Origin of the sequence: Specibacter cremeus (assembly GCF_003946885.1) — a bacterium.
Classification (GTDB): domain Bacteria; phylum Actinomycetota; class Actinomycetes; order Actinomycetales; family Micrococcaceae; genus Specibacter; species Specibacter cremeus.
Genome location: NZ_RWKQ01000006.1, coordinates 1 through 56923, shown reverse-complemented (window position 1 = coordinate 56923; position 56923 = coordinate 1). Strand labels below are relative to the sequence as shown.

Annotated in this window: 52 protein-coding genes and 1 pseudogene (1 of these 53 cut by a window edge); 29 read left to right on the top strand and 24 right to left on the bottom strand. The window is 69.7% G+C overall.

Translation table 11 applies throughout. The features are described 5' to 3' along the window. Together EJC77_RS03480 and EJC77_RS03475 are read left to right on the top strand one after the other, a co-directional pair. Positions 1-1073, top strand: partial view of an Lhr family helicase gene (locus tag EJC77_RS03480; RefSeq protein WP_420820293.1) — the 3' portion only. The gene continues 3820 nt to the left of window position 1, outside the view; only the last 1073 of its 4893 coding nucleotides appear in the window; its start codon lies off the left edge, out of view; its stop codon occupies positions 1071-1073. Between the two features lie 32 nt (positions 1074-1105). Next, positions 1106-1915, top strand: a complete 810-nt coding sequence (locus tag EJC77_RS03475; RefSeq protein ID WP_125610182.1) for an Fpg/Nei family DNA glycosylase — start codon at positions 1106-1108, stop codon at positions 1913-1915. 10 nt (positions 1916-1925) lie between these two features. Here EJC77_RS03475 and EJC77_RS03470 read toward each other — a convergent pair whose 3' ends face one another. Continuing rightward, positions 1926-2360: a YdeI/OmpD-associated family protein gene (locus EJC77_RS03470; protein ID WP_125610181.1), complete on the bottom strand. Its 435-nt coding sequence runs from the start codon at positions 2358-2360 to the stop codon at positions 1926-1928. Positions 2361-2463: 103 nt separating this feature from the next. On the opposite strand from EJC77_RS03470, the gene EJC77_RS03465 reads away from it, so the two are divergent. Then, complete coding sequence (locus EJC77_RS03465; protein ID WP_125610180.1) at positions 2464-3387, top strand: RluA family pseudouridine synthase; 924 nt, start codon at positions 2464-2466, stop codon at positions 3385-3387. Between the two features lie 57 nt (positions 3388-3444). On the opposite strand, the gene EJC77_RS03460 is transcribed toward EJC77_RS03465, so the two are convergent. The 3 genes from EJC77_RS03460 to EJC77_RS03450 form a co-directional block, all read right to left on the bottom strand. Beyond that, the gene (locus EJC77_RS03460) at positions 3445-3750 is read right to left on the bottom strand and encodes a hypothetical protein (RefSeq protein WP_125610179.1); all 306 of its coding nucleotides are present in this window, start codon (positions 3748-3750) and stop codon (positions 3445-3447) included. 198 nt (positions 3751-3948) lie between these two features. Then, positions 3949-6771 (bottom strand): phosphoenolpyruvate carboxylase, encoded by a 2823-nt coding sequence (gene ppc, locus EJC77_RS03455; protein ID WP_125610178.1) that lies wholly within the window; start codon positions 6769-6771, stop codon positions 3949-3951. Then, positions 6764-7327, bottom strand: coding sequence for an SRPBCC domain-containing protein (locus EJC77_RS03450; RefSeq protein WP_125610177.1), 564 nt, complete (start codon positions 7325-7327; stop codon positions 6764-6766). Before EJC77_RS03450 ends, ppc begins: the two co-directional genes overlap by 8 nt. A gap of 126 nt (positions 7328-7453) precedes the next feature. Here EJC77_RS03450 and EJC77_RS03445 point away from each other — a divergent pair, with 126 nt between their 5' ends. After that, entirely contained in the window at positions 7454-8275 is an 822-nt protein-coding gene (locus EJC77_RS03445; RefSeq protein WP_125610176.1) for a DUF1684 domain-containing protein, read from the top strand. A 124-nt stretch (positions 8276-8399) separates the two neighbouring features. Here the strand turns inward: EJC77_RS03445 and EJC77_RS03440 are convergent, their stop codons facing one another. Further along, positions 8400-9590 (bottom strand): acyl-CoA dehydrogenase family protein, encoded by a 1191-nt coding sequence (locus tag EJC77_RS03440; RefSeq protein ID WP_125610175.1) that lies wholly within the window; start codon positions 9588-9590, stop codon positions 8400-8402. Between the two features lie 6 nt (positions 9591-9596). After that, a complete protein-coding gene (locus tag EJC77_RS03435) occupies positions 9597-10388 on the bottom strand; it encodes an SDR family NAD(P)-dependent oxidoreductase (protein WP_125610174.1) in 792 nt (263 codons plus the stop codon). A gap of 167 nt (positions 10389-10555) precedes the next feature. Here EJC77_RS03435 and EJC77_RS03430 point away from each other — a divergent pair, with 167 nt between their 5' ends. Then, entirely contained in the window at positions 10556-11599 is a 1044-nt protein-coding gene (locus EJC77_RS03430; RefSeq protein ID WP_125610173.1) for a glycoside hydrolase family 76 protein, read from the top strand. Between the two features lie 40 nt (positions 11600-11639). Here EJC77_RS03430 and EJC77_RS20910 read toward each other — a convergent pair. Both EJC77_RS20910 and EJC77_RS03420 read right to left on the bottom strand, forming a co-directional pair. Beyond that, positions 11640-11915 (bottom strand): annotated as a pseudogene (locus tag EJC77_RS20910) (phosphatase PAP2 family protein); the annotation flags it as partial. Between the two features lie 396 nt (positions 11916-12311). Then, positions 12312-12908, bottom strand: coding sequence for a YdeI/OmpD-associated family protein (locus EJC77_RS03420; protein ID WP_125610171.1), 597 nt, complete (start codon positions 12906-12908; stop codon positions 12312-12314). 49 nt (positions 12909-12957) lie between these two features. Between EJC77_RS03420 and EJC77_RS03415 the strand changes: the two genes are divergently transcribed. The 6 genes from EJC77_RS03415 to EJC77_RS03390 all read left to right on the top strand — a co-directional run bounded on the left by EJC77_RS03415 (position 12958) and on the right by EJC77_RS03390 (position 17579). Continuing rightward, entirely contained in the window at positions 12958-13098 is a 141-nt protein-coding gene (locus EJC77_RS03415; protein WP_125610170.1) for a ribbon-helix-helix domain-containing protein, read from the top strand. Then, on the top strand, positions 13098-13829 hold the full coding sequence (locus EJC77_RS03410; RefSeq protein ID WP_125610169.1) for a VOC family protein: 732 nt from the start codon (positions 13098-13100) through the stop codon (positions 13827-13829). Before EJC77_RS03415 ends, EJC77_RS03410 begins: the two co-directional genes overlap by 1 nt. A gap of 51 nt (positions 13830-13880) precedes the next feature. Continuing rightward, the gene (locus EJC77_RS03405; protein WP_125610168.1) at positions 13881-14420 is read left to right on the top strand and encodes an NUDIX hydrolase family protein; all 540 of its coding nucleotides are present in this window, start codon (positions 13881-13883) and stop codon (positions 14418-14420) included. A gap of 79 nt (positions 14421-14499) precedes the next feature. Further along, complete coding sequence (locus tag EJC77_RS03400; protein WP_476712878.1) at positions 14500-16290, top strand: MDR family MFS transporter; 1791 nt, start codon at positions 14500-14502, stop codon at positions 16288-16290. A gap of 10 nt (positions 16291-16300) precedes the next feature. Then, on the top strand, positions 16301-16786 hold the full coding sequence (locus tag EJC77_RS03395; RefSeq protein WP_164520306.1) for a MarR family winged helix-turn-helix transcriptional regulator: 486 nt from the start codon (positions 16301-16303) through the stop codon (positions 16784-16786). 76 nt (positions 16787-16862) lie between these two features. After that, on the top strand, positions 16863-17579 hold the full coding sequence (locus tag EJC77_RS03390) for an SRPBCC family protein (protein WP_125610166.1): 717 nt from the start codon (positions 16863-16865) through the stop codon (positions 17577-17579). A gap of 163 nt (positions 17580-17742) precedes the next feature. Here the strand turns inward: EJC77_RS03390 and mctP are convergent, their stop codons facing one another. Together mctP and EJC77_RS03380 are read right to left on the bottom strand one after the other, a co-directional pair. Continuing rightward, a complete protein-coding gene (gene mctP / locus EJC77_RS03385) occupies positions 17743-19428 on the bottom strand; it encodes a monocarboxylate uptake permease MctP (protein WP_240629729.1) in 1686 nt (561 codons plus the stop codon). Next, on the bottom strand, positions 19425-19748 hold the full coding sequence (locus tag EJC77_RS03380) for a DUF3311 domain-containing protein (protein ID WP_125610165.1): 324 nt from the start codon (positions 19746-19748) through the stop codon (positions 19425-19427). Before EJC77_RS03380 ends, mctP begins: the two co-directional genes overlap by 4 nt. 114 nt (positions 19749-19862) lie before the next feature. Here EJC77_RS03380 and tgt point away from each other — a divergent pair, with 114 nt between their 5' ends. Further along, a complete protein-coding gene (tgt, locus tag EJC77_RS03375; RefSeq protein WP_125610164.1) occupies positions 19863-21182 on the top strand; it encodes a tRNA guanosine(34) transglycosylase Tgt in 1320 nt (439 codons plus the stop codon). Between the two features lie 3 nt (positions 21183-21185). On the opposite strand, the gene EJC77_RS03370 is transcribed toward tgt, so the two are convergent. Beyond that, complete coding sequence (locus tag EJC77_RS03370; RefSeq protein ID WP_125610163.1) at positions 21186-21911, bottom strand: queuosine precursor transporter; 726 nt, start codon at positions 21909-21911, stop codon at positions 21186-21188. 259 nt (positions 21912-22170) lie between these two features. Here EJC77_RS03370 and EJC77_RS03365 point away from each other — a divergent pair, with 259 nt between their 5' ends. Beyond that, complete coding sequence (locus EJC77_RS03365) at positions 22171-25806, top strand: S8 family peptidase (protein ID WP_125610162.1); 3636 nt, start codon at positions 22171-22173, stop codon at positions 25804-25806. 103 nt (positions 25807-25909) lie between these two features. On the opposite strand, the gene EJC77_RS03360 is transcribed toward EJC77_RS03365, so the two are convergent. Next, on the bottom strand, positions 25910-27136 hold the full coding sequence (locus EJC77_RS03360) for a DUF2127 domain-containing protein (RefSeq protein WP_125610161.1): 1227 nt from the start codon (positions 27134-27136) through the stop codon (positions 25910-25912). 312 nt (positions 27137-27448) lie between these two features. On the opposite strand from EJC77_RS03360, the gene EJC77_RS03355 reads away from it, so the two are divergent. The 5 genes from EJC77_RS03355 (at position 27449) to EJC77_RS03335 (ending at position 33193) form a co-directional block, all read left to right on the top strand. Continuing rightward, positions 27449-27805: an iron chaperone gene (locus tag EJC77_RS03355; protein WP_125610160.1), complete on the top strand. Its 357-nt coding sequence runs from the start codon at positions 27449-27451 to the stop codon at positions 27803-27805. Positions 27806-27857: 52 nt separating this feature from the next. Next, positions 27858-29660 carry a plasmid pRiA4b ORF-3 family protein gene (locus EJC77_RS20605; RefSeq protein WP_205786815.1) on the top strand — a complete coding sequence of 601 codons (1803 nt, stop codon included), beginning with the start codon at positions 27858-27860 and terminating at the stop codon, positions 29658-29660. A 195-nt stretch (positions 29661-29855) separates the two neighbouring features. Continuing rightward, positions 29856-31550, top strand: a complete 1695-nt coding sequence (locus tag EJC77_RS03345; RefSeq protein ID WP_125610159.1) for a plasmid pRiA4b ORF-3 family protein — start codon at positions 29856-29858, stop codon at positions 31548-31550. Between the two features lie 209 nt (positions 31551-31759). Beyond that, positions 31760-32191: an SRPBCC domain-containing protein gene (locus EJC77_RS03340; protein ID WP_125610158.1), complete on the top strand. Its 432-nt coding sequence runs from the start codon at positions 31760-31762 to the stop codon at positions 32189-32191. A gap of 57 nt (positions 32192-32248) precedes the next feature. Further along, positions 32249-33193: an NADP-dependent oxidoreductase gene (locus EJC77_RS03335; protein ID WP_125610228.1), complete on the top strand. Its 945-nt coding sequence runs from the start codon at positions 32249-32251 to the stop codon at positions 33191-33193. A gap of 74 nt (positions 33194-33267) precedes the next feature. On the opposite strand, the gene EJC77_RS03330 is transcribed toward EJC77_RS03335, so the two are convergent. From EJC77_RS03330 to EJC77_RS03300, 7 genes are all read right to left on the bottom strand, one after another. Beyond that, positions 33268-34320 carry an ABC transporter substrate-binding protein gene (locus EJC77_RS03330; RefSeq protein ID WP_205786813.1) on the bottom strand — a complete coding sequence of 351 codons (1053 nt, stop codon included), beginning with the start codon at positions 34318-34320 and terminating at the stop codon, positions 33268-33270. After that, positions 34320-35201 (bottom strand): ABC transporter permease, encoded by an 882-nt coding sequence (locus EJC77_RS03325; protein ID WP_240629727.1) that lies wholly within the window; start codon positions 35199-35201, stop codon positions 34320-34322. Before EJC77_RS03325 ends, EJC77_RS03330 begins: the two co-directional genes overlap by 1 nt. Before the next feature lie 122 nt (positions 35202-35323). Continuing rightward, positions 35324-36403: a phosphotransferase family protein gene (locus tag EJC77_RS03320; protein WP_125610157.1), complete on the bottom strand. Its 1080-nt coding sequence runs from the start codon at positions 36401-36403 to the stop codon at positions 35324-35326. Continuing rightward, positions 36403-37647: an acyl-CoA dehydrogenase family protein gene (locus EJC77_RS03315; protein WP_240629725.1), complete on the bottom strand. Its 1245-nt coding sequence runs from the start codon at positions 37645-37647 to the stop codon at positions 36403-36405. Before EJC77_RS03315 ends, EJC77_RS03320 begins: the two co-directional genes overlap by 1 nt. After that, complete coding sequence (locus tag EJC77_RS03310; RefSeq protein ID WP_125610156.1) at positions 37644-38447, bottom strand: SDR family oxidoreductase; 804 nt, start codon at positions 38445-38447, stop codon at positions 37644-37646. Before EJC77_RS03310 ends, EJC77_RS03315 begins: the two co-directional genes overlap by 4 nt. A gap of 77 nt (positions 38448-38524) precedes the next feature. Next, positions 38525-40144 (bottom strand): amidohydrolase, encoded by a 1620-nt coding sequence (locus EJC77_RS03305; protein WP_125610155.1) that lies wholly within the window; start codon positions 40142-40144, stop codon positions 38525-38527. Beyond that, positions 40137-41591: an APC family permease gene (locus tag EJC77_RS03300; RefSeq protein WP_125610154.1), complete on the bottom strand. Its 1455-nt coding sequence runs from the start codon at positions 41589-41591 to the stop codon at positions 40137-40139. The genes EJC77_RS03305 and EJC77_RS03300 overlap by 8 nt, the downstream gene beginning before the upstream one ends. A gap of 141 nt (positions 41592-41732) precedes the next feature. Here EJC77_RS03300 and EJC77_RS03295 point away from each other — a divergent pair, with 141 nt between their 5' ends. Beyond that, positions 41733-42335 (top strand): TetR/AcrR family transcriptional regulator C-terminal domain-containing protein, encoded by a 603-nt coding sequence (locus EJC77_RS03295; protein ID WP_125610153.1) that lies wholly within the window; start codon positions 41733-41735, stop codon positions 42333-42335. 47 nt (positions 42336-42382) lie between these two features. On the opposite strand, the gene EJC77_RS03290 is transcribed toward EJC77_RS03295, so the two are convergent. The 3 genes from EJC77_RS03290 to EJC77_RS03280 all read right to left on the bottom strand — a co-directional run bounded on the left by EJC77_RS03290 (position 42383) and on the right by EJC77_RS03280 (position 44668). Continuing rightward, a complete protein-coding gene (locus EJC77_RS03290; protein WP_125610152.1) occupies positions 42383-42763 on the bottom strand; it encodes a type II toxin-antitoxin system VapC family toxin in 381 nt (126 codons plus the stop codon). After that, complete coding sequence (locus tag EJC77_RS03285) at positions 42760-43044, bottom strand: hypothetical protein (protein ID WP_240629723.1); 285 nt, start codon at positions 43042-43044, stop codon at positions 42760-42762. The genes EJC77_RS03290 and EJC77_RS03285 overlap by 4 nt, the downstream gene beginning before the upstream one ends. A gap of 100 nt (positions 43045-43144) precedes the next feature. Further along, complete coding sequence (locus EJC77_RS03280) at positions 43145-44668, bottom strand: helix-turn-helix domain-containing protein (protein WP_420820292.1); 1524 nt, start codon at positions 44666-44668, stop codon at positions 43145-43147. 129 nt (positions 44669-44797) lie between these two features. Between EJC77_RS03280 and aceA the strand changes: the two genes are divergently transcribed. The 3 genes from aceA to EJC77_RS03265 all read left to right on the top strand — a co-directional run bounded on the left by aceA (position 44798) and on the right by EJC77_RS03265 (position 48811). Beyond that, entirely contained in the window at positions 44798-46123 is a 1326-nt protein-coding gene (gene aceA / locus EJC77_RS03275; protein WP_125610150.1) for an isocitrate lyase, read from the top strand. Positions 46124-46244: 121 nt separating this feature from the next. Then, positions 46245-47924 (top strand): malate synthase A, encoded by a 1680-nt coding sequence (gene aceB, locus EJC77_RS03270; protein WP_125610149.1) that lies wholly within the window; start codon positions 46245-46247, stop codon positions 47922-47924. 185 nt (positions 47925-48109) lie between these two features. Next, a complete protein-coding gene (locus EJC77_RS03265; RefSeq protein ID WP_125610148.1) occupies positions 48110-48811 on the top strand; it encodes a DsbA family oxidoreductase in 702 nt (233 codons plus the stop codon). Positions 48812-48891: 80 nt separating this feature from the next. Here the strand turns inward: EJC77_RS03265 and EJC77_RS03260 are convergent, their stop codons facing one another. Next, a complete protein-coding gene (locus EJC77_RS03260; RefSeq protein ID WP_240629722.1) occupies positions 48892-49449 on the bottom strand; it encodes a carbohydrate ABC transporter permease in 558 nt (185 codons plus the stop codon). A 226-nt stretch (positions 49450-49675) separates the two neighbouring features. Then, a complete protein-coding gene (locus EJC77_RS03255) occupies positions 49676-50902 on the bottom strand; it encodes an ROK family transcriptional regulator (RefSeq protein ID WP_125610147.1) in 1227 nt (408 codons plus the stop codon). Positions 50903-51038: 136 nt separating this feature from the next. Between EJC77_RS03255 and EJC77_RS03250 the strand changes: the two genes are divergently transcribed. The 7 genes from EJC77_RS03250 to EJC77_RS03215 all read left to right on the top strand — a co-directional run. Then, positions 51039-51773 (top strand): sugar phosphate isomerase/epimerase family protein, encoded by a 735-nt coding sequence (locus EJC77_RS03250; protein ID WP_125610146.1) that lies wholly within the window; start codon positions 51039-51041, stop codon positions 51771-51773. A gap of 5 nt (positions 51774-51778) precedes the next feature. Further along, positions 51779-52915, top strand: a complete 1137-nt coding sequence (locus EJC77_RS03245; protein WP_125610145.1) for a Gfo/Idh/MocA family protein — start codon at positions 51779-51781, stop codon at positions 52913-52915. After that, positions 52912-54213, top strand: coding sequence for a Gfo/Idh/MocA family protein (locus EJC77_RS03240; RefSeq protein ID WP_125610144.1), 1302 nt, complete (start codon positions 52912-52914; stop codon positions 54211-54213). Before EJC77_RS03245 ends, EJC77_RS03240 begins: the two co-directional genes overlap by 4 nt. Next, on the top strand, positions 54210-55211 hold the full coding sequence (locus tag EJC77_RS03235) for a sugar phosphate isomerase/epimerase family protein (RefSeq protein ID WP_125610143.1): 1002 nt from the start codon (positions 54210-54212) through the stop codon (positions 55209-55211). Before EJC77_RS03240 ends, EJC77_RS03235 begins: the two co-directional genes overlap by 4 nt. 212 nt (positions 55212-55423) lie before the next feature. Continuing rightward, complete coding sequence (locus EJC77_RS03230; RefSeq protein ID WP_125610142.1) at positions 55424-55819, top strand: RNA-binding S4 domain-containing protein; 396 nt, start codon at positions 55424-55426, stop codon at positions 55817-55819. A 499-nt stretch (positions 55820-56318) separates the two neighbouring features. Continuing rightward, positions 56319-56642 carry a DUF6318 family protein gene (locus EJC77_RS03220; RefSeq protein ID WP_125610140.1) on the top strand — a complete coding sequence of 108 codons (324 nt, stop codon included), beginning with the start codon at positions 56319-56321 and terminating at the stop codon, positions 56640-56642. Next, positions 56642-56923 (top strand): hypothetical protein (locus EJC77_RS03215; RefSeq protein ID WP_164520304.1); only part of this gene is annotated, 282 nt, incomplete at its 3' end. The genes EJC77_RS03220 and EJC77_RS03215, both read left to right, overlap by 1 nt.

Below are 56923 nucleotides of genomic sequence, written 5' to 3'. Positions count from 1 at the left end.
ACGGCTGGGTGGCGCTGCACGCGGCGGAGTCCGCCGCGCTGACGCTGGCCCAGGCGGCGGACTTCACGCCCACCGAACTGCAGCGCAGGCTGCTGGACCGGCTGGCCGGCGGCGGCGCGTACTTCTTCCACCAATTGCGCGAACTCGTGGCCGACGCCCCGGACATCCTGCCCTCCGACGACGAGCTGACCACCGCGCTGTGGGACCTGTTCTGGGCGGGGCGCGCCGGCAATGACACGTTCGCCCCGGTCCGGGCGCTGCTGGCCGGCGGGCACACCTCGCACCGGCAGCGGCCCACGCCGCCACGGCTGCGCCCCGGCCGGTCCGGACGGTACGGCGGGCTGCCCGGGCGGGCCGCGCCCGGGCGCGCCACGCCGCCGCTGGCCGCCGGGCGGTGGAGCGCGCTGCCGCTGCCGGAGTCGACCCCGGCATCGGCGCACGGGGCCTCATTGCAGGTGGCGGAACACTCCGCCGCGCTGGCCGAACTGCTGCTGGACCGGTACGGGGTGGTCACGCGCGGATCGGTCATGAGCCAGGGCGTGCCGGGCGGTTTCGGGCTCATGTACAAGGTGTTGGCCCGGCTGGAGGAGGCCGGCCGGTGCCGGCGCGGGTACTTCATCGAGCACCTGGGCGCCGCACAGTTCGCCGTTCCGGCCACGGTCGACAGGCTGCGCTCGTTCGCCGCGGACGCCGCCGCCAACCCGCGCCCGCCGCAGGCCGTGGTGCTGGCGGCGACCGACCCGGCGAACCCGTACGGGGCGGCACTGCCGTGGCCGGTCCTGGACGTCGGGCACCGGCCGGGCCGGAAGGCGGGCGCGCTCGTGGCACTGGTGGACGGGGCGCTGGTGCTGTATGTGGAGCGCGGCGGCAAGACGCTGCTGTGTTTCACGGACGACGACGGCCCGCTCGCCCTGGCGGCCGGGGCCCTGGTCCGCGTCGTGCTGCGCGGCGGCGTGGACAAGCTGGCCATGGAGAAGGTCAACGGCGTGGACCTGCTGGGCACGCCGGTCGCGGCGGCGCTGCAGGCCGCCGGCGCCTACAGCACGCCGCGGGGGTTGCGGATCCGTGCATAGTTCCGTGCATAGTCCAGTCCCGAGGGGATCCGGTGCCTGAGGGGGACACCGTGTGGCGCCAGGCCCGGGACCTGCACCGGGCGCTGGCCGGGGAACGGCTGGCCCGGTCGGATTTCCGTGTGCCATCGCTGGCCGCCGTGGACCTGGCCGGGCGGGTTGTGGAGGGCGTCCGGGCGCACGGCAAGCACCTGCTCATGGACGTTTCCGCTGGCGTGGTCATCCATTCGCACCTGGGCATGGACGGCATCTGGCACATTTACCCGACCGGTGACCCAGCACCGCGCTGGCGGCGGCCGGCGCACACGGCGCGCGCCGTGCTGCGGACGGAACGGGCCGTCGTCGTCGGTTTTTCGCTGGCGACGCTCGAGGTGGTGCCGGCGACGCGGCTGGACGACGTCGTCGGCCGGCTGGGTCCGGATCTGCTGGGACCTGACTGGTATCCGGCCGAGGCGCTGCGCCGGCTGCGGCAAGATCCCGCCCGGCCCATCGGCCTGGCCCTGCTGGACCAGCGGAACCTGGCCGGGATCGGCAACATCTACCGCAGCGAGCTGTGCTTCCTGGGTGGTGTGCACCCGGCCACGCCCGTCGGTGCGGTACCGGACCTGGTGCGAATGGTCGAACTGGCCAAACGCCTGCTCGAGGCCAACAAGGACCGGGCCGTGCGCAGCACCACGGGCGGCCCATCCCGCGGCGACGGGGCGCTGTGGGTGTACCGGCTGGCGGGCCGGCCGTGCAAGCGGTGCGGGAGCATCATCCGGCACGCCACCCTGGGCGACCCGGCCGTGCCGGCCCGCCCGGCCCGCGACATCTACTACTGCCCGCGCTGCCAGCCGGTGTCGTAACGGCGGCGAGTCAGGATCGGGCCCGGGCGTCCTTGGGTGCTTCCCACGTGCCGGCCGCCCTGGCCTGGTCGATGAGGTGCTGGCCGGGCGGGCGCATCAGGCCGGCCTCGATCATGCGTTCGGCGCGGCGCCGGCTGGCCGGGCCCCACACGGTCGACGGATGCCGTGGCGCGAATGCCACGTACACGCTGTCGTGATCGCGCCGGACGGCCCTGCTGTCCACCCAGCCGAAACACAGCGCATGCTCGATCGCGTCATGGAAGCCGACGCTCGGCGTGCCGGCACCCCGGTCGTGGATGATCAACCAGATCTCTGGGACCGTATAGCTGTTCGCCGACAACCAGTCCCGCCAGGCCTGCACGTGCTCGGCCCGGATCGCCGGGACGCCCTCCACGCTCTCGCTCGCGCCATGCCACACTGCCAGATTGTCCCCCAAATCAGTCATGCGACCGATCATATCCACGGGCACCGACACGGCGCCCGGTTCAGCGGCCATGTGACGGCGAGCCGGCAGCGGCCCCGGGAACCGCCGGTACCCTTGAAGGGTGATGAAGTCCCCCCTGCCGGTACGCAACGGCGTCAACGCGACCCGCATGCGCATGCCGGCGGCGGGCCCGTGGGCCACGGCCATGGAGTATGTGCTGGAACGCTTCAACCACGTGGACCGGGACGGGATCGTGGACCGTTTCCGGCGCGGCGAGGTCAAGGCGCTCGGCGGCGACGTGGTCACCCCGGACACCCCGCTGAACGAGCACACGTTCATCTGGTACTACCGGGAACTGCCGGTCGAGGCGCGGCTGCCGGTCGAGCTGGGCGTGCTGCACCGCGACGAGCACCTGGTCGTCGTGGACAAGCCGCACTTTCTGCCCACGACGCCCGGCGGCATGTACGTCCAGGAGTCGGCTCTTGTGCGCCTGCGCGTCATGCTGGATATGCCGGATCTGGTCCCCATCCACCGGCTGGACCGCATGACGGCCGGCGTCCTGTTGTTCTCCGCCAACCCGGACACCCGCGGCGCCTACCAGTTGCTGTTCGAAAGGCGCCGGGTTCAAAAGACGTATGAGGCCGTCGCCGGCGTTCGTCCGGAGCTCCAATTTCCGCTGACGGTGCGCAGCCGCATGGTCAAGTCGCGCACGTACCTGCTGGCGCAGGAGGTGGAGGGCGAGCCGAATGCGGAGACCCGCATCGAGCTGGTGGACACGGCCGACGGCGCGGCGGGGCGGGTTGGGCGGTACCGGCTGTCCCCGCACACCGGCAAGACGCACCAGCTGCGCGTGCACCTGGCCGCCCAGGGCATCGGCATCGTCAATGACCCGTTCTACCCGGTGCTGTTGCCGGAGACGCCGGACGATTACACGAAACCGCTGCAGCTGCTGGCCAAGAGCATCGAATTCACCGACCCGCTCAGCGGCCGCCCGGCACGCTTCGACTCCCGCTTACGCCTCTCGGCATTCCCAACTATGACGCAGTAAGTGCTGAGAATCCGCGGATTATCAGCACTTACTGCGTCATAGTTGGGCTGCGGGCGGCTACAGCGGCAGCCACTTGCCGGCCGAGCGGCGGAACACCCGCAGCGCACCGGTCGTGGCGATGCGGTCGACACCGTGGCGCATGTTGGCCGCGGCGTCACGCGCAGCGGCGTTCTCGCCGTCGTACTCGCTCGCCTCCACCATGAAGCGCACGGTGATGCGCGGCACCCCGGCCACGATGTCCAGCTGGTTCGCCTCCACGACGTGCGCGGAGCCGACCACGGCGACGGCCGTGTCCATGACCTCCTCCGGCGCGTGCCCGGGGCGCAGGCCCGTGATCTGGAGGGAGGCGCGGAACGACGGCATCAGGCAAGTTTACGTGGCCCGGTGATTGAGCATGTCCCGGGTCTCGACAAGCTCGACCACCGACAAGCTCGACCACCGACAAGCTCGACCACCGACGAGCTCGACCACCGGACCGACGAGCTCGACCGCTGGGCCCACGAGCGCGAGGGCCCCGCGGGCCTCGACGGGCTCGACCACCGGACCGGCCAGGGGCGGCGACTACCCGGTGTTGCGCATGCCGGCCGCGACGCCGTTGATGGTGATCAGCATGGCCCGCTGCAGCCGCTCATCCACCTCCGCGTCCCCCACCGCGATGGCGGCCGACCTTTCGGCGCGGATGCGGCGCAGCAACTCCACCTGCAGGTAGGAGATCGGGTCCAGGTACTGGTCGCGCACGTCAAGGGAGCGCTTGAGCTGCGGCTGGCGGTCCAGCAGCTGGGTCTCCCCCGTCAGCAGCCGCACCTCGGCGACGGTGACGTCGAACTCGGCCCGGATCGTGGCGAACACGTGCTGCAACGGCGCCGGCACCAGCGTCCCGACGTAGTGGGCCGCGATGTCCATGTCCGTCTTGGCCAGTGTCATCTCCACGTTGGAGAGCAGGGAACTGAAGAAATGCCAGTGCTCGATCATCTCGCGCATCTCCCGCTCCCGGCCGTCCTCGCGGGCCGCGCGCAGCCCGGACCCGACACCGAACCAGCCGGGCACGATCTGGCGTGATTGCGTCCACCCGAACACCCACGGGATGGTGCGCATGTCCCGCAGCCCCGGGCCGAAACCGACCTGCCCGCCCGGGTGCGAGCCGATGTTCAGGCTGGCCAGCTGCTCCACCGGCGTGGACGCCAGGAAGTAGCCGGGCAGGTCGGGGTCGTCCACCAGGGCACGGTAGGCGGTGTGGGCGGCGTCGGAGATGACATCCATGACCACGCCGAACCGGACCACGTCGTCCTCGGTGTGGCGCGGCGTCCGGTGCAGCGCGGACGCCTGCATGACGGCCGCCAGCGACAGTTCCAGGTTCTCGCGCGCCAATTCCGGCAGCGAGTATTTGTCGCTGATGACCTCGCCCTGCTCGGTGAACTTGATGGCGCCCTCGAGCACGCCGTTCGGCTGGGCCAGGATGGAATCGTACGTGGGACCCCCGCCGCGCCCCACCGACCCGCCGCGCCCGTGGAACAGCCGCACCCGGACGCCGTGCTTGAGCGCCACGTCGCGCAGCGCGCGCTGCGCCTTGTGGATCTCCCACTGCGACGTCGTGACGCCGGATTCCTTGTTCGACCCGGAATACCCGAGCAGCACCTCCTGGACGTCCCCGCGCAGCCGGACGAGTTCGCGGTAGGACGGGTCGGCGAGCAGCGCGTCGATGATCCGCCCGGACGATTGCAGCTCGGCCACGGTCTCCAGCTGCGGGACGAAGCCGATCTTGGCGTGACGGTTGTCGCCGTGCAGGGAGACGAGGCCGGCCTCACGGGCCAGCACGGCCGCCGCCAGCACGTCGTCGGCGCCCCGGGCCATGGAGATGATGTAGCTGCCCACGACGCCGGGGCCGAACGTGCGCAGCGCCCGGCGGATCACCCGGAACACGTCATAGGTGCCGTCGGCGACGCCGTCGAGACTGATCGGGTGGCCGGACAGCGGGCGGCGGCTGGCCAGTTCGGCGGCCAGCACGGCGAACCGCTCGTCCCGGTCGAGCGCCGCGTAGGGCCGCCCCAACTCGCCGAGCCTGTCGTAAAGTTGTCCGACGGCGGCATGGTGCCGGTCGGCATGGTCGCGGATGTCGAGGGTCGCCAGGTGCAGCCCGGAGGCGGCGATGGCACGGCGCACCGCGGCGAGGGCCCCGTCCGCGGCCAGTTCCGCCTTGTTGTGGCGCAGCGAGGCTTCGAGCAGGGCCAGGTCGGCCACGAATTCGCCGACCGAGCCGTAGTCGCGTCCGGGCTCGTGCCAGCCGTCCGCCTCGGCCCGCCGGCGCGTGTTCAGCAACTTGGCCTTGATGCACGTGAGCTTGAGCCGGTACGGCTCGGTCGCGTTGAGCCGGCGCACGCGCGGATCGATGCCGGGCAGCCGGGCCAGGTCCGCGGCGATCGACGCCCGCAGAGCCGGGTCCGCGCCTGCCAGCGTGCTCGAATTGGACAGCACGGACAGCAGCTCGTCGACCAGGGCCAACGCCAGGGAGATGGCGGCCTGGTGCTGCAGGTTGATCACCTCCCAGGTCACCTCGGGCGTCACACTGGGATTGCCCTCGCGGTCACCGCCGATCCACGTGCCGAAATGCACGGGCGCGGCGTCCACGGCCAGCGCCACCCCGTGCCGGTCCAGCAGCTCGCCCAGTTCGGTCAGCACGTCGGGCAGCGCGTCGGTGAAGATGTGGCGCAGGTAGTAGATGGCGTTGCGGGCCTCGTCCTGCGGGCGGGGCCGTTCCTTGCGCAGCTCGTCCGTCTGCCACATCTGGTCGATGATCTCCGCCATGGCCCGGTCCTGCCGGGTCCGTGCGGTGGTCCCCTCCCGGGTCGGCGTGGCCAGGATCGCGCAGAGCGTGCGCAGCTTGTCCAGCACGGACCGGCGCGACGCCTCGGTCGGGTGCGCCGTGAACACGGGCCGCACATCCAGCCGCTCCACGACGTCACGCAGCGCGTCCGGGCCGGCGTGTTCGGCGATGTCGGCCACGGCCCGGGCCAGCCAGCCGCCCCCGTCGCGGCGGTTGCGCAGGCCGCGGACCCGGTGGACCTGTTCGGCGGCGTTGGCCAGGTGGAAGTAGAACGCGAAGGCCCGGACCAGGTCGGTGGCCTGGTCCAGTGGCAGCTCGGCGAGCACCTCGCGTACCTGTTCGGCCACGTCGAACGCGGTCCAGGGGCCGGTGCCGCTTTCCCCCCGGGCGGCCTCCTTGGATTCCTTCGTCAGCAGGCGCACCTGTTCCACCATGGCCAACAGCCCGGGCCCGCACTGGCGCACCAGCGACTCACCCAGTAGCGTGCTGACGCGCCGGACGTCGCGGCGCAGGTACGTCTCCTCGTCCGCGCGCGGCGCGGGCCGGCTGCCCCGCTCAGGCACGGTCGGCCAGGTAGGCGGCGTGGATGGTCTCCCAGCTCGGGTAGAAGTCCTCCCACCAGTGCGGCCAGTCGACGCTCCTGCCCTCCAACGCCTCCTGCAGGTGGTCCAGATGCACGTGCCAGCCGGCCAGCGAGCGCAGCACCACCTCCTCGGGCACCGAGATGACGTTGCGGAACACGAGGTGCGTGCCGGGGCCCTCGGGCAACCGCACGGGGGTGAGCTCCGCGCGGATGCGTCCGTGCATGGCGTTGGAGATCTCCCACACGTGCGGGGCGTCGGCCTCGATGACGCGCCCGTACCACCAGTCCAGGTCGGTGCCGAGGTCCTTCACGTTGAGCCACCGGAGGTCGAACGACGACCCCGTCCGGGGCATCCCCCGCACCATCGCCCACCACATGACCGTCTTCTCCGGCTCGGTCAGCATGGCCCAAACGGCCTCCGGGGGCGCGGCATAGTCACGTTCGAGCGTGAGCTCCACGGCGTCCGCGTCCAGCCGGGTCGCCTTGCCGAGCCCAAACCGGGCCATGTCCTTGTTCAGATTCTCGTTGCCTGGCACCCTCACATTCTGTCACCACGGCGGCGGGCACGACCCGTCCGGGGAATCGGGGGAATAACCGTTCCCGGCACCCCGTTGTGCCGACCGGGAGGGCACCGCACGGTGTCCGGTCCCGTAAGGAGCATCATGACAGGGCGCACCGACACCGCCACGACCGCCGACGCGCAAACCCAGCGTTGGAACCGTTTCCGGACCAACCGCGACGCGGCACTGGCCACCGACCACGGCTGGCTGACGCTGACGTCGTTCCAGTGGCTGCCCGAAACGCCCGCACCCCTGGACCTGGTGCCCGGGCTGTGGAGTACGGATGGCACGACGGCGACGCTCACCGCGGGCGCGCACGACGGACTCACGCTGGTGGCCGATGGTTCCGCGGTAACCGGAACGCTGACGGCGACGCTGGCCGACGAGGAATCGCTGATGTGGGTCCGGCATGGCTCGATCGTCGTCGAGCTGGCCATGCGCGCGGACCGGTACCTGATCCGCACCCGTGACAGCGCCTCACCCGTGCTCACGGGCTTCACCGGGGTGCCCACGTTCGTCTACGACCCGGCGCTGGTGCTCACCGGCCGGTTCGAGCGCTATCCGGAACCGCGCACGGTGGCCATCGACACGGCCCACCAAGGCGTGCCCGGCCGGACCACGCTGGTGGGTGATGTGGTGTTCGATCTGGGCGGTGGGACGCACCGGCTCGCCGCCGAAGAGGGTGCACTGGGCTCCCTGATCCTGACGTTCTCCGACCCGACCAACAACGTGACCACGTCGCACTGGCGCAAGCTGGAACTGGCCCGGCCGCGCCCGGACGGCAGCGTCGTCGTCGACTTCAACCGGACCATCAACTACCCGAGCGCGTTCACCGACTTCGGCACGTGCCCGGCCCCGGTGCCGGGCAATGCGGTCACCGTGCCCGTCGAGGCCGGCGAGCGCGACCCGCGGGTCGGTGACTGAGCCCGTCGGTGATTGAGCCCGTCGGTGATTGAGCCTGTCGAAATCAACGGTCTCGACAGGCTCGACCACCGCGGGTCTCGACAGGCTCGACCACCGCAAGTTTCGACAGGCTCAATCACCGACATCAGACGATCGCCGAGACGCCGGTGATGGCGCGGCCGGCGATGAGCGTGTTGATCTCGTGTGAGCCCTCGTACGTGAGGATGGCCTCGGCGTCGGCGAAGATCTTCGCCATCGCAAAGTCCGTGACGATGCCGTTGCCGCCCAGGATGGACCGGCCCAGGGCCACGGTCTCGCGCATGGCCGCGGTGGTGTGCGCCTTGGCCAACGCCACCTGCCCCATGGTGGCGTCGGCCTCCCCGCCCCGATCCTGCAATCCGGCGATGCGCACCATCATGCCCAGCGACGCCGTGGCGTTGCCCAGCATCTTCACCAGCTGGCCCTGGATGAGCTGGAAGCGGGCCAGCGGCCGGCCGAACTGCAGGCGCTCGAGCGCATAGGCGCGGGCCACGTCGAAGGCGGCCAGCTGCTGGCCGACGGCCTGCCAGGCCACGGAGATGCGGGAGCCGAGCAGCAGCTTGTTCGTGTCGCCGAACGAGCCGATGCCGGCGAACCTGTCCCGCTCCGCGATGCGCACGTTGTCCAGTTCGATGTGCGCGTTCTGCACGGTGCGCAGCGCGATCTTGTGCTCGATCTTCGTCCGCGTCACCCCGGGCAGGGTGGCGTCCAGGATGAAACCACGGACCTGCCTCGTGTCCGCGTCCCGGGCCCACAGCAGCATGTGGTCACAGAACGTGCCGTTGCCGATCCAGCGCTTGGCACCGTTGACCACCCAGTGGACGCCGCCGTCGTCCTCCACCCGCCGCGCCGTGGTGACCATGCCGCCGGCAACATCGCTGCCGTGCTCCGGCTCGGTCAACGCGAACGCGCCCGTGCTGCGCAACGCCAGCGCGTCGGGCAGCACCCGCGCCTTCTGCTCGGCCGTGCCGAAGTCGTGCAGCGCCTGGACGAACAGGTCATGGTGGACCAGGAAGAACGTGGCCAGCGACGTGTCGGCCCGGGTCATCTCCGCCACGACCAGCCCGGAGAACAGGTGGCTGAACCGGCCGCGGTCCGGGGCGGAGAGCTCCAGGGCGGCCAGCTTCGGCAGGATGTGGGCGGGGAACTCGGCGTCGTTCCACCAGTGGACGGCGTGCGGGAGCACCTCCGCGGCAAGGAACTCGCGCAGCTGCGCCAGCTTGGCCCGTTCCGGCCCGCTGAGCAGGGATTCGTAGTCGTAGAAGTCCGCCGGCGGCAGTGATTCAAGATTCGCCACGAGGGCCTACTTGGGCTGCATGCGGATGGCGCCGTCGAGGCGGATGGTCTCGCCGTTGAGCATGGCATTGGCCACGATGTGCTCCACCAGCGCCGCGTATTCGGCCGGCTTGCCCAGCCGCGACGGGTGCGGCACCTGGGCGCCGAGCGAATCCTGCGCGGCCTGCGGCAGGCCGGCCATCATGGGCGTCTCGAAGATGCCGGGGGCGATGGTGACGACACGGATCAGCGAGCGGGCGAACTCGCGCGCCAGCGGCAGCGTCATGGCCGCGACGGCGCCCTTGGAGGCGGCGTAGGCGGGCTGGCCGATCTGCCCGTCGAACGCCGCCACCGACGCCGTGTTCACGATGACACCGCGCTCCGGGCCGAATTCGCCGGCGAGCGGCTCGGCGGCGGCCATGGCCTCGGCGGCCAGCCGGACCACGTTGAACGTGCCGACCAGGTTGATCTGGATGACCTTGTTGAACGCGTCCAGGGGCAGCACGCCGTCGCGGCCGATCACCTTGCCGGGCGTGGCGACGCCGGCGCAGTTGACGACGATGCGCAGGGTTCCCAGGTCTGCGGCGGCCGCGACGGCGGCGCGGACCTGGTCCTCGTTCGTGACGTCGGCGGGCGCGAACACGGCGCGCTCCCCCAGTTCCCCGGCCAGCTCCCCGGCAAGTTCTCCCGCAGGGGATTGCGGCAGGTCGACGAGAACGACGGCGGCACCGGCCGCATGCAGGCGGCGCGCCGTCGCGGCGCCCAGGCCGGAGGCCCCGCCGGTGATGAGCGCGACGGTGGCGGTGTTGGCAAGCTCCATGTGTCCTCCTCATTGAGGGCGCCGCGGCACCCGGTGTGTGCCGTTCGGGCAGCACGACGATTTCCGGGCACCACTATGCCATGGATCACGTCCGGGGCGTGTTAATGCTGGCTAACTGAACGTCACGTTCCGTGGTTCCGCGGGTGGCCGGGCACTACGCTGGGCGCATGGCACGCGACCCGGATGGCTCTTCGGCGGCGGCCGGGGCGGCGGCGTGGGCGGATGCAGCCGACCGGGCCGGCGCCGACGTCCACGCCCGGTTCGGCCACCGCATCCTGGGGCTTCCGGCCACGTGGCTGGGCGCCGCGGAACGCCCGGCCCCCAGCCCGCGGACGCCCTGGCACTACTGGTGGCAGGCGCACTACCTGGATGCGGTCCTCGACGCCGGAGGTCGCAAACTCCGGGACGGCGGTCACTGGGAACCGGAACTGGCCCGGGCGGGCGCGTTGCTGCGCGGCATCCGGCTGCGCAACCTCGGCACCCTCCGCAACGCGTATTTCGACGACATGGCCTGGCTGGCGCTGGCCGCGGACCGGCTGAACCTGTTCAGCCTGGCCGCCACGGGCCACCCGCACCGCCCGGCGGTACGGGCCGTGGCGACGCTGCGCCGCCAATTGCTGGCCGCCCACGACGACGTCCTGGGCGGGGGCCTGTACTGGTCGCGGAAACGGGACTACAAGAACACGCCCGTGAACGGCCCGGCCGCGCTGTTCTTCGCCCGCACCGGGGAGCCGGCCCGGGCCGCGGCGCTCCTGAACTGGCTGGGGACCACGCTGCGCGACCCCGTGACCGGCCTGTACCTGGACGGCATCCACCCGGCCGACCACGCCGTCGAACGCCCGCTCTACACGTACAACCAGGGCCCCGCGGTCGCCGCACTACTGGCCCTGGGCCACCCGCAGATGGTGACCGACGCGTCGGCGGTGATCGCCGCCGTCGACCATCACCTGACGCGCGCCGACGGCACGCGGCCGCTGGTGCTCCACGAGGGCGGCGACGGCAACCTGTTCACGGGGATCCTGTGCCGTTATCTGGCCCTGGCGTCACGGAGCGACCTGCTGCCCGCGGCGACTCGTGCCACGGCGGCGCGACTGGTTCACCGGAGTGCGTCGGCGCTTCCGCCGCCACCTGCTGGACGTGCCGTCCTGTCATGGCATCTGGCCCGCTGGACCATTTTTGAAGCGGCCGCCACGTGTCCACCGCCATCATGACGCCCAACAGGGCGATGGCCAGGACCACGGACCCGGTGACATCCGTCAGCCAGTGGTAGCCCAGGTAGAGCCGGCTCGCCGCCACCGCGGGGACAAGCACGACGACGGCGATCACCAGGGTTGCCCGGCGCACCGCCGTACTGTGGCGCGAGAGCATGAGGTACGCCAGCACGAGCAGGAACACGGCGGCGCCGAGAGTGTGCCCGGACGGGAAGGACAGCGAGTCGTCGGGGCCCATCATGAAGAAGGCGGCGTCCGGGCGGGGACGGGCGATGGCGTGCTTGATGACGTAGGAGACACCGACCGTGACGACCATGGCCGCCATCAGCAGGCCCGGGCGCCACAGCTCCCGGCTCCGCCACGCCCAGACGACGGCGAAGGCGATGCCGATGACGGTCAGGTAGGTGGGTGAGGAGATCGTGGTGATGGCGATCCACAGGGGCGTGGCCGGGCCCGAGCGGACGCCCACGAACCAGTCATGCACGGGCTGGTCCCAGGCGGCCAGGCCCGTGCCGGACCGCACGGCGACCACGTCGGTGAGGAACAGGGCGGCGCCGACGACCACGAGGATCAGGGACCACAGGTACAGCCGGCGGCGCGCCCGGGGCGGCAGGGCCGGGTCGGAAAGCGAGAGACGAAGATTCACCGGTCCATCATGCACCCGGCGACTCCCGGTTCCCTGCATGCAACCTGCATGTTGACTGGAGGCGGGTCACGGCGCGGGGCGGCGCTTCTGCGGGTAGATGGTCTCGCCGCGGGCCAGCATGTCGACGAAGCCGGCGATCTTCGCGGCGCGGACGCTCGCCGATTTGACCGATCCGCTGCGGTAGATCAGCGCGTAGCGGTTCACCGCCGTCAGGACGTCGAACATGGCCTGCGCCGCCGGGTTGGCGGCGATGGCCGCGGCGAGGTCCGCGGGCAGCTCGGCGTCGGACTGGGCCGCATAGGCCGCCTCCCAGCGCCCATCGGCCCTGGCCGCGTCGACGGCCGCCTGCCCGGCCGGTTCCAGGCGCCCGGCCCCGGACAGCCGCTCGATGTTGGTCACGTTGTTCCGCGACCACTTGCTGGTGCGCGTGCGGGGCGTGAACCGCGTCACGTAGCTGCCGTCGTCGCGCCGGCCAATGACCCCGTCGATCCAGCCGAAGCACAGGGCCTCATCCAGCGCGGCGGCGTAGTCGAGGTGCGTGACGTTGCCGCCCTTCTTGTGCAGGACCAGACGCACGCCGGCGCTCGTGGCATGGTTCGCCGCCAGCCATGCCCGCCACGCGGGCGCATCCGGGAGCAGCAGTTCGGGAAGTTGCGCAACCATGGGCCCATGGTAGCGCCGATTCCGTGGCTACTATGCTAGCATTCTAGCCATGACCGTGAAGTCGCAGTTCAACGTGTACCTGCCCGCCGAGCTGGTCCGGGACATCAAGCACCGGGCCATCGACGAGGGCACCAGCCTGTCCGCCCTCGTCGAACACGTCCTGCGCGCCTACCTGCGGAAGGAAAACTGATGCTCCGCGTCCGCCCCATCCACTTCACCTCCCGCCTCGAGGACTACGCCACCCTGCTCACGGCCCTCGGCCTGCGCGCCGTCGAGGACTCCCCGGACTGGCGGGTCTTCGATTCCGGCGACGGCCGGATCGCGCTGCACCGGGCGGAGCCCGGCGGCCCGCAGGACGGCCTGACGGTCCTCGGCTTCGAGATCCGGGACAGGGACGAGTTCTCCCGCCGCACGGTGGCGGCCGGCACCCGCGCCGAATTCGCGGACGCCGACCGCGGCCCCAGCGTGCGGGTCACCGCGCCGGACGGATTCGCCTTCCTGGCCGACCCCGTCCAGGAGGGCCCCGTCCAGGAGGCGACGGAGGACGCCGCCGCCCGCCCCGCCCTGGCCGTCCTGCAGCTGTGGAAGACCCCGAATCCGGCGGCGGCACAAGAGGTGCTGACCGCCATCGGCGCGCGCCCGGCCATCTCCTCCGACACGGGCGGCTGGGCCACGTTCCGGGCGAAGAACGGCGGGCTGGCGGCCACCCACCACGGCGAGCACAACGCCGTCGAACCCAGCTTTGAATATGCCGGCGACCTCGAGGAGCTGCTGCCGGCGCTCGCCGCGGCCGGGCTGACCGGGCACATCGTCGACGAAGCGTACGGGCGCACCCTGCACGCGCCCTGCCCGGATCGCCCCGGCGCCACGTTGTGGATCAACGAGGCCCAGCGCGACCTCTACGGCTACACGCGGCACTGACCGGGCGTCGCGGTGGCGGCGGACGCGGCCTTCATCCGGTACAACTGTTGTATGAGCGTGCGCACCCCCGACCCGTATCCCGGCTGGCTGTCCGACGACGACCTCCGCGAAGCCCGCAACCGCCTGCCCATGGTCTACGTCGAGGCCGTGCCCGTCCGGCTGGACCCGCTGGGCTACGTCAACGAGGTCGGGTTGCTGTTGCAGGCCGACGACGAGGGCAACATGGTCCGCACGCTCGTGTCCGGCCGGGTGCTGTACCGGGAGACCATCCGCGGGGCGCTGTTGCGGCACATGGAAAAGGACCTGGGCCCCCTGGCCCTCCCCCAGCTGCCCGTCAGCCCGGTGCCGTTCACGGTGGCCGAATACTTCCCGTCGCCGTCGCAGACCGGGCTGACGGACGAGCGCCAGCACGCCGTGGCCATGGTGTACGTGGTGCCGGTCGCGGGTGAGTGCACGCCGCGCCAGGACGCGCTCGAGCTGACCTGGATGTCCCCCGAGGAGGTCCTCAGCCCCGGCGTGCAGGCGGAGTTCGCCGGCGGGCGCGGCTCCCTGGTCCGCCAGGCCCTGGCCTACGCCGGCGTCGGGCGGTAGCCCGCCGGGAGTTGGCTGGGGCCACACGCAGGCCCAGGCCCGGAAGGCGAATTGGTTGACGAATCACAACCATCTATATATAGTTGCTTGTAACAACCAATCACTTCTCTTCCTCGAGGGGGCCCTCTTGGCATCCACAGCACTCCATCCGCCCGAGACGGGGGCGAAGATGACCCACCGTGAGATCCTGCAGGCGCTGACCGGCATTCTCATGGGCATGTTCGTCTCCATCCTGGCCGGCACCGTGGTCAGCACGTCACTGCCGGTCATCGTCTCCGACCTGCACGGCAACCAGACCTCCTACACCTGGGTGGTCACGGCAACACTGCTGGCCACCACCATCTCGACCCCGATCTGGGGCAAGCTGGCCGACCTGTTCAACCGCAAGCTCCTGCTCCAGCTGGCGCTGCTGGTCTTCGTGGTCTCCTCCGCCATCGCCGGGTTCTCCCAGGACGCGTCAATGCTCATCACGATGCGCGTCTTCCAGGGCCTGGGCGCGGGCGGCCTGGCCGCCCTGAGCCAAATCGTCATGGCCGACATCCTCTCCCCGCGCGAACGCGGCAAGTACATGGGCCTGTTCGGCGCCGTCATGGCCCTGGGCACCGTGGGCGGTCCGCTGATCGGCGGCTTCATCACCGACGCCATCAACTGGCGCTGGAACTTCTTCGTGGCCCTCCCGTTCGCGGCCCTGGCCCTGGTGCTCATCCAGAAGACACTGCACCTGCCCCGACAGGAGAAGCGCCGCGTCTCGATCGACTACACGGGCATCCTGCTGCTCTCCGCCGGCGTCTCGCTGCTGCTGATCTGGGTGTCGCTGGCCGGCAACCAGTTCGCCTGGGCCAGCGCCACCACCGCCTGGATGGTCGGCGGTGCCGTCGTGGCCCTGGCCGCGTTCGTCATCGTCGAGCTGAAGGCGAAGGAACCGATCATCCCGCTGAGCCTTTTCCGCAACCGCACGTTCACACTGTCCGTCATCGGCTCGATCTCGGTGGGCGTGTCCATGTTCGGCACGTCCGTGTTCCTGGCCCAGTACATGCAGCTGGCCCGCGGCGCGAACGCCACCCAGTCCGGCCTGATGACGCTGCCCATGATGGGCGGCCTGCTCATCATCTCCACGATCGTCGGCGCAAAGATCACCAAGCACGGCAAGTGGAAGGCGTTCATGGTCGTCGGCGCCGTGCTGCAGTCAATCGGCCTGGCCATGCTCGGCACCATCCACTACGACACGAACTTCGTGCTCGTCTCCGTCTACATGTTCCTGCTCGGCGCCGGCATGGGCATGGTCATGCAGAACCTGGTCCTCGTGGTCCAGAACGCCGTCACCCCGCAGGAGATCGGCGTGGCCAGCTCCGGCGTGGCGTTCTTCCGCAGCCTGGGCGGCACCATCGGCGTGTCCGTGCTCGGGGCGATCATGACCACCAAGATCGGCGACCTGATGCACGATCGCCAGGGCGACCTGATGTCCGCCATCGCGTCCGTCGGCGACCAGGGCAAGCAGATCGCCGCCGCCCTGGCCTCGGGCACCATCCCGGCCGTCCATTCACTGCCCGAACCGGTGCGCGCGGTCCTTGAATCGGTCTACGGCGACGCGGTGGCACACAACTTCCTCGTGGCCGCGCCACTGACGCTGCTGACGCTGCTCGCCGTCGCCCTGCTGCCGAACCTGCCACTGAGCACCATGACGCGGCACGAGCGCAGCACGGAGGACGCGGACGACGGCGGCGCGCGCCCGGGTGCCGCGGCCGCCGGTTCCGCTGTGGTTCTTGAAGGCACTGCGGTTCTCGAAGGTACTGTGGTCGACGACGGCGAGCTGGCCGGCGTCGGAGCCGATGGGACGGGTGCCGGCTCCGGCTCGCCTGACAACGGCTAGGCTGGGAGGCATGGCTGCCACCGACGATGCCACGGACCCGGCGATGCGGCCGCTGATCGAGGCGGTCGAGCGGGAGTTCGGGACCATGATGCTCAAGGCCCGTGATTCGCTGCGCGAACGGGCCGCCGCCATCGACACGCGGTTGCACCCGCTCGGCTACAAGGTGGTCTCGGTGCTGGCGAACTCGGGCGGGCAGCAGCAGGCCGCCGTGGCCGAGGCACTGCAGGTGGACAAGGCCATGATGAGCCGAACCGTCAAACAGTTGGAGGAGTACGGCCTCCTCGTGCGCACCCCCGACCCGGCCGACGGCCGCGCCATGCTCATGACGCTGACGGATTCCGCCGCGACCCGCTACCGGGAGTCGGTCAGTGCGGCCCGGGCCCTGCTGTACGAGCGGCTCGCCGGCTGGGGCGCGGACGACGTGGCCCGCTTCGCGGACCTGCTGGCCCGGCTCAACGCCTCCGGCCCGTCGTCCGGGGCCTCTCCGGGCGCCTGACCGGCGCCCGGAGAGCGGCGGCCCGTGCCGTCGTCGTGCTCTGGCCGGTCCCGGGCAAGCGGCGTACATTACGCATATGGACACCAATCAGCTTTCCGTCCTTGTCAACGCCGACGCGGAGCAGGTGTGGCTGATGCTGCGGGAGCCGGCACGGATCGCCCAGTGGCACGGCTGGCAGATGGACGGGCTGGACGCCGAGATCCAGCAGATCTACTACGACAACGTCAGCGAAAGCGCCGACCACCTCCGGCTGGAGCTGGACATGGGCGACGTGTTCACGCTGACCCCGCACCCGGACGGGACGCTGCTGTCGCTGACCCGGGGCGTGGCGACCGGTGAATGGGCGAAGTACGACGCCGACATCACCGAGGGCTGGAGCATGTTCATGCAGCAACTGCGATTCGCGCTCGAACGCCACCCGCACACCCCGCGACGCACCATCTACAGCGACGGCACCAGCACGAACCACACCTCGCTGTGGGACGCACTGGGCATCGACACCGGCTGGCTGCCCGACCCCGGCGAGGCGTACGAGGTGACGCTGACCACCGGTGCCACGCTGGCCGGGAAGGTCTGGTACCGGACCGGCACGCAGCTGGGGCTCACGGTCGCGGACTACGCCGAGCACGGCGACGGCCTTCTGGTGTTGGCCGAGCAGGCACCCCTGGACGGCGTGCGCGACCGGCCCGGCGCCCTGGTCATCGCGTCCACCTATGGCCTGGGCGCCGCCGATTTCGAGGCGATCGGCTCGCACTGGGACGGGTTCATGGAGACGCACTTCCCGGAGGACTGACCGCGTCGGTGGTCGAGCTTGTCATCGGTGATTGAGCCCGTCGTCGGTGATTGAGCCTGTCGAAATCAGGTCTCGACAAGCTCGACCACCGGTGATTGAGCCTGTCGAAATCAGGTCTCGACAAGCTCGACCACCGGGTCCCGACTGACCCGACCACCGCCACTCAGGCCGTGACGCCCTCCCCCTTTTCCGTGAGCTGGCGGACCGTGGGATCGGCCTCGTCCGCGCCGTAGTCGGAGTCCTTCGTGATGTCCCTGCCTCCGGGGACCTTCAGCGCCCGGAACAGCAACGTCAGCAGCACCGCCACGACGGCGTTCACGGCGAACGCCACAATCGCGATGTACATGGTGATCGTGGTCCCCGGAATGGCGGCGACGGCGCCGCCGAAGTGGGCGTGCGTGACCGGATTGACCACGTTGTAGGCGGCCACCGTGCCGTAGATGATGCCGGCCGCCCAGCCGACGAACAGCGCCCACCGGTGGAACCAGCGCGTGTACAGCCCGGCCACGATGGCCGGGAACGTCTGCAGGATCCAGATGCCGCCCAGCAGCTGCATGTTGATGGCCGCCGACTGGTCCATGGCGATGACGAAGATCAGCGCGCCCAGCTTCACGACGAGGGAGATGAGCTTGGACACCTTCGCCTCCTGCTGGGGCGTGGCGTTCGGGACGAAGAAGTCCCGGTAGATGTTCCGGGTGAACAGGTTCGCCGCGGCGATCGACATGATGGCGGCCGGCACCAGGGCGCCGACGGCGATGGCGGCCAGCGCGACGCCGGCGAACCAGCCCGGGAAATGGTCCAGGAACAGTTGCGGCACCACGAGCTGCGGGTTGATGGTCTTCCCGTCCAGCTCGGTGGGCTTGGTCCCGGCCGCGATGGCCACATACCCGAGCAGGGCCAGGAAGCCGAGCATGAGCGAGTAGAGCGGCAACACGGCCGCGTTCTTGCGGATGGTGTTGCGGCTCTTCGTGGCCAGCACCCCGGTGATCGAGTGTGGGTACATGAACAGGGCCATGGCCGATCCCAACGCCAACGTCCAGTACGCCGAGTAGCTGTTCGCCCCGGGGATGAACACGCCGGCCGGCTTGCCGGTGGCCGCGTTCACGGCGCCCATCTTCGCCTCGGCGGCGCCGAAGATGTGATCCCAGCCACCCAATTTCGCCGGCAGGTAGATGATCGCCACGATGACGGCCAGGTAGATGAGCACGTCCTTGACGACGGCGATCATCGCCGGCGCGCGCAGGCCCGACGTGTACGTGTAGGCGGCCAGCACGACGAACGCGATGATCAGCGGCAGGTCGTTCAGGAACCAGTTGCCGGAACTGCCCACGCCCAGCACGGTCAGCACCGCCTTGATGCCGACGAGTTGCAGGGCGATGTACGGCATGGTGGCCACGATGCCGGTCAGCGCGATGGCCAGCGACAGCGGCCGGCTGCCGTAGCGCCCGCCCACGAAGTCGGCCGTCGTGACGAAGCCGTGCCGGTGCGAGACCGACCACAGCCGGCTCATGAGCAGGAACACGATCGGGTACAGCACGATCGTGTACGGCACGGCAAAGAAGCCGCTGACGGCGCCGGTGGCCCACATGGCGGCCGGCACGGCCACGAACGTGTACGCCGTGTACAGGTCGCCGCCGAGCAGGAACCAGGTGATCCAGGAGCCGAAATTGCGCCCGCCCAGGCCCCACTCATCGAGCGAATGCAGGCCCTCCTTGCCGCCGCCGCGCCACCGGGCCGCGTAGAAGCCCATGAGGCCGACGAGGACGAACAGGACGATGACGACGATCAGCGGCGTGACACTGACACCGCGCGTGGCCGGATCCGCCGCGGCCAGCACCGCGGCACTCACCTGCCCTCACCGCCGTCGTCCGCGTTGTCGGCGCGGGAGCCGCGCCCCGCCGGCCGCTTGAGCACATCGCGGCGGCGCCGATCCTCCCGGGTCATCAGCACGTAGCAGATGCCGATCAGCGCCGCGTCGATGGGCACCCACAGCATCTGGTACCAGTAGAAGAACGGGATGCCGCCCAGGTGCGGTTCGGCGTGCGAGTAGATCGGGACGACCAGCGGCACGACGACCGCGATCGCCAGCAGCACGCCGCTGATGATGTACGGCAGCGGTTTGGCGGGGCCCCGCGTGGGCGTGTCATGGGTATTGCTCAGGGTGGACATCGCGACTCCTTCGGGCATGCACGGCACCGATTTGACATTTGCATTGTGTTCCTTGACGGCTTTGTTGCACAAGGTCAAATCGGGCGCGGCGCCAACTGCTGGCAAAATGGGGGGATGCCCACCATCGACACCGGCCCCGCCGCGCCCGCAAGCGCCCCGCCGGCGGCACGCCCGGCCACGCAACGGGAATTCTCCTTCGACGTGACCACCCGGATGGCCGATTCCTGCGCACCAGCGGCGCCCGACGGCGGGACGTTCCTGGGCCGCACCGGCGTGATCAGCACCCCGCATGGGCAGATCCGCACACCGGCGTTCATCGCCGTGGGAACCAAGGCCAGCGTGAAGTCGGTGCTGCCGGAGTCCATGAGCGCGCTCGGCGCGCAGGCGCTGCTGTCCAACGCCTACCACCTGTACCTGCAGCCGGGCGCGGACATCCTCGACGAGGCCGGCGGGCTGGGGAAGTTCATGAACTGGCCCGGCCCCACGTTCACCGATTCGGGCGGGTTCCAGGTCATGAGCCTGGGCTCGGGGTTCAAGAAGGTCATCAACATGGACGCTGCCGCGGCGGCGCCGCACGCCGGCGTCGACGACTCGGTGGCCGCGGGCAAGGAGCGGCTGGCGCACATCGACGACGACGGGGTCTGGTTCAAGTCCCACCTCAACGGCGACAGGCACCGGTTCACGCCGGAGATCTCCATGGCCGTCCAGCACCGGATCGGCGCGGACATCATGTTCGCGTTCGACGAGCTGACCACGCTGCTGAATTCCCGCGGCTACCAGGAGACGTCGCTGGAGCGCACCCGGCTGTGGGCGCAGCGCTGCATCGCCGAGCATTTCCGGCTGACGGCCGAGCGCGTCGGAAAACCGTACCAGGCCCTGTTCGGCGTCATCCAGGGCGCCCAGTACGAGGACCTGCGCCGGAAGGCGTGCCGCGACCTGGGCGCCATGAACTTTGACGGCTTCGGCATCGGCGGGGCCCTGGAGAAGGAGAACCTGGGCACGATCGTGCGCTGGTGCGCCGAGGAACTGCCGGAGGACAAGCCGCGGCACCTGCTGGGCATCTCCGAACCGGACGACATCTTCACGGCCATCGAGAACGGCGCGGACACGTTCGACTGCGTCTCCCCCACCCGGGTGGCCCGCAACTCGGCGTTCTACACCCCGGACGGCCGGCTGAACCTGTCCAACAGGCGCTTCAAGCGGGACTTCGGCCCGCTCGTGGACGGCTGCGGCTGCTACGCCTGCGCCAACTATTCGCGCGCCTACATCCAGCACCTGTTCAAGGCCAAGGAGATGGTGTCCGCGACGCTGCTCTCCATCCACAACGAACATTTCGTGGTGACGATGGTCGACGACGCGCGCCGGGCCATCGAGGATGGCAGGTTCTTCGAGTTCAAGGCGGAGACGCTGCGCCGGTACTACCCGAACCTGTGAGGGCTACGCGGCGTAGCTCGGTTCGTGCCGCTTGAACCAGCCGATGACGAGCGTGGTCACGGGTACCAGCACGTACTGGACGGCCGTCTTGTAGGCGAAGCCGACCAGCACGTAGTTGGCGAACATGCCGAAGCCGGTGATGCCGATGACGGGTGCGGCGATGGTGCAGAAAATGAGCGTGTCGACGAATTCGCCGACGCCGCTGGAACCCATCAGCCGCATCCACAGCTTCCGCTCGCCCTGGCGCGCCTTGAGCCGGACGATGATGAACGAGTTGATGGTCTGCCCGGCCAGAAACGCCAGCATGCTGGCCAGCACGATCTGCGGCACCGGCCCGAGCGCGCCCTCCAGCGCCGCCTGCTTCGCGCGCCCGTAGTCATCGGTGAACCCGGGCAGCGCGATGATCACCCAGTAGGTCAGCGAGGCGAAAACGGACAGCGCGAACGTGGCCAGGATGGCCCGGCGCGCCACCTTGAAGCCGTAGATCTCGCTGATCACGTCACCGAGGATGTAGGCGAACGGGAACAGGAAGAAGCCGCCGTCGGTGACGATCGGGCCGAATTGCACGCCCTTGGCGGCGCCGATGTTGGACAGGATGACGATCACGGCCATGCAGGCCAGCAGGATGCCGAAGAAGGGACTTCCGACGGCGGCGAAGCGGGGTGCGCTCTTGGCCTGCGGTCGGGCGGACGGTTGCGTGGGCGAGACGTTGCCTTGCAGCGAGGACATGGATCCAACTCAAATCTTGGGGTAGTGGTTCGCACTCACCGTGCCCGCCCCGATGGGTGTTCCGGGCGTGGTGGGCTGTATTAGCACTGGGCCCGTCTGCACCCGGACCATCCCCCATTCTGCCATGGCGTGGCGCTTTGACAGCCGAGTCGATGTCCAGAAAACTGGTGCAAGGTTCGCTCCGAGACGGAACCCGCATCACCGCACCATGCCCCCCGTCGTGCACGCCCGAGCGGGTGGTCCCCCCATGAGGAGATCCATGAGCAGAATGCCCTCGCGCACCGGAGCCCGCCTGTTGGCCGCGTTGGCCGGCCTGGCCGTCGCGGCAACCACCGTCAGTGTGGCCGTGGCCGATGACGCCCCGGCGCCGGCGGCGGGCATCGGCCACGCCGCGGCCCCGCAATCCCTGGCCCCGGCGCACAAGTTCGGCGGCTCGCTGGCCACGGCCAAGGGCAGGCTGTCCGTCTACGTGCAGTTCACGGGCAAGGGCGCGTTCGAGGCGACGCAGCCGCCGGCCGCGAACCGGCCGGCCCGTTCGGCGCCGGTCCGCAACCCGGATGCCGTGAAACGGGTTCGCGCCGGCATCGACGCCACGGCCCGGTCGGTGGCCGGCCAGGCCGGCGCCACGACCCTGTACACGACCACGAATACGTTGCCCGGCACCGCCATCACCGCCGACGCGGCCGCCATCCGCGCCCTGGCCGGCCGCAGCGACGTCGTCAAGATCACCCCCCTTGTCACCAAGCACCTGAGCAATTCCGGCACGGCCGTCGACACGCAGGCCCTGAACGCGTGGACGCAGACGCACCAGACCGGCGCGGGCGTCACCATCGCCGTGATCGACTCCGGCATCGACTACACGCACACCGACTTCGGCGGCCCGGGCACGAAGGCCGCCTTCGCTCAGGCCAAGGCGTCCCCGACGCTCGTCCCGGGCACCTACGACCCGAGCAAGTTCGTCGGCGGCTACGACCTGGTCGGCGACGACTACCAGGCCGACCCCGGGTCCCCGAACTACCAGCCGGTCCCGCACCCCGACAACAACCCGCTCGACTGCGACGGCCATGGCACGCACGTGGCCGGCACGGCCGCCGGCTTCGGCGTCAACGCCGACGGCACCACGTTCACGGGCGACTACGGCACCCTGACCGACGCCACCGTGAACGCCATGCGGATCGGCCCGGGCTCCGCGCCGCAGGCCAAATTACTGGCGCTGCGCGTCTTCGGCTGCAGCGGCTCCTCCGACGTCATCGGGGAGGCCCTGGACCGGGCGATGGACCCGAACGGCGACGGCGACTTCAGCGATCACGCCAACATCGTGAACCTGTCGCTCGGCGGCGACTGGTCGCCCGCCGACGACCCCGAGAACGCCATCATCGACAAGATGACGACGGAGGGCGTGCTCACCGTGGTCGCCTCCGGCAACGCCGATGACGTGTACGACGTCGGTGGCTCACCGGGCAATGCCCGGTCCAGTCTCGCCGTGGCCAACAGCGTGGGGTCCACCGCGGCCGCCGACGGCATCCTGGCCACCGCCCCTGCGGCGGTGAAGGGCACGTACGCCGGCCAGTTCTCGGGCAACTTCAACTATGACGCCCCGCCAAGTGGCGCGCAGCTCAGCGGCACGGTCGTGTACGCCCCGGCCGACAACCTGGACGGCTGCGCGCCGTTCAGTGCGGCCGACGCCGCCACGATCAAGGGCAAGTGGGTCATGCTCGAATGGGGCGACAACGCGGCGGCGCGCGCGTGCGGCTCCACGGCCCGGTTCGACAATGCGGGCAAGGCCGAAGCGACGGGCGTGGTGCTGACCTCCACGGCGGCGTCGTTCGCGAACGGCATCGGCGGGAACGCGACCATCCCCGGTCTGCAGCTCAATGGCCCGGCCACCACGGCGCTCACGCCGGCCGCCAAGGCCGGCACGCTGCAGCTGACACTTGATCCGGCGTTGCGGGGCACCGTCAGCGTACCCTCGGGCGCGTTCGACACGCTCAATGACGGCTCCTCGCGCGGCGTCCACGGCTCCACCGGGATCGTCAAGCCCGACGTCGCCGCCCCGGGAACATCCATCCCGTCCGCCGGCGTGGGCTCGGGCACCGGCGTGGCCGTCATGAGCGGCACGTCGATGGCCACCCCGCATGTTGCCGGCATCGCGGCGCTGCTGATGGGCATGGGCCCCCTGAATCCGTACCAGGTCAAGACCGCCATCATGAACACCGCCGTCCACGACGTGCATCAAGGCGGTGCCGTGTTCGGGCCCAACCGGGTCGGTTCCGGCCGGGTGGACGCGCTGGCGGCCGTGACGGCGGCGACGGACCAAATCGGCGCGTACGCCACCGACGACCCGGTCCTGACCAGCGTCGACTACGGCGTCATGGAGGTCACGGACCAGCCGGTCACGGTGGCGAAGACCGTCACCGTGACCAATGGCGGCGCCGGGCCGCAGGAATTCGCGGTCGGCTACCAGGCGGCCACGTCCATGCCGGGTGTGGCATATACGGTGTCACCGCCCGTCGTGGCCGTGCCGGCGGGCGGGAGCGCCCAGGTGACGGTGACGCTTTCCATTGCCAATCCGGCCGCGCTGGCCAAGTCGATGGACCCGACGATGTCGCCGACCCAGATGGGCGCGGCCCGGCAGTTCCTGGCAGACGCGTCCGGCTGGGTCGAGCTGACCTCGCCGACGACGCCCAAGCTGCGCGTGCCGGTGTATGCGGCGCCGAAGCCCGTCTCCGCCATGTCCGCGGCGAAAACCGTCAATTTCACCCATGACGGCGCCACCGCCCGGGTCTCCATGTCCGGCCGCGGTGTCACCCAGGGCGCCGGCACCCAGGCGTACCGGTCGGTGGTTGCGCCGTTCGTGCTCGGGGCCACGAGTCCCAAGCTCCCGGACGCCGAGATCGCGCCCGTGACCAGCCGCTCCATGGACCTGCAGTACGTGGGCGCCTCCTCGACCATCCCGGCCATCAAGGCGGCCGGCGGCGACCCGGCCGCCGATGGCATGCTCTACTTCGGCGTCAGCACCTGGGGCAACTGGCCGGCGCTGATGAACGCGAGCGCCATCAGCGTCGAGGTCAATGTGAGCGGCGCCGACGCGAACGGCGACTACCAGGCCGACTACGTGTTGCAGACCGGCGCGCAGGCCGGACTGGACGCCATCCTGGTGACCCCCTACGACACGACGCTCGGCGGGCAGCTGGCCGCCCCCGAGTTCGCCAACGGCGTGGGCGGCAACGTCGACACGAACACGTTCGACACCAATACGCTGGTGCTGCCCGTCAAGGCGTCGGTGCTGGGCATCGACCCGTCGAAGCCGGCCACCATCAGGTACCGTGTGGCGACCTACACGACATACCAGCCGCTGGACCAGGACGGCAGCGAGCTGCCGGTCGACGAGACGAACTGGATCACGTTCAACCCCGTCACGCCGTCCCTGTGGTTCCAGGGCGCGGACAGGACCGGGCAGTCCGCCCTGTTCGTTGACGCGCCGAACACGGCGCTGACCGTGCACCGTACACCGGCGAGCACGCGGGCCGCTGCGCCCGCCGGCGTGGCAGCCGCGGCCCCCGCCGGCCAGGTGCTGTTCCTGCATCTGCACAACGGTTCGGGGCAACGTGCGCAGCTGTCCACGGTCGTGGTCGCGCCCGCCCCGCCGGCGACGGCCAAGCCGACGGGTTCCACCGCACCGGCAGGCACGCCCGGCCACTCCACCGCCCCCTCGTCGCAAGTGCCGGGCACGTCGACCCTGCCGCCGCCCGGACCGTCCAACCAGGCCGACCCGCAGGAGCTGGGCCACACCGGTGCCGTGGGCCTGCTGCCGCTGGTCGCCGGCGCGCTGGCGCTGATCCTGGCCGCCACGGTCCTGCTGATCGCCACGCGGCGCCGGAAGTCCACGCACTGACCCTGCCAAGGCGAAAGGACGACGGCGGCACTCACGAGTTCCGCCGTCGTCCTTCCGTGCGGGCCCACGCTTGCCAGGTTCCTGAGAATCGCGCCAGCGATTTTCAGGCCGGCAAGTGGGGACGAATGAAGTTGAGCAGCCGGGCCGCCTCCGTCCAGCCGGTGCCGGCGAACCGGGCGGCCTGGTCGGCGTCCGCGACGAGGTACAGTGTGTCGGCGCCGTGCAGGAAGGCCTCTTCACCGAGCGAGGCGATCATGGCGGCCTCGATTTGGGCCGCGATGTCGTCATGGCCGGGGTCGACATGCAGCCCGCCGAGGACGGCCAGGCCGTCACCGACCTTGATGCGGCCGCCGGCGACGGGCCGGTCGAACAGGGACACCTCCACGGCGTCGTACATCTCCAGCGGCGCCTCGGCCAGGTTCGCGTTCGGCGGCAAGCCCGGGACCATGTCCAGGTCCTGCGTCCGGGCGGTGAGCAGCACTAGCTCACCGGCGGCGGCCAGGCCCTGCCCGGCGGCCGCCGCGCCGGCGTCCCCGGGCTGGTCGGTCACCACCGTCACGGCACCGGTGGCCGGGATGTCGCCGGGCCAGGCCAGGACGGTCTCGCCGCCGTCCACGGCGACCGCCGCACCGTCCCAGGCGCCGTCCAGGCCGCGGACCGCCGCCCATGCGGGCCCCCAGAGATGAAGTGTTTCCTGCCATGCCGCCATGTTGAGGCCCTCCGATTCGATCGGTCGCTGTGCGTCGGTCCAGACGCGTCGGTCCAATTCCCGGGCCGGCCCCTCCAGCATAGGCACGCGGCCGCGAACCCGGGGCGCGGGTGCGGTCTCGCGGCGCGGGCCGGGTGCGGCGGTGTGTCGTTTCCTGTGCCTCTTGTACTCGTGCCAGGTCAACACCACGATGAACGCGTCGAACACCGTCAGGGCCAGCAGGCCCCACGACCATTTCACCGCCAATTGGTACAGCTGGTACACGATGAACAGGACGAGCACGCCGATCATCCACGGGTACGCCCACGTCTGGTTCAGCAGCAGTGCCCCGACCAGGATGACCTTCACCAGGCCGTGGACGATGAGGTACACGGCCGTGAAGAGCACGATGTTGCCGGTCAGCTTGGCTGCGGCCGCCAGGATGTGGTTCGCGATGAAGTCGTTGGGGTCCTCGCTGAGTTCCGACCGGGTGAACAGGAACGCCCAGTGGTTGATCTGGGCCGGTCCGACGAACAGCAGGGCGAAGCCGCCAAGGAGCTCGATGACGCCGTCGAGCCCCTTGAGCGCGATGCCGATGGCGAAGAGCTTGTCCCACCAGTCCGTGAGTTTGAGCCGGGCCATGATTCCTTCCAGGCGATGCTGTTCGGAGCGTAGCACCAGGACCTGACCGGGTCACGGGTGGGCCGCATTGTCGGCGGCTGCCCAGCGTTCTTCGGGCCCGCTTCCAGCGTCGGGCGGAAGAATGAAAGCGTGTTGCAGGGATGTCCCGCATGCCCGCCCACGCCCGCAGTTGTCACGATCTGATCGGCGACGGGCCGGCCTGCCGGAGCCATGCAGCACGGTGCTGGTCCCGCCGCCTGCCGGTTGTATTCCCCAACCGGCGGCGGGCACCCACCGCCGCGCCCTCGGTTCCTGCGCAGGGATAATGGGTCCATGGCACAACCTTTCGCGACCGTTGACGACTACATCGCGTCGTTTCCCGCGCCCGTGCAGGAGGTCCTGCAGGAGCTGCGGCGCACCATCCTGGACACGGCGCCCCACCTGGCGGAATCCATCAGTTACGGCATGCCCACCATGAGTCTGGACGGAAAGCCCGTGGTGTTCTTCGCCGGCTGGAAACACCATGTGTCGCTGTATCCGTTGCCGGCAGGCGACGCCGAGTTCTCCCGCGACGTGGCACCGTACCTGGCCGCGAAGGGCACGGTGAAGTTCCCGCTGGACAAGGCGGTCCCGCTGGAGCTCGTGGCCCGGATCGTGACGCTGCTGGTGGAGCGGGCCAGGGGCGAGTAGGCGCGCTTTGGGATAGGGTTTTCTCCAACCCCGACCCCAGCGTGAGGACCCCATGGCCCGGAACACCAAGCACGGCAAGAGCAAGAACCGCTCTGGCAACCCGGCGGTGCGCGCCGGGACCTCCCACATCACCTCCCTTGCCGAGGCACGCGCGGACCGCGCGTTCGCCGTCGTCGTTCCGGCCTTCACGGAGTGGCTGCGGCGGCGCCCGGACACGAAGGACCAGGAAGTGGAGATCGTGGAGGTCATGCGGGACTTTTTCGGGATGTACGGCGACGCCGCCCGGCACCTTGACGTCACGGCGCTTGAGCCGGACGCCGTCGAAAAGGCGCTGGGCGGCATCGACGACCTCGACCCGATGATGGGCGAGATCCTGGGCATGACCGTGCACCTGTATGTGCACTACCTCTTCGAGACCGGGGCCTGGACGGGCACGGAAGCCGACCTGTCGGAAGTGCTGGAGATCAGCGGGCTGGACCATGACGACGAGTTGGACGTCGCTCTTCCAGACATTGTCGTCCCGGCGTTGACCGACGACGAGGCCTGGGCGGAGGCGCGTTCGTTGCCGCTGTGGCAGCGTGCCGTCGCATTGCTGGGATGGATCGGCGCCGGCAGGGAGGTCACGGGCACCGGCGTGCTGCGGCTGAAGGACATCGAGGAAGCGGCCGCGTGCGTGGGCGACAACCTCGTGGGGCGGCGGCGTTATGAACCACGCGGTGATCCGGACGCCCCGCGCGTCGTGACGACCATGCTGGATGCGCCACGCCTCATGTCCTACTGGAAGGCGTTGGCGAATTGCGGGCTGATCCAGATCGGCGCCACGACGGTGAGGCCGGGGCCCGACGCCGCCACAGTGCTGGCAGCCGCGAACGAGCCCGGCCAGGCCGCGGCGACGCCGGAGGCCGTTGCGGCTGTGCGCGCCACCCGGGCGGTGGCGCTGTCGTTCTACCACGAAATCCTGTTCGAGGAACCCGAGTGGCTCTTCCAAGCAGAGCTCCAGACGTTGGCGACGGGCTTGTTCGTCGCGGCCTCCTCGGCCACCCCGCCGAACACGAAAGCCCTGCTGGGTGCCGCGATGGACAAGCTCCAGCTCGAACAGCTGACACCGAAGTCCCTCAGGCAGAGTATCCGGGCGTGGGCGGATGAGGGGCTCCTCATTCTCGGCGACCGGGCCGTGGTGCCGCCTGTCCTGCGCCAGATGGTGCTGGATTTGGTGGGGACGCTCGGCGGCGGGTTGGCGGCTGCACCGTCGCGCGCCGCGGCCGAGCGCGGGCCGTCCGAGGCCACCTACCAGCTGAAAATCCAGATCGACGGCATCCGCCCGCCCGTGTGGCGCCGGGTGGAGGTGCCGGCGGAGACGACGCTGGATGAACTGCATGAGGTGATCCAGCGGATCTTCCGGTGGGAGGACTACCACCTGCACATGTTCCACGACGGGGACCCGCGCGGCACCACGTACGGGCCTTTCGATCCCGACGCCGATCACTGGGGCGACCCGCCCGTCGACGAGACGACCGTCCGGCTCGTGGACCTGCTGTCCCGGGAAAAGGACAGGATGAAGTACGAATACGACTTCGGCGACAGCTGGGAGCACACCATCACGTTGGAGAAGGTGCTGCCCCCGTTGCCGGCCGCCGGGCTGCCGAACTGCGGCGGCGGGCGCGGGCTGGCACCGCAGGAGGATTCCGGCGGGCCGTGGGGTTGGATGGACATCCTGGCGGCCGCCGAGGATCCCTCCCATCCGGAGCACGTGAACTACCGCGACTGGCTGGGCCTGGCCGACGGCGAGACGGTGGATCCGGAGGAGTTCGACGTCGATGAGGCCAACGAGGAGCTGGAGGACCTGCGGCCGTAGCCGCCAGGTGGACGACGGCGGTTCGCCCCGTGAGTGCGACCGTCATGGCCAGGCCTGCGGCGATTCCCCAGATAATGCAGGAATGAGCGGCGTTCACCTGCATCATCTGGGGAATTGACATGGCCAACAGCGTCTCTTTCGCTGTTCCGCCACGTAGAATCGTGCCCATCCTTCCCCCGCCGATGTGAGGACCCCATGGCCAAGAACAGCAAGAGCGGCGCGCCCGCCGTCGCCCTTCCCGGCTTCACCGACTGGCTGGCGGCCCAGCCGGCCCTGGCCGGCGACGCCGCCGACATCGGCACGGTGGTGCAGAATTTCCTCAGCCGGTACGCGGACCTGGCACCCGACCCCGACCTGACGAACCTGGACCCGGCGCGGGTCGCCGTGCTGCTTGACGACGCCGCGGATTTTGACCCCGAGATGGCCGCCGGATGCGCCGAATTCCTGCTCATGTACCTGGATTTCCTGCGCGAGACGGGCCGCTGGACCGGCACCGAGGAGGCGCTGGCCCTCGCGCACGACGTCGCGTACCACGGGGCGCAGGGGACGGACGACGACGCGGCCGGCATTGTCATCCCCAGCTTGAGCGCGGCCGACGCCGACGCCCAGGCCGAGGGCCTGCCGCTATGGGACCACACGCTGGCACTGCTGCGCTGGGTCGGGGCGGGCAGGAACGTGACCGGCACCGGGCTGCTGCGGCGCAACGACATCCGGGCCGCGGCCGGCTGTCTAGGCATCAACGCCGTCGGGGCCGCCAAACGGGCACCCATCCTCGAGGACGGCACACCGGAAGACTGCGTGGTGGTGCAGTCCATGAACCAGCTGCCGCGACTGGCCAACCATTGGCAGGCCTTGAAACTTGCCCGATTCATCACGGTGGGCTCCACTCGGGCCCGGCTCACGCCGCTGGGCGAGAGCGTGCTGGCCGGCGACGTGGGTCCCGGCGCCCTGGCCCGGTCCATGGCGTTCGCCCTGTTCGTCGGCATCCTGGCCGACGGGGACTGGTTCGCCGCGGGCCTCATGCCCGAACTGCGCCACTCCGTCCTGGCCGCCGCCGGATCCGCCGACCCGCCGCGTCTTGACGCGGTCTCCGCGGCCGCCCGAACCGACGTGATCGGGCTCGCGACCAGGCTGCATGCGGAGATCATCGAGTGGGCGGACGACGGGCTGGTCACCTTGGGCGAATTCGTCCAGGTGCCGGGGGTGCTGCGGGATCCGCTGGCGCGCGCGATCGGCCTGGTGGCGGAGGGCGACGCGGACTTCGACACCGCCGGCGCTGATAGGTTGCCGGCGACTCCGTCGGCGGCAACCTATCAATTGAAGGTGCAGGTCGACGGGATCCGCCCGCCCGTGTGGCGCCGCGTCGAGGTGCCGGCCGAGCTGTCGCTTAATGCGGTCCACTACGTGATCCAGTCGTTGTTCGACTGGGAGGGTTACCACATGCATGCCTTTCGGGTAGGTGGGCGGCACGGCACGACGTATCAGCTGCCCGACCCGGACGCGTTCGCGTGGGGCGAGCCGGCCAAGGACGAAACGGCCGTGACCCTGGCCGACGTGCTCAAACGGGAGAAGGACAAGCTGGTCTACGAGTACGACTTTGGCGATTCCTGGGAACACACGCTCACGCTGGAGAAGGTGCTGCCCGCGGCCGCCCCGGGCACGCTGCCACGCTGCACGGCTGGGCGGGGGCTGGCGCCACAGGAGGACACCGGCGGCCCGTGGGGCTGGATGGACAAGGTTGAGGCCGCCAACGGTCCGGTCACCCCGGAGTCCGAGGAACTACGTGTTTGGCTCGGGCTGCACGACGGGGAGACACTGGATCCGACGGAGTTCAACCTTGCCGACGTGGAGCGCGCGCTGAAGCCGCTGCGCCCGGGCTCGACATCGTAGACACCTTGACCGGCACACCCAGGAACAGGGCGAGGCAATACGGCGAAACGGGCTGAAGGCGGGCGCTCCCTGCCGGACTCGCGTCAGGCTGCGGCGGCCGGCAGGCGGCCACACCGAAGGGAACTTCCCCGGGAGCCCGCCCGGCGTAGTGTGGGGCTTGGGCGGAGCCGATGCCCGTCCAATGGCACAGTCCGTCGAAGGAGCAGACCATGACCGGGAATTTTGTCGCCACCTCAACCATCACCATCGAGGCGCCCCCGGAGCGCGTGTGGTCGGTCATCACGGATCCGGCCGCGGCCCGGGAGTTCATGTTCGGCACGGAGCTCGTGACGGACTGGACCGTCGGCGGCCCCATCCTGTGGCGCGGCGTCTGGGACGGCAAACCGTACGAGGACAGGGGCACGGTCCTCGAGGCCGACCCGGGGAAGCGGCTCGTCACCACCCATTTCAGCCCGCTGTCCGGCCAGGACGACGTCCCGGAGAATTACCACACGCTCACCTGGACGCTCGAGGACCGGGCGGGTAGCACGGTGCTGACGCTTGCACAGGACAACAACGCCAGCGCCGAAGAGGCCGAACACTCGAAAGGCATGTGGGACAGCCTCGTGAAGGCCGTGAAGGAAATCGCGGAACGCGGCTGACCCCGTGCCTGGCCGGTGGAACCAACCCAATGAAAGGCGGCTCCCATGGGCACCACCATGAAGGCCATGACCTACGCCCGCTACGGCGGCCCCGACGTGCTGGAATTATCCCAGCTTCCCACGCCGAAGGTTTCGCCGGGCTCCGTGCTGATCCGGGTGAAGGCGGCGGCCGTGAACCCGGTGGACTGGAAGCTGATGGCCGGCGGCCTGGACGCCATCATGGACGTCCACTTCCCCGTCGTCCCCGGCTGGGACGTGGCCGGCGTCGTGGAGACGGTCGGCTTGGACACCCCGGAGTTCACCCCCGGCGACGAGGTCTTCGCGTACGGTCGGCGCGACACCGTCCAGGGCGGCACGTTCGCCGAGCTCGTGGCACTGCCGGCCGCCATGGTGGCGCGTAAGCCCACGTCGTTGTCCTGGGAGCAGGCCGCCGGTTTGCCGTTGACCGGTTTGACGGCCCTGCGGACGCTGGCGGCGGTGGGCATCGCCCCGGATGACAGGGACGGCGGCGGCACGCTGCTCATTCACAATGGTTCCGGTGGGGTGGGGCGGGCGGCGATCCAACTGGCCGGCCTGGCCGGGAACGTCCGTGTCATCGCCACGGCCTCGGCCCGCAATCACGACCGATTGCGCGAGCTGGGCGCCGAGCCGGTCGAGTATGGCGAGGGTCTCGACGAGCGGGTCCGCGCGCTGGCACCCGGCGGCGTGGGCGCCGTCGTCGATTTCGCCGGCGGCGTGCTGGAGACCACCTTGGCCGTGCTGCGCCCCGGCGGGCGGCACGCCTCGATCGCCGACCCGTCGGTGGTGGCGCGCGGCGGCCGCCACATCTGGGTCCGGCCGGACGGCCGGGAGCTGGGTCGGCTGGCGTCCCTGGCGGATGCCGGCCGGCTCACGGTGGATGTGGCCGCGACCTATCCGCTGGAGAAACTGGCGGCGGCCTTCAGGGCCAGCATGGCCGGCCACGGCGGCGGGAAGATCGTGCTGACGCCGTTCAGCGAATGAACCTGCCCCCACGGCGGACGACGGCGGCACCCGCGTGAGTGCCGCCGTCGCCCATTCAGCGTGGCCGGGACCGGCTAGCTGGCCGGGACCTTGTCGACGAATTCCGTCGTGTAGGTCTTGGACAGGTCGATCGTCGACCCCTTGCCCTTGACATTCGTCGAGTACTTGTCCAGGATCGTCAGGACGTTCTTGGCGCCGTCCGCGTCCATCTTGCCGTCACTGGTGAACATGGTCTTGGTGTCGTTGACCGACTTCTCGTACAGGTCGGCGCCGGCGTTGGCGTATTCCTTGGGCATCTTGGCCGCGATCTCCGCCGCCGAGTGCGTGTCGATGAACTTCAGCGCGCCGACGAACGCGTTGGCGATCTTCTGCACCGTCTTGGGGTTCTTCTGCACATAGTCGCAGGACATGTACACGGACGCCGCCGGGTACAGGCCGCCGAGCGCCTTGCGCGTGCCCTCCTCGGTGCGCATGTCGATCAGGACCTTGCCCTGGCCGCTCTGCACCAGCTGGGCGATGGTCGGGTCAGTGGTCATGCCGGCGTCGATGCCGCCGTTCTTCATGGCCGCGATGAACGTCTGGCCGGCGCCGACCTTGGCCGGGGTGTAGCTCTTCACGCCGGCCTGCCCGGCCAGGGCCTGGGTGAGGAAGTCCGTGGACGAGCCGAGCGAGGTGATGCCCAGGTTCTTGCCCTCGAAGTCCTTGGCGCCGGTGATCGTGCCGGCCTTGTCCTTGGCGACCACCTCCGCCTCGCCGGGGATGTTGGCCAGCTGGACCACCGACTGGATGCACTGGCCCTTGGCCTGCAGGTCGACCGTGTGGTCGTAGAAGCCGACCACACCCTGGGATGCGCCGGTCAGCAGCGAGTTCTCCGCGCTGGCGCCGGACTGTTCGCCAAGCAGGTTGACCTTGACGCCTTCCTTCTCGAACAGCCCGAGGCCCTCGGCGAGCTTGGCCGGCATGTAGATGACCTTCTCCAGGCCGCCGACGATGATGGTTGCCTCCGGTGTGGCGGCGGCGTCGGCCGCGGGGCCCTTGGTGGTGCGGCAGCCGCTCATGCCCAGGGCGAGGGCGGCGGTGACCACGATGGTGGCGGCCTGCAGGGTGCGTCGTTGCGTGGTTTTCATCAGATTCCTTTTGCTTGGGTCTTGGCGGCCGACGGACGCCATTTGAGGAGTTTGTTCTCAGCGGTGGTGATGAGCATTTCGGCCAGCAGCGCCACCACGGTGACGATGATCATGCCGGCGTAGATGCCGGCGGAGTCGAAGGTGCCCTGGGCGTTGGCGATCAGCATGCCCATGCCCTTCTTCGCCCCGGCGTACTCGCCGACGATCGCGCCGATCAGGGCGAAGCCGAAGGCGGTGTGCAGCGAGGACAGGATCCACGTGGTGGCGCTGGGCAGCACGATGGAGGTCAGGATCTTGGTCTTGCTGGCACCCAGGATCCGGGCGTTGTTGACGACGTTCCCGTCCACCTCGCGGGCACCGGTGAAGGCGTTGAAGAACACGGCGAAGAAGACGAGGACGACGACGGTGGCGACCTTGGAGCTCATGTCGAACCCGAACCAGAGGATGAACAGGGCGGCCAGCACGATGCGGGGAACGGCATTCGCGGCCTTGATGAACGGGGAGAAGACCTCGGCCATGAAGCGGCTGCGGCCGAGCAGGACCCCGAGCACGATGCCGGCCAGGGTGCCGATGACGAATCCGACGACGGCCTCCAGCACGGTGTAGCCGAGGTTTTCCCAGACCGAGCCGAACTGGGTCCCGGTGGTGAACCACTGGATCAGCCGGTTGCCGATCTCCGACGGCCGCGAGTAAAAGAACGGGTCGATGAAGTACGTGGCGGCCAGCTCCCAGCTGCCGAGCCACAGTGCGATGATCAGGACCCGCAGGCCCCAGATCCGGGCGGTGGTGTTGCGCTCGGCCTTCCGGGCCGCGGCCAGCCCCCGGAACTGGCCGGGCACTACGCGGCCGGCATCGCCGTCTACGACCAGGCCGAGGCCCACATGCTGATGATGGCGGACGACCTCAGCGCCGGGCTCATCAAGGCCTTCCCCAACAAGTTCCACTGACAAAGTTCCACTGACGAACACGGCGGGCCGGCGGCGCGGACCGCCGGCCCGCCCGCCTACAGCCGCGCCGCGAATCCGGCCGCCGCCTCCAGCAGGCGCGGCACGCCCGACTCGAGGACGGCACCCAGGCCGGCCGCGTCGTCGCGCTCGCCCTGCCGGACGCGCGTGTAAATCGCCTCGCTGAAGATCGCCGCCTTCCACAGCGCGAGCGCCTGGTACCAGGGCAGCCCGGACAGGTCGAGCCCGAACGCCTCGTTGTACCGGGCGGCGAGTTCGTCGCGGGTGAGGTAGCCGGGCCGCGCCGTGACGGGCGTCAGCTCCATGATGGTCCCCTCCGAGCCGGCCTGCGCGTACGTGGCGGTCAGGTAGCCCAGGTCCGCCAGGGGGTCGCCCAGCGTGGCCATCTCCCAATCCAGCACGGCCTGCACGTGCACCGGTCCGGCCGCGGCGAACATGAGGTTCCCGGTCCGGTAGTCGCCGTGGATGAGCGACACCCGCTGCGTGTCCGGCCGGTTCGCCTCCAGCCATCGCGCCAGCCGCGCCACCGCCGGCAGGTCGCGGCTCGCCCCGGCCTCCCACAGCCCGGCGAACCGCTGCACCTGCCGCCCCAAATAGCCCTCGGGCCGGCCGATCGTGGCAGTCTCGCCGCCGCGCACGTCCACCGAATGCAGCCGCACGAGCGTGTCCGCCACGGCCTCGCTGGTCTCCCGGCGGCGTTGCCGCCCGTCCAGGTGCGCGGGGACCGCATCCGTCACGACCACGCCGTCCAGGTACTCCATGACGTAGAACGGCACACCCAGCACGTCCCGGTCGGCGCACACGGCCAGGATCCGCGGCACGGGCACCCCCAGCGGCGCCAGCACCTGCTGGATCCGTGCCTCGCGCACCATGTCGTGCGTGGACGGGGGCAGCGGCGGGCGCGGCCCGCGACGAAGCACGACGTCGGCCCCGTCGCGTTGGATGCGGAAGGTCACGTTGGACTGGCCGTCGCCGATGCGCCGCCAGTTCAGCGGTCCGCGGCCCAGCCCTTCGGCGTCAAGGAATGCCTCCACCCGGTCCAGGATCAGCAGCGGCGCCCTGGCCAGCGCTGCCGCTTCGGCGGTGGTGTTGACCACATCCGGGGATGCCGCGCCCATCAGCGCCCTTCCTCGTCGATGTGCGCGTCGCCCTGGAACGGCTCGCCGGATTGGACGTCCCGGCGCCGTTGCGCGGCGGCGCGGCGGGCGATCGCCCACTTGTGCGTTTCGGTGGAGCCGTCATAGATACGGAACGGGCGCACCTCGTTCACGTACTGGGCCAGCGGCAGGCCGTCGGACACGCCGTCCCCGCCGCACAGTTGCACGGCCCGGTCGATGACCCGGTACACGGCCTCGGACACGTGCACCTTCGCCACGGAGGACAGCGCCGAGCCGGCCTTCGCGTCGACGTCCAGCAGCACGGCAGCCTTGGCGATGATGGCGTCCGAGGTCTCGATGTCGATCACGGACTGGGCGATCATCTCCTGCGCGATGCCGAGCCGGGCGATCGGTTCGCCGAAGATCTCGCGGGCGCCGGTCCGGTCCAGGGCGATGTCCAGGGCGCGCCGGGCCAGCCCCAGCCAGCGCATGCAGTGCGTCAACCGGGCCGGGCCGAGCCGGACCTGCGCGTACGTGAAGCCGCGCCCCACCTCGCCCAGCACGGCGGACGCCGGCACGCGCACGTCGTCGAAATGCACGTGCGGGTGGCCGCCGGGCAGGTACCTGTCGACCGTGTGGATGGCCGCGCCGAGGCGCACGCCCGGGGTGTCCATCGGCACCAGGAACATGGTGGCGCCGGCAGGCGCCGCCTGGGTGCCGGCCGGCGCCGGCGTGCGGGCCATGACGATGGCGAATGCCGCATTGGCGGCACCGCTGGTGAAGCGCTTGTGCCCGCTGATGACCCAGTCCCCGTGCTCGAACCGCGCCGTCGTGGCCAGCGCCGCCGGGTCGGAGCCGGCGCCGGGGTGCGGTTCGGTCATGGCGAAGCAGGAGCCGACCGCCCCGGACGCCAACGGGACCAAGAACGCCCGTTGCTGATCGGGTGTGCCGATCAGGTGCAGCAGGTGCATATTGCCCTCGTCCGGGGCCATGCAGTTGAGCGCGGCCGGGCCGATCGGCGAGTACCCGGCCGCCTGGAACACCGGCGACCAGTGCGCCACGGCCAGCCCCTGCCCGCCGAGTTCGACCGGCATGTGCGGGGCGTACACGCCGGCGGCCTTCGCGGCCTCGCCCAACGCGCGGCGAACCGCAGGGTCCAAGGACTCCCCCGGCCGCGGTTCGGCCGGGATCACGACGGACCGGATGAAGTCGCGCGTGCGGCGGCACAGGTCCTCGACGGCGGGCGGGTACATGGTGGCGTTCACGGCCGCTCCCCCAGGCCGCCGGCGTTCAGCAGGCCGCCGTCGAGGTTGAGGACCTGGCCGGTGATCCAGCCGGCGTCGGCGGAGGCGAGGAAGGCAACCGCCGCGGCGACGTCGTCGGGCGTTCCCAACCGGCGCAGCGGATAGCCGGCGGCCACCCGCTCCTCGCGGCCCTCATACAGGGCGCGCGCGAACCGGGTCTTCACGACGGCCGGCGCCACGGCGTTCACGCGCACCTCCGGGCCCAGCTCCACGGCGAGCGTGCGCGTGAGGTGGGAGACGGCGGCCTTGCTGATCCCGTACAGCCCCAGGCCCGGCGCCGGCACCTCGCCGCTGACCGAGGAGAGGTTGATGACGGCCCCGCGGCGTTCGGCGAACCCGAGCCCGGGATGCGCCAGGACCGCCTGCGTCCAGGCCAGCGTCGCCAGGACATTGACCTCGAACACCTTGCGGGCCGCGTCAAGGTCGAGCGTTGCCAGCGGGCCGTAGACGGGGTTGATGCCGGCGTTGTTGACCAGGATGTCCAGCCCGCCGAACTCGCGGACGACGGCGTCGAGCACCTGTGCGCGATGCGCCGCGTCATCCGCGTGGCCGGCCACCGTGACGACCGTCCCGTCCGGGAACCCGGCGGCCGCCGCGGCCAGCCCGTCGACGCCGCGGGCCGTCAGGCACACGCGGGCGCCCTCGGCGGCGAGCCGGTGCGCGATGGCCAGGCCGATGCCGCGGCTGGCTCCCGTGACGATGGCGGTCTTGCCCCGCAGCCTGTGTGGTGTGGTGTCCTGGTTGTCGGTATCACCGTCCATGCCACCCTCCTTATCGAGTGCTCGCTTGGTAGGGCCAGTGTTGTGGAGCTCCCGGCGGCGGTCAAGGATGGCGGCCCCTACCCCACCCTGTCGCGCAGGAACTGCACCTCCCCGCCCACGAACGTGCCCACCACGCCACTGCCGGCCAGCTCGTCGGGTGCCGCAAGCAGCGGATCCAGCTCGAACGCCGTGAAGTCGGCCCGCTTTCCGACGCTGATGGACCCCGCCACGCCCCACAGCCCGGCCGCCCGCGCCGCGTGCGACGTGTAGCCTTCCAGGGCCTGGAGCGCCGTCAGCGCCTGGTCCGGACCAACGGGCGCTTGGCCGGGCCGGCCCGCCTGCCGCCGCAATTGGGCATCCGCCATGATCGGCAGCGGTTCGAAGGGCGCGATCGGCCAGTCCGATCCCAGCCCCAGGACCACGCCGGCGTCGCGCAAATCACGGCACCGCCAGGCATGGTTTGCCCGCTCGGTGCCAAGCCGCGCGGACCAGTTGTCGGTGTGGTCGGCGCGTGAATAGTGGGTGCAGTGGGTTGGTTGCATGCTCGCCGCGACACCCAGCCGGCGGAACCGTTCCACCAGCTCGTCCGGCACGGTTTCGATGTGTTCGACCCGATGCACCGTGGCGCCCGGGCCGCCCGGAAGCGATTCCAGCGCGTCCAGCACGTGGGCCACCCCGGCGTCGCCGATGGCGTGCGTCGCCGTGGGGATCCCGCGGGCGGCGAAGTAGTGCACCGCGGCGGTGTATTCGGCCGGGCTGGGCCAGAACGACGCCGTCGACTGGCCGTAGGCGTCCGGCCGGTGCAGCCAGGCGGTGCCGTTGTCCACCGTCCCGTCCACGAACAATTTCACGGCGTCCACGGACCAGCGCCGCCCGCCCTGGTGCGTCAGCGCGGCCACTTCGGCCCAGTCGTGCACGCCGCCTCCCGGCATGCACCAGGGGGCGCAGCGCAACCGCAGCGGCAGCTCGCCGTCGTCCTCCAGTGCCCGGTACAGCTCCAGCGAACCCTCGCCGAGGTCCATCACATGGCCTCCGGTCAGGCCGGATCGGGAGAAGCTCCCCAGCAGTGCCGCCAGCCGGGCTTTGCGATCGTCCGCGGACTCCTTGGGCAACACGCGGTCTACCAGTTCGATGGCGGCCGCCTCCAGGAGCAGGCCCGTCGGCACGCCCTGGGCATCACAGACGACGTCGGCCGCCTGGTTGAAGCGGTGCGGCCCCGTCACGCCGGCGCGCTCCAGAGCCGACGCGTTTGCCAGCGCCGAATGCCCGTCGAAGAGCCGGATCAGGGCAGGGCGGCCGCCCAAGACACCGTCAATCGCGTCCCGGTGCACGGCAGCGGTGCCGAAGACATTGGGGTCCAGGCCCCAGCCGAGAACCCAGCCCTCCGGCCCGGCGGCATCGGCTTCGGCGCGCAGCAGTGCCCTGACGTCGTCGAGGTTTTGGGCGCCGGACAGCTCGCAGCCGGACGTCAGGTCCAAGCCGAAGACCGGATGGATGTGGCAGTCCACCAGCCCCGGGGTGAGCGTCGCTGAGCCGAGGTCGATCACTTCGGTGGCGGCGGTGCGCCAGGCCGCGGCGTCGTCGCGGCTGCCCACGGCGGCAATCAGCCCGTCCTGGACGGCAACGGCCTGGACCGGTGTGGTGGCGCCGTCCAGGGTGTGGATGGTGTCGGCCAGCAGAATCAGGTCGTCAGTCATGGGTTTCAAAGCTTCCTATCTGGGCGAAGACGGCCGGGCGGGCCTTGCGCAGCCGGAGGGCGATGAGCAGTCCGGCGATGAAGACGGCGGGGGCGACCGCCATCAAAATGTTGTTGGTCAGGGCGTCGGCGCCGGTGAGCAGGTTGATGTTGGCGGCAATCAGCCAGACGACGCCGAACAGCAGCACCGCGGACGCCACGCTCAGCGGGAGGAGCAGCCGATGGGTCACGGCGTCGGGATTGCGCCGCAGGTAGATGAACGCGGCGACGGACACCAGGCCCTGCAGCCCCACGATGCCGAAGATCCCCGGCGTGTTCACCCAGATCAGCAGCTGCTTGTACGGGTCCGCGCCGAGGACCGCGCAGATGATGATGACGACGGCGGCCAGTGCCGTTTGGAGCTGCCCGGCCACATGCGGGGACTTGTACTTGCGGTGCGTCTTACCGAGGAAGGCCGGCAGCACGCCGTCGCGCGCCAGCATGTACGTGTAGCGGTTGATCGCGTTGTGGAAGGCGAGCTGGGACGCGTAGACACTGGTCACGATGAGGATGTACATGACCACCTCGGCCCACGGCCCCACGTAGTGGCTGATGGTGGCGAAGAACATGCCGTCCGAGAGCTGTTCGGCCGCCTTGACCACTTCGCCGTCGCCATAGGCCTGGACCACGGTCCACACGATGAACGCGTAAAAGATGGACATGAAGCCGACGGCGATGAACGTGGCCCGGGGTACGGACTTGTCGGGGTTTTTGGCCTCGTTGCGGTACAGGACCGTCGACTCGAAGCCCATGAAGGCCGCGAAGCAGATGCCCAGGATGGCGAGCACGCCGGGACTGAAGGCGTGGTCGGGGGCGAAGGAGGCCATGCTGATGCCGTGCGCACCGCCGCGGGCCAGGATGCCGGCGCCCATGATGGCCAGGATGGCGGTTTCGGCGACCAGCAGGACGCCCAACACCTTGGCCCCGACGTCGATGCCCCGGTAGCCCAGGAACCAGACGGCGGCCACGGCGGCCAGCGCCAGCACCGGCCAGGACACGTCCACCCCGAAGAGGACCTGAAGCATGGCCTGGGTTTGGATGGCGAACAGGCCGTACACGCCGATCTGCAGGCAGTTGTAGGACACGATCGCCAGGATGGCGGCGGCCAGGCCCGCGGTCTTGCCCATGGCCAGGGTGATGTAGGTGTAGAAGCCGCCGGCGGCCTTGACGTGGCGGGTCATGGCCATGAAGCCGATGGCGAAGATTGTCAGCACGACGCCGGCGATCAGGTATCCCATGGGGGCTCCGATGCCGCCGATGCCGATGGCGACGGGGGCGACGCCGGCCATCACCGTGAGCGGGGCGGCGGCTGAGATGACCAGGAACGCAATGCCGCCGGTGCCGATGGCGTTGCGCTTGAGGCCATTGTCCACGGCCTCGGCAGGCGGCTTGGTTTTGAGCTCTGACATGGGTGGGTCCTTTGGAGATGGGCGGAACGGGAACGAGTAAACCGAAAGGCTTTCGTTTAGTATGGGGCCATGTGACCCGTCGCACAAGACCCCCGGCAGAAAAAATGGCTAGGGTCGTACGTAACCGCTGATTGGAGAGCCATGCCCCGCCCGCCCGTTCCACTGATATCCATCGACGGGCTGGTCACGGCCGCCCTGGCCCTGGTGGATGAATCGGGGGACTTCAGCCTGCCCAAACTGGCGCGCAGGATTGGCGTCAGCCAGTCCTCGATCTACAGCCATGTCAGCGGGCGCGAGGAAATCCTCGAGCTGATGCGCGGCCGGATCGTCGCCGAGAACCCCTACCCGGCGCTGGATGACCTCGGGTGGGAGGCCGCCCTGCGGACCGTGGTGCGCAGCTACCGGGATGCCTTCGCCCGGCATCCGCGCCTTGCCCCGTTGCTGGTCCTGCAAACGGTCCGGGACGTCGACGTGATCGCCTTGTACGAAGACCTTGCGCTGGTCCTGGAACGCGCCGGATTCATGGGCAGGGATGTGGTGTCGGCCATCTCGACCATTGACAGCTTTGCCCTCGGCGCCGCCCTGGACCTGGCCGCGCCGGAGGTGGTGTGGGCGCCGCCGGACGACGGGTTCCCCACGCTCAAACGCGCCCTCGGCCACGCCGGCCCGCCGCGGCAGCGCGGCGAGGACGCCTTCACCTTTGGGCTGGACATCATCCTTGCGGGGCTGCGTTCACGGCTGTAGGGCCGGGCGTGTTGGCCGTGGGCAAGCGCCACCCCGTTGGCCGCGGCCTACTCGAGTACCTCGACGTGGCACCTGAGCCCTGGCGCCCGCGGCAGACGGGCGTCGACGGTCACCAGACCCGTCGTCTCCAGTTCTTCCGCCAGCGCCACATACGTTGCATCGTAGGCGTTCACGTTCTGGCGAAGTTCCCACATGCGTGCCAGCAAGTTCACGGCCGGATACCGTTCGATCTCAAGCCTGGAAAACCCGTCAAGCGCAAGGGTTGCCTGCTTGTCCGTGAGAATGCCCGTGCGGGCAAGACGGCGTAGGACGTTGACCACGTCACTGTCCAACAGGTGTGGCGCGGCAAGGTCGTCCGCGCGGAGGGCAGCCGGGTCCACGTCACCAACGAGGAGCCCGACGACGACCCCCGCGTCGACGACCTTCATTGCGCGCGTCCCTCGTCCAGCGCGTCAAGAATGGAACTCACGCCGACATGGCCGGCAACGGCATCCCGGGTTTCCCGAATGGTCGCCGTATTCGACTCGGCCATTCGTGACCTTCGCGCGACGCGTTCCAGTTCCAACTTCAGGTAGCCGGTCAGGGACAGCCCGTTGCGCGCTGCAGCGTTGACCAGTGCATCGTGGACGTCATCCGGGCCAGGATCGAGGCACACTTCCAGCCGGCCATTACGCCGAGGTAGCGTCATCGCGTTGAAGTAGCGGAACAAATGCCGACCCCGTCGACGGTTTGACGCTACCTCGGCGCGTTATGGGTCTGACCGGACCGGCGCACGCGCGCCCGGCAGCCGCCGTCGTCCGTTCTGTGCGCTATTTGTCCGCGTGGACCTGCAGGAACCGGTACACCTCGGTCTCGTCGACGCCGGGGAACGCGCCCTGCGGCATGGCCGCGAGCAGGTGCGAGTTGGCACGCGTGCTCGGCCAGGCGTTGCCGGACCACAGCGCGGCCAGGTCGGCCGGCGGGCGGCGGCAGCAGGACGGGTCCGGGCAGCGGGACTGCGAGCGCTCCGTCGTGTCGCGGCCGCGGAACCATTTCACGTGCGCATACGGCACCCCGATGCTCAGTGAATACTCGCCCGAGGAGTGCCGTTCCGTGCGGGCCGTGCACCAGTACGTGCCCACCGCCGTGTCCGTGTACTGGTTGAACGCGCGGAACTTGTCCGGGACGTCGAACACGGCCCGGGACGTCCAGAACCGGCACACGGCCTGGCCCTCGATGGCGCCCGTGTGGTCGGCCGGGAAGTTCACGCCGTCGTTCTCATAGGCCTTGTGGATGATGCCGGACTCGTGCACCTTCTGGAAGTGCGTCGTGATGTCCAGGTGTTCCGTGGCCAGGTTCGTGAACCGGTGCGCGGCCGTCTCATAGGACACGGCGAACGCGTCACGGATGTCCTCGATGGCCAGCTCCTTGGCCGCCTTCGCCTTTTTCAGGAAGTCCACGGTGGCGCGTTCGGGCATCAGCAGGGCCGCGGCGAAGTAGTTCGTGTAGACGCGTTGACGCAGGAAGTCGGCATAGTCGGTCGGCGTCTGGTGGCCCATCACGTAGTGGCCCAGCGCCTGCAACAGCACGGACCGGGGGTCGTGGTCCGACTTCTGGCCATGCGTGAGATAAATTCGGTGATTCTTCAAATCCGTCACGGACCGGGTCGAATGCGGCAGATCGCCCACGTAGTGCAGGTCGAAGCCGAGGTGCTCGGCGATGTCCGCGGCGACATGGTGGGACAACGGCCCCTGGTCGTGGCCGACCGCCTTGAGCAGGTCCTGCGCCTGCCGCTCGATGTCCGGGTAGTAGTTGTTGCGGGCCCTCATCTCCTCACGCAGCTGGGAGTTGGCGCGCCGGGCTTCTTCCGGGGTGGCGGACTGCTCGTCGAGCCGGCGCTCCAGCTCATGCTGCAACCCCACCAGGGACTCCAGCACCTCCACCGACAACCGCGAACTGACGCGGACTTTCGGCAACCCGAGCGACTGGTACAGGGGTCCGCGCTGGGCGCGCTCCAGCTCGATTTCCAGGGCGGCTCGGCGGCTCGGCGGCTCCGCCCCGAGCAGCTGGTCGATCCCCACGCCGAGGGTCCCGGCCAGGTGCTGGAGCATCGAGAGCTTCGGCTCGCGCTTGCCGTTTTCAATGAGGGAGAGCTGCGACGGGGCGGCACCCACGGCAGCGCCGAGATCGTCCAGCGTCATGCCCAGTTTCTTGCGCAGGTGGCGCACCCGCCGGCCCAGTGCGATGACGTCCAGCTCGCCGTTTTCGCCGCTCTCGACGGCGATGCGCCCGCGCGACTCCACCCGGCTCCACCCCTGATCAACCATTTCTTGATCATATGCGAAGAACTGCAAATCTTTCCACCATTTACCCCTAGAAGGAGTAACGAAACCCCTGAATAGTGGATTTCACGAAGAAGGAACGCGGTTCCGGCCTCGGAGCTCGATCACCGTGACTCAACCACCGACTACAAGGAGCACCCCATGACTGCAGCATTCGAACCCGCCAAGTCGACGGACCAGACCACCGCTGAGGCCGTCGCTGCCCTGGAGCTCGAGTGGTCCGCCAACCCCCGCTGGCAGGGCCTGCGCCGTGACTACTCCGCCGCCGACGTCGTCAAGCTGCAGGGTCGGGTCCAGGAGGAGCACACGCTGGCCCGGCGCGGATCCGAGAAGCTGTGGCAGCAATTGACCGGGGAGGCCGCGACCGGCGGCTACACGAACGCCCTCGGCGCGCTCACGGGCAACCAGGCCGTCCAGCAGGTCAAGGCCGGCCTGCGCGCCGTGTACCTCTCCGGCTGGCAGGTCGCCGCCGACGCCAACCTCTCCGGCCACACCTACCCGGACCAGTCGCTGTACCCGGCCAACTCGGTCCCGCAGGTGGTCCGGCGCATCAACAACGCCCTGCTGCGCGCCGACCAAATCGAATTCGCCGAGGGCATCCAGACGGTCGAGGACTGGCTGGTCCCGATCGTTGCCGACGCCGAGGCCGGCTTCGGCGGCCCGCTGAACGCCTACGAACTCATGAAGTCGATGATCGCCTCGGGCGCCTCGGGCGTGCACTGGGAAGACCAGCTGGCCTCCGAGAAGAAGTGCGGCCACCTGGGCGGCAAGGTCCTCATCCCGACCCAGCAGCACATCCGGACGCTGAACGCCGCCCGCCTGGCCGCCGACGTCGCGAACACGCCGAGCGTCATCATCGCCCGCACCGACGCCGAGGCTGCCACGCTGATCACCTCCGACGTCGACGAGCGGGACCGGGAATTCCTCACCGGCGAACGCACCACGGAGGGCTTCTTCAAGGTCCGCAACGGCATCGAGCCGTGCATCGCCCGGGCCAGGGCCTACGCCCCGTACGCCGACCTCATCTGGATGGAGACGGGTACCCCGGACCTGGAGCACGCCCGCCGCTTCGCCGAGGGCGTCAAGGCCGAGTTCCCGGACCAGATGCTCGCCTACAACTGCTCGCCGTCGTTCAACTGGAAGAAGCACCTGGACGACGCCACGATCGCGAAGTTCCAGCGCGAACTCGGCGCCATGGGCTTCACGTTCCAGTTCATCACGCTCGCCGGCTTCCACTCTCTGAACCACTCGATGTTCGACCTGGCCCACGGCTACGCCCGTGACGGCATGAGCGCCTACGTCGAGCTGCAGGAGCGCGAATTCGCCTCCGAGACCAGTGGCTACACCGCCACAAAGCACCAGCGCGAAGTCGGCACCGGCTACTTCGATCAAATCGCCACGGCGCTCAACCCGAACGCCTCCACCCTCGCCCTGGTGGGATCCACCGAGGCAGGACAGTTCCACTAACCCGTTCCCGGTGATCGAGCCTGTCGAGATCCGAGCCCGTCGAGATCCGAGCCTGTCGAGATCCACACCGGATCCCAACAGGCTCGATCACCGGTTCCGCACAGATTTTGGAGACGTTCCCATGAATTCGACCAACAGCCTCAACGGCATCACGTTCAACGGCATCACCCTCACTGCCACCCCCATCCACCGGCAGGACGAGATCCTCACCCCCGAGGCGCTCGACTTCGTCGCCGCCCTTCACCGGACGACGGCGGCACGCCGCCAGGAGTTGCTCGAGGCGCGCGAAACGCAGCGTCGGCGCATCGCCAACGGCGCCGACCCCCGGTTCCTGGCCGAGACAGCCCACATCCGCGAGGACGGCCGGTGGCGGGTCGCCCCGCCGGCGCCGGGCCTGGAGGACCGCCGCGTCGAGATCACCGGCCCCGTGGACCGCAAGATGACCATCAATGCGCTGAACTCGGGGGCGAAGGTGTGGCTCGCCGACATGGAGGACGCCTCCACGCCCAGCTGGGGCAATGTGATCCGGGGCCAGCTCAACCTCATCGACGCGCTGGAACGCCGCATCGACTTCACCTCCGCGGCCGGCAAGGAGTACAAGCTCGGCCCGGCCGAGTCGATGCCGACGATCGTGGTCCGCCCGCGCGGCTGGCACCTGCCCGAGAAACACATGCTGGTCAAGGGCGAGCCGATCGGCGGGGGCATCGTCGACTTCGGGCTGTTCTTCTTCCACAACGCCCGCCGGCTCATCGCGCGGGGCTTGGGCCCGTACTTCTACCTGCCGAAGATCGAGAACCACCTGGAGGCCCGCCTCTGGAATGACATCTTCATCGTCGCCCAGGACCTGCTGGGCATCCCGCAGGGCACCATCCGGGCCACGGTGCTGATCGAGACGATCACGGCCGCGTTCGAGATGGAGGAGATCCTCTACGAACTGCGCGACCACGCCGCCGGGCTGAACGCCGGGCGCTGGGACTACCTGTTCTCCGTGATCAAGAACTTCCGCAGCCGCGGCCCCCGCTACGTGCTGCCGGACCGGGACCAGATCACCATGACGGCCCCGTTCATGCGCGCCTACACCGAGCAGCTGGTCCGGGCCTGCCACCGCCGCGGGGCCATGGCGATCGGCGGCATGTCGGCGTTCGTCCCGAACCGCCGCGACCCGCAGGCCAATGCGGTCGCCCTGGCGAAGGTCCGCGCGGACAAGACCCGCGAGGCCGACGACGGCTTCGACGGCTCCTGGGTGGCCCACCCCGACCTGGTGCCGGTGGCCATGGAGGTGTTCGACGGCGTGCTCGGCTGGAACGCCAACCAGATCGTGCGCACCCGCGAGGACGTGGTCCCGGACGATCGCGCCCTGCTGGACATTGCCGGCACGCCCGGCAGGATCACCGAGGCCGGCATCCGCAACAACATCTGGGTGGCCATCCAGTACATCGAGTCGTGGCTGCGCGGCCATGGCGCGGTGGCGTTGAACAACCTCATGGAGGACGCCGCGACCGCCGAGATCTCCCGCTCGCAGATCTGGCAGTGGCTGGCCGTGAAGGCCATCACGGATGAGGGCGACGTGGTGACCCCGGCGTGGGTGGCGGAGCTCGTCGAGGAGGAGTTCGCCCGGCTGCCGCGCTTCGAGGACGACCGCTTCGAGGACGCCCGGACCATCTTCGAGGAGGTGGCGCTCGGGGCCGAATTCCCGCCGTTCCTGACGCTTCCGGCGTACGACAGGTACTTGTTTGACGCCCGTGACCGCGACACCTGCGCCGACGCCCGCGAAAACGAGCTGATCGCGGCCGCGGCGTAGCCCCAAGGTTTGGTTGGTTTCACCGGACCAGTCGCCACACGATCGCCCGAAAGCCGGGCACCGGTGAACCAGCCACTACACCGTACGACGGCGGCCGGTGCGTTTCGCTTCGAAACGCACCGGCCGCCGTAGTGCTATTTCTACAGCCGGGGAATAACCACCGCCGCCTCCCTGTTGGCGCGAGTATGAAGATCGAGATCTGGTCCGACGTCGCGTGCCCATGGTGCTACATCGGCAAACGGCGTTTTGAGTCCGCCCTGGCAGCCTTCCCGCACAAGGATTCGGTGGAGGTGCAGTGGCGCAGCTACCAGCTCGACCCCACGCTCCCGGACCACTATGACGGCACCGAGCTGGGCTACCTGGCCGAGCGCAAGGGCATGGACCCAGGCCAGGTTGCCGGCATGTTTGGGCACGTGGCAGAGCAGGCGGCCGGCGAGGGTCTGGCCTACGACTTCGACAGCGTCGTAGTCGCCAACAGCTTCAACGCCCACCAGCTGCTGCATCTGGCCGGTGCGAACGGGGTGGCCGACGCCGTCAAGGAGGCGCTGCTGTCCGGGCACTTCGAGCACGGCGAGGACATCGGGGCCCGGGAGTACCTGGTGCGCACGGGCGTCGCCGCCGGCCTCTCCGCCGACGAAATCAATTCGGCGCTGGACACGGACGAGTACGCCGACGAGGTGCGCCAGGACTTCGCCGAGGCCCGGTCACTGGGCATCTCCGGCGTGCCGTTCTTCGTGATCGACCGCAAGTACGGCATCTCCGGCGCGCAGCCTTCGGCCCTGTTCAGCCAAGCGCTCGAGGAGGCGTGGCAGGAGGCGAACCCGCTGACCATGGTCGCCGCCGGAGCCGAAGCGGACGCATGCGGCCCGGACGGCTGCGCAGTCTGAATCGACGCCAAACCAGTGGGCAGTAGACGCTGGGAATCCGGGAATTCTCAGCACCTACTGCCCACCAGTTGGGCGGGGCGCTACTTCACCATCCCGGCGGTCAGCCCGGCCACGAAGTTGCGCTGCAGCAGCAGGAACCCGACCACCACCGGGATGCTGACCACCACGGAGGCCGCCATGATCTGGTTCCAGTACACGTTGGTCTGCGTCGAATAGAGTTGCAGGCCCACGGCCAGGGTGCGGTTCGCGTCCGTCGTCATGACCGAGGCGAACAGGACCTCGCCCCAACTCGTCATGAAGCTGTAGATGGCCACGGCGATCAGACCCGGGCGGGCGACCGGCTGGATCACGCGGATCAGCGCGCGCATGGGGCCGCAGCCGTCGACCTTGGCGGCCTCGTCCAGCTCGTGAGGGATGCCGTCGAAGTAGCCGGCCAGCATCCAGATGGAGAACGGCAGCGAGAACGTCAGGTACGTGATGATCAGGCCCAGCCGCGTGCCCACCAGCTGGATGCCGAAGTTCGTGTTGATGTTGACGAAGATCAGGAACAGTGGCAGCAGAAACAGCACGCCCGGGAACATCTGTGTGGACAACACGGTGGTGGAAAACAGCGAGCGGCCGCGGAACGTGACACCCAACCTAGACGACCTTTTGCCGGATGTCAATCAAAAGTTCCGAAGTCTTATCAGACTTATGATCGTGCATCTGACAAACAACAATGGCCCGACGGGCAACGTCGGGCCACAGGACGGGAAGTCCCCTACCAGGCGGCTTTCGGCCGACGCCTGACGGTTTCACATCCGGCCGGATCGTCCAGCTGCCGGCCCTACGCCGCGATGGTCACCTTGCCCACCCCGTCCGGCCCTACGCGCCGGCGGCGAGCAGGTCGACGCTGGCGGGGGCCAGCACGTGGTCGATGACCATGCGGCTGGCGCCGAGGACACCGGCCTGGTCCGACGCCATCGACTGCACGATCCGCAGCCGCGCCGTGGCCAGCGGCAGCGAGCGCTGGTACACGATCTCGCGCACGCCGGCCAGCAGGTATTCGCCGGCGCTGGACAGGCCCCCACCGATCACGATGACGGACGGGTTGAGCAGGTTCACGCAGGTGGCGAGCACGTCCCCGAGGTCCCGGCCGGCCTGGCGCATGGCCTGGATGGCGGCCAGGTTCCCGCGCCGGGCCAACGCCAGCACGTCCTCACCGGTCGCCGCCGGCACGCCGTCGGCCGCAAGTGCGGCGGCCACGGCGGGACCGGACGCGAGCGCCTCCAGGCAGCCGCGGTTCCCGCAGCGGCACAGCACGTCGGCGCCCCGCGACACCCGGACATGGCCGATGTCCCCGGCCGTGCCGTCCGCGCCGCGCTGCAGCAGCCCGCCGCTGATGATGCCGGCGCCGATCCCGGTGGCCACCTTGATGAACAGCAGGTCCTCGGCGTCCGGCCAGTACTCGGCGCGCTCGCCGAGGGCCATGATGTTCACGTCATTGTCCACGAGAACGGGTGCGGCGAAGCGTTGCTGGACGTAGGCGGGCACATCGAACCCATCCCAGCCGGGCATGATCGGCGGGCTGGCCGGTTTGCCGGTCGAGTGCTCCACGGGACCCGGCAGCCCGATGCCGATGCCTGCCAGCTCGCGCTCCTTGCGCCCGGCCTGGGCCAGCAGCTGCACGCTCAATTCCAGGATGCCGTCCAACACCGGAACCGGGCCGGCGGAGACATCGATGAATTCGCGCGCCTCGCACAGGACACTGCCGGCCAGGTCCGTGAGCGCGATCAGCAGGTGCGTGGCACCGACGTCGACGGCCAGGATCACGCGCGCCGCCGGCAGGAAGGCAAAGCGCGACGGCGGCCGCCCGCCGGAGGAGACCGCCTCACCGGCGGGGCCGATCAGTCCGGACGCGGCCAACGCGTCAATGCGTGCGGCGACCGTGGAGCGGGCCAAGCCGGAGATGTCCACCAGCTCGGCCCGGGTGCGGGCGCGCCCGTCGCGCAACAGCTGGAACAGGTCGCCGGACCGGGCGTGTCCCGCCGGCGCGGTGGCGGCCCCCGCCGTGGGGGTGACGCTGGGCGCGGCTGCTGCTGTTTTGGGCATTCCCTATAAGTAACACAGGCTTCTACCCGTCACAATTCCCCGAGGTCGCAAATTGCCTCCAACTTTTGCTTGACGCTCGTCATAAGTTCCCTTAGGTTGATTGAGAACCCCATCCCGCCCCCTACCAGGAGTTCCAGTGACCTATTCCCTCCAGCTGTACACCGTGCGTGAAGCCCTCGAGCGGGACCTGCCCGGCACGATCGCCCGCATCGCCGAGATCGGCTTCCGCCAGGTGGAACCGTACAACTTCGCCGCCACCGCCGACGCCCTCGCCGCGGCGTTCACCGCCCACGGGATCACGGCCCCCTCCGGGCACGCCCCGCTGCTGTCCGCCGACCAGGACGAGATCTTCGCCGCCGCCAACAAGCTCGGCATCGCGACGGTCATCGACCCGTTCATCCCGGCCGAGCACTGGCAGGACGCCGCCGCCATCGAGGCGACGGCGGCGGCGCTGAACGCCGCGGCCAGGAAGGGCGCCGAGTACGGTGTCCGGGTCGGCTACCACAACCACCAGTGGGAGCTTGAGTCCAGCATCAACGGCACGACGTCGCTCGAGTACCTCGCGTCGCTGCTCGACCCGGAGCTGGTGCTGGAGGTCGACACGTACTGGGCGGCCGTCGGCGGGCAGGACCCTGCGGCGCTGCTCACCCGTCTCGGCGCCCAGGTGAAGTTCATCCACATCAAGGATGGGCCCCTCGACACCGACACGGCGGCCCAGCTGCCCGCGGGCCAGGGCAAGGTCGCCGTGTGGGACGTCATCGAGGCCGCGAAGTCCCTGGAGGTGGGCGTTGTGGAATTCGACGACTACTCCGGCGACATCTTCGAAGGCATCGGCGAGAGCCTCTCCTACCTCAACCGCGGAAAGGCCTGAACGGCATGAGCAGTGCAAGCCTGCCCAAGACCGGACCCGTGGGCGTCGCCGTCATCGGCGCCGGCAACATCAGCAAGCAGTACCTGGACAACCTGACCAGCTTCCCGGACCTCAAGGTCCACGTCGTGGCCGACCTGTTTGAGGACGCCGCCGCGGCGCGCGCGTCCGAGTACGGTATTGAATCGTCCGGTGGCGTCGACGCCGCACTGAACCACCCCGACGTCGAAATCATCGTCAACCTGACCATCCCGGCCGCGCACGTCGAGGTGGCCCGCGCCGCCGTGGCGGCCGGCAAGCACGTCTGGAGCGAGAAGCCGTTCTCGCTTGACCGTGAGAGCGGCCTGACCCTGCTGAAGGAGGCAGACGCCGCCGGCGTGCGGCTCGGCTGCGCCCCGGACACCTTCCTCGGCGGCGGGCTGCAGACGGCGCTGCGGCTGATCCGCTCGGGCGCGATCGGGACCCCGCTGACGGCGCTGACCATGTTCCAGTCCCCGGGTCCGGAATCCTGGCACCCCAACCCGGCCTTCCTGTTCCAGGCCGGCGCCGGTCCCCTCTTCGACATGGCGCCGTACTACCTGACCACGCTGGTGCAGGCATTTGGCCCGATTGCCTCGGTGGCGGCCGTCGGGTCTTCCGCGTTCCCCACCCGCACCATTGGTTCCGGGCCCAAGGAAGGCGAGGAATTCGCCGTCGAGGTTCCCACCCATGTGAGCGCCATCGCCAAGTTTGAATCCGGCGCGTCGTCGCACAGCGTGTACAGTTTCGAATCCCCGAAGCTGCGCATGGGCTTCGTGGAGATCACGGGTACCGAGGCCACCATGTCGCTGCCCGATCCAAACAACTTCGACGGCGACATCCGCATTGCCCGCCGCGGGGACGACGACTGGACCGTGATCCCGGCCGAGGGCCCGACGAACGGGCGCGGCATGGGCGTGCTGGACATGGCCCGATCCCTCCGGGCTGGCGTGCCGCACCGCGCCCAGGGGGCCGTGGCCTACCATGTGCTCGACGCCATGGTCTCCATCGCCGAGTCCATCGACACCGGCGATTTCGTGACCGTGGACAGCACGGCGAGCGCGGCCGAGCCGCTGCCGCTGGGCTGGGACCCCACCGACGCCACCCTCCAGGAAGCCCCGAGATGACCTCCCCTCCAAAGACCGCACCACCGCCCACCGCCGCCCACACCCTGGGCGTGGCGGCGATCGGGTACGCCTTCATGGGCAAGGCGCACTCCAACGCGTGGCGGAGCGTCGGCAACCACTTTGACGTCCCGGCCTTCGAACAGAAGGTGCTCGTGGGCCGGGACGCGGTGGCCGTGGCGGCCGCCGCCAGCCGCTACGGCTGGAGCGAATCCGCCACCGACTGGCGGGAGGTCATCGCCCGGGACGACATCGACATCGTCGACATCTGCGCGCCCGGTTGGCTGCACGCCGAAATCGCCACCGCGGCGCTGGCCGCCGGCAAGCATGTGCTCGTGGAGAAGCCGCTGGCCAACACGATGGACGAATCCACGGCCATGGTGGCCGCCGCGACGGACGCCCGCGCCCGGGGTGTGCGCTCCATGGTCGGCTTCAACTACCGGCGCGTGCCGGCCCTGGCCCTGGCCCGCGAGCTGATCGCCGGCGGCAGGCTCGGCACCATCCGCCAGGTCCGTGCCTCTTACCTGCAGGACTGGCTGGTCGACGCCGACTCCCCCATGACGTGGCGGCTGCGCAAGGAAACCGCCGGCTCCGGCGCCCTGGGCGACATCGCCTCGCACGCCGTCGACCAGGTCCAGTACCTGCTCGACGACGCCGTGACCGAGGTCAGCGGCCGGCTGCACACGTTCGTCACCGAACGCCCCGGCCCCGACGGTCCGGAGCCGGTGACGGTCGACGACGCCGCCTGGGCCACGCTGACGATGGCCGGTGGCGCCGTGGCCAGCGTCGAGGTGTCCCGGGTGGCGCTGGGCCAGAAGAACGCGCTGGCCGTCGAGGTGTACGGCAGCGCCGGGGCGCTGAAGTTCAACCTGGAGGACCCCAACGAGCTGTATTTCCTGGACGGCACCGACCCCGCCGAGATCCAGGGATTCCGCCGGATCCTCGTCACGGAGCCCGGCCACCCCTACCTGGACGGGTGGTGGCCGCAGGGGCATGTGATTGGCTGGGAGCACTCGTTCACGCACCAGCTGCGCGACTTCCTGCTGAACATCCGCGACCAAACCGACCCGTCGCCGTCGTTCGCCGAGGGGCTTCAGGTCCAGCGCGTCCTGGCCGCCTGGGAGGAATCCGCCGCCGCCGGCGGGTCCACGGTCCCGGTGGTTGAGCTGTTCGAAGCCCCGGTGGTTGGGCTGATCGAAGCCCCGGTGGTTGAGCTGGTCGAAACCCCGGTGGTTGAGCTGGTCGAAACCCCGGTGGTTGAGCTGGTCGAAACCCCGACACCGAAGAGGAGCCTGTCATGACGCGCCCATACACCCTGTTCACCGGCCAGTGGGCCGACCTGCCGTTCGAGGACGTCGCCGCGCTGGCCGCCGGCTGGGGCTACGACGGGCTGGAGATCGCCTGCTCGGGCGACCACCTGGACCCGTGGCGCTGGGACGAGCCCGGCTATGTGGAGTCCAGGCTGGCCGTGCTGGAGAAACACGGGCTGAAGGTGTGGGCCATCTCCAACCACCTCAAGGGCCAGGCCGTGTGCGACGACCCGATCGACTTCCGCCACCAGGCGATCGTGGGCTCGCGGGTGTGGGGCGACGGCGACCCCGAGGGCGTGCGGCAGCGGGCCGCCGAGGAGCTCAGGCTCACCGCCCGGCTGGCGCGCGCGCTCGGCGTGAAGACCGTGGTCGGGTTCACCGGCTCCTCCATCTGGCAGTATGTGGCCATGTTCCCGCCCGTGCCGCAAGCCGTGATCGACGCCGGCTACCAGGACTTCGCCGATCGCTGGAACCCCATCCTGGACGTCTTCGACGAGTGCGGCGTCCGGTTCGCCCACGAGGTGCACCCGTCCGAGATCGCCTACGACTACTGGACCACCGTGCGCACGTTGGAGGCGATCGGGCACCGGGAGGCGTTCGGGCTGAACTGGGACCCGTCGCACTTCATGTGGCAGGGCATCGACCCTGTCTCCTTCATCTGGGACTTCAAGGACCGGATCTACCACGTAGACTGCAAGGACACGAAGCTGCGCCCCACCGGCCGCAACACGGTCATGGGCTCCCATTTGCCCTGGGGCGACCCGCGCCGCGGCTGGGACTTCGTCTCCGCCGGGCGCGGCGATGTGCCCTGGGAATCCTCGTTCCGGGCGCTGACCGCGATCGGCTATGACGGGCCCATCTCGGTTGAGTGGGAAGACGCCGGCATGGACCGGCTGCAGGGTGCCCCCGAGGCCCTGGCCGCGTTGAAGACGTTCGATTTCGCCCCGTCCACGGCGTCCTTCGACGCCGCGTTCAGCAACCAGGGCTGACGGCGGTGGTGGTTGAGCCCGTCGAAACCCCCGGTGGTTGAGCCCGTAGACCCCCCCGGTGGTTGAGCCCGTCGAAACCCCCGGTGGTTGAGCCCGTCGAAACCCCGGTGGTTGAGCCCGTCGAAACCCCCGGTGGTTGAGCCCGTCGAAACCCCCGGGGCTCGACAAGCTCGACCACCGTGGGGGCGTCCGGGGATAGACTCGGGGACACCATGAGCACGCCTGGTTTCAGCCCGAAGAACGCCCCGGCCACCGTCCGCATCGACGCCTGGCTGTGGGCGATCCGCGCCTACAAGACCCGGTCGGCCGCGACGGCCGCCTGCCGGGCAGGTCACGTGAAACTCAACGACAAGCCGGCCAAGGCCGCCCAGACCGTGGTCCCGGGCGACACCGTGCGCGTCCGGCAACCAGGCTACGACCGAATCCTCGAGGTGCGCTGGCTGATCGCCAAGCGCGTGGGCGCCGAGGCAGCCTCGCACTGCTTCACCGACCACACCCCGGCCAGGCCCACAGCCACCGAGCTCGGTCTGCCCCGGCGCGACCGCGGTGCCGGCCGCCCCACGAAGAAGGACCGGCGCGAGATGGAACGGCTCCGCGGCGGACACTGACCCGCGCTACGGCCTGTCGTTCCGCCGCAGGATCCGGTCGAGGTGTGGATAACTTCTGGCACGTGTGCAGATTCTGGGCTAGGTTGGGACCAACTCAGCCGGCCCGCGACGAGGCGGCCCGCACCGGAATCCTGATGGGGGCTTCCATGACGAACACGGGGACACGTTTCCGCGCGCACGGGCCTGGTGGCCGAGGCGTCTTGTGGCGTCGACGATGTCCACTCGGCCTCGCCGCCGTGCTCGCCGCGACGGTGGCCGGCATGGTGGCGCTGGCCGGGTGCGCCGCCGGCGGCGATCCGGGTGCGGATCCCGGCGGCACGGCCGGGGCCGGCGCGAGCAGGACAGCCGCGTCCCCACCACCTTCCCCGACGCCCACGCCGGCACCGGTGTACAGGCCGGCCTCGGCCAGCGGCCCGGCCCAGAACGTCCCGGTCCCGGTGCTGCCGGCGGCCNCCGCCACTGGTACGCCACCCTCGGCTACGCGTACGAGACCGGCGACATGACACCCATGATGGCCATCACCGTGCCCGAGTGCGAAACCTGCGCCAAGGTCAAGGAAACCGTCGAGGACGTATACGGAGAAGGCGGCTGGATCACCGGGGGGAAGATGACCGTGCTCACCGTAAATAGCACCCTCAAGGCATCTGACGGACTCTACAACGCGATTGCCTCTGTCCGTCAAGACAAGGCTGAGTTCTTCGATGCCAATGGCATGTCAACGAAACGCTATGGAACCAGCGTCGCCAGGGCCGATGCCGTAGTCGCCATCTACTCCGGCGGCAAATGGTCCGCGCAATCAGTCGGTCACATTTCGGCGAACTGATGAGAACACCCACCAAGCCGCTCCTCTGCGGACTCAGTGCTCTGACAATCGTTGCCACGACCGCCATTTGGCCACAAGCCGCCATCGCGGATACCGGCGGCAGCTCGATTTGGGACGACAACGGCATCGTCTCAAACGTCTGGATCCCAAGCCCAGGAGGTGGCGGCCATTTCGGTAACACGCCTGTAGAAATCCCGGACGACCCCTATGTCTACAAGTACGAGACGGCGTGCCTGGCCGGGGACAATGCGATCTACCCGGCCTGTGCGGCCGCGCTGCCG

Bases quoted from the DNA above. Each gene is read 5' to 3' on its own strand.
- EJC77_RS03390 (WP_125610166.1), top strand. From the start codon at position 16,863: ATGGACACCAATCAGCTTTCCGTCCTTGTCAACGCCGACGCGGAGCAG.
- EJC77_RS03235 (WP_125610143.1), top strand. From the start codon at position 54,210: ATGACGCGCCCATACACCCTGTTCACCGGCCAGTGGGCCGACCTGCCG.
- aceA (WP_125610150.1), top strand. From the start codon at position 44,798: ATGACTGCAGCATTCGAACCCGCCAAGTCGACGGACCAGACCACCGCT.
- EJC77_RS03265 (WP_125610148.1), top strand. From the start codon at position 48,110: ATGAAGATCGAGATCTGGTCCGACGTCGCGTGCCCATGGTGCTACATC.
- EJC77_RS03320 (WP_125610157.1), bottom strand. From the start codon at position 36,403: ATGGGCGCGGCATCCCCGGATGTGGTCAACACCACCGCCGAAGCGGCA.
- EJC77_RS20605 (WP_205786815.1), top strand. From the start codon at position 27,858: ATGGCCCGGAACACCAAGCACGGCAAGAGCAAGAACCGCTCTGGCAAC.
- EJC77_RS03355 (WP_125610160.1), top strand. From the start codon at position 27,449: ATGGCACAACCTTTCGCGACCGTTGACGACTACATCGCGTCGTTTCCC.
- EJC77_RS03395 (WP_164520306.1), top strand. From the start codon at position 16,301: ATGGCTGCCACCGACGATGCCACGGACCCGGCGATGCGGCCGCTGATC.
- tgt (WP_125610164.1), top strand. From the start codon at position 19,863: ATGCCCACCATCGACACCGGCCCCGCCGCGCCCGCAAGCGCCCCGCCG.
- EJC77_RS03335 (WP_125610228.1), top strand. From the start codon at position 32,249: ATGAAGGCCATGACCTACGCCCGCTACGGCGGCCCCGACGTGCTGGAA.
- EJC77_RS03230 (WP_125610142.1), top strand. From the start codon at position 55,424: ATGAGCACGCCTGGTTTCAGCCCGAAGAACGCCCCGGCCACCGTCCGC.
- EJC77_RS03420 (WP_125610171.1), bottom strand. From the start codon at position 12,908: ATGGTTGCGCAACTTCCCGAACTGCTGCTCCCGGATGCGCCCGCGTGG.
- EJC77_RS03240 (WP_125610144.1), top strand. From the start codon at position 52,912: ATGACCTCCCCTCCAAAGACCGCACCACCGCCCACCGCCGCCCACACC.
- EJC77_RS03290 (WP_125610152.1), bottom strand. From the start codon at position 42,763: ATGAAGGTCGTCGACGCGGGGGTCGTCGTCGGGCTCCTCGTTGGTGAC.
- EJC77_RS03340 (WP_125610158.1), top strand. From the start codon at position 31,760: ATGACCGGGAATTTTGTCGCCACCTCAACCATCACCATCGAGGCGCCC.
- EJC77_RS03435 (WP_125610174.1), bottom strand. From the start codon at position 10,388: ATGGAGCTTGCCAACACCGCCACCGTCGCGCTCATCACCGGCGGGGCC.
- EJC77_RS03460 (WP_125610179.1), bottom strand. From the start codon at position 3,750: ATGCCGTCGTTCCGCGCCTCCCTCCAGATCACGGGCCTGCGCCCCGGG.
- EJC77_RS03300 (WP_125610154.1), bottom strand. From the start codon at position 41,591: ATGTCAGAGCTCAAAACCAAGCCGCCTGCCGAGGCCGTGGACAATGGC.
- EJC77_RS03330 (WP_205786813.1), bottom strand. From the start codon at position 34,320: ATGAAAACCACGCAACGACGCACCCTGCAGGCCGCCACCATCGTGGTC.
- EJC77_RS03360 (WP_125610161.1), bottom strand. From the start codon at position 27,136: ATGGCCCGGCTCAAACTCACGGACTGGTGGGACAAGCTCTTCGCCATC.
- EJC77_RS03430 (WP_125610173.1), top strand. From the start codon at position 10,556: ATGGCACGCGACCCGGATGGCTCTTCGGCGGCGGCCGGGGCGGCGGCG.
- EJC77_RS03370 (WP_125610163.1), bottom strand. From the start codon at position 21,911: ATGTCCTCGCTGCAAGGCAACGTCTCGCCCACGCAACCGTCCGCCCGA.
- EJC77_RS03295 (WP_125610153.1), top strand. From the start codon at position 41,733: ATGCCCCGCCCGCCCGTTCCACTGATATCCATCGACGGGCTGGTCACG.
- EJC77_RS03410 (WP_125610169.1), top strand. From the start codon at position 13,098: ATGCTCCGCGTCCGCCCCATCCACTTCACCTCCCGCCTCGAGGACTAC.
- EJC77_RS03345 (WP_125610159.1), top strand. From the start codon at position 29,856: ATGGCCAAGAACAGCAAGAGCGGCGCGCCCGCCGTCGCCCTTCCCGGC.
- EJC77_RS03305 (WP_125610155.1), bottom strand. From the start codon at position 40,144: ATGACTGACGACCTGATTCTGCTGGCCGACACCATCCACACCCTGGAC.
- aceB (WP_125610149.1), top strand. From the start codon at position 46,245: ATGAATTCGACCAACAGCCTCAACGGCATCACGTTCAACGGCATCACC.
- EJC77_RS03245 (WP_125610145.1), top strand. From the start codon at position 51,779: ATGAGCAGTGCAAGCCTGCCCAAGACCGGACCCGTGGGCGTCGCCGTC.
- EJC77_RS03220 (WP_125610140.1), top strand. From the start codon at position 56,319: ATGACACCCATGATGGCCATCACCGTGCCCGAGTGCGAAACCTGCGCC.
- EJC77_RS03405 (WP_125610168.1), top strand. From the start codon at position 13,881: ATGAGCGTGCGCACCCCCGACCCGTATCCCGGCTGGCTGTCCGACGAC.
- EJC77_RS03465 (WP_125610180.1), top strand. From the start codon at position 2,464: ATGAAGTCCCCCCTGCCGGTACGCAACGGCGTCAACGCGACCCGCATG.
- EJC77_RS03445 (WP_125610176.1), top strand. From the start codon at position 7,454: ATGACAGGGCGCACCGACACCGCCACGACCGCCGACGCGCAAACCCAG.
- EJC77_RS03415 (WP_125610170.1), top strand. From the start codon at position 12,958: ATGACCGTGAAGTCGCAGTTCAACGTGTACCTGCCCGCCGAGCTGGTC.
- EJC77_RS03255 (WP_125610147.1), bottom strand. From the start codon at position 50,902: ATGCCCAAAACAGCAGCAGCCGCGCCCAGCGTCACCCCCACGGCGGGG.
- EJC77_RS03310 (WP_125610156.1), bottom strand. From the start codon at position 38,447: ATGGACGGTGATACCGACAACCAGGACACCACACCACACAGGCTGCGG.
- EJC77_RS03365 (WP_125610162.1), top strand. From the start codon at position 22,171: ATGAGCAGAATGCCCTCGCGCACCGGAGCCCGCCTGTTGGCCGCGTTG.
- EJC77_RS03470 (WP_125610181.1), bottom strand. From the start codon at position 2,360: ATGACTGATTTGGGGGACAATCTGGCAGTGTGGCATGGCGCGAGCGAG.
- EJC77_RS03380 (WP_125610165.1), bottom strand. From the start codon at position 19,748: ATGTCCACCCTGAGCAATACCCATGACACGCCCACGCGGGGCCCCGCC.